The organism is Pseudomonas sp. BF-RE-22 (assembly GCF_019956155.1).
Classification (GTDB): Bacteria; Pseudomonadota; Gammaproteobacteria; order Pseudomonadales; family Pseudomonadaceae; genus Aquipseudomonas; species Aquipseudomonas migulae.
The window spans coordinates 1-57671 of sequence record NZ_JAHBDD010000013.1 but is presented as its reverse complement, the minus strand read 5'-3'; the positions used below and the strand labels follow the sequence as shown (position 1 = coordinate 57671).

45 protein-coding genes (1 of these 45 running past the window's edge) are annotated in these 57671 nt (G+C 59.8%); 24 read left to right on the top strand and 21 right to left on the bottom strand.

Annotation, left to right across the window (positions count from 1 at the left end):
- Positions 1–150 carry the 5' end (the start) of an MgtC/SapB family protein gene (locus KGA82_RS09620; protein ID WP_207284273.1) on the bottom strand. Its footprint begins 345 nt before the window's first position, so the window shows 150 of its 495 coding nt (coding positions 1–150); it begins with the start codon at positions 148–150; the stop codon falls past the left edge of the window.
- A gap of 121 nt (positions 151–271) precedes the next feature.
- Between KGA82_RS09620 and KGA82_RS09615 the strand changes: the two genes are divergently transcribed.
- The 3 genes from KGA82_RS09615 (at position 272) to mapR (ending at position 3653) form a co-directional block, all read left to right on the top strand.
- The gene (locus KGA82_RS09615; protein ID WP_008035603.1) at positions 272–505 is read left to right on the top strand and encodes a DUF3203 family protein; all 234 of its coding nucleotides are present in this window, start codon (positions 272–274) and stop codon (positions 503–505) included.
- A gap of 195 nt (positions 506–700) precedes the next feature.
- Positions 701–2113, top strand: a complete 1413-nt coding sequence (gene ccoG, locus KGA82_RS09610) for a cytochrome c oxidase accessory protein CcoG (protein WP_223416669.1) — start codon at positions 701–703, stop codon at positions 2111–2113.
- Between the two features lie 130 nt (positions 2114–2243).
- Positions 2244–3653 carry a GntR family transcriptional regulator MpaR gene (gene mapR, locus KGA82_RS09605; RefSeq protein ID WP_223450231.1) on the top strand — a complete coding sequence of 470 codons (1410 nt, stop codon included), beginning with the start codon at positions 2244–2246 and terminating at the stop codon, positions 3651–3653.
- Positions 3654–3776: 123 nt separating this feature from the next.
- Here the strand turns inward: mapR and KGA82_RS09600 are convergent, their stop codons facing one another.
- From KGA82_RS09600 to KGA82_RS09560, 9 genes are all read right to left on the bottom strand, one after another.
- Entirely contained in the window at positions 3777–4523 is a 747-nt protein-coding gene (locus KGA82_RS09600; RefSeq protein WP_008035597.1) for an SDR family oxidoreductase, read from the bottom strand.
- 113 nt (positions 4524–4636) lie between these two features.
- Positions 4637–6745, bottom strand: coding sequence for a putative bifunctional diguanylate cyclase/phosphodiesterase (locus tag KGA82_RS09595; RefSeq protein WP_223450230.1), 2109 nt, complete (start codon positions 6743–6745; stop codon positions 4637–4639).
- 319 nt (positions 6746–7064) lie between these two features.
- Positions 7065–8540 (bottom strand): efflux transporter outer membrane subunit, encoded by a 1476-nt coding sequence (locus tag KGA82_RS09590; RefSeq protein ID WP_008036281.1) that lies wholly within the window; start codon positions 8538–8540, stop codon positions 7065–7067.
- On the bottom strand, positions 8537–11644 hold the full coding sequence (locus tag KGA82_RS09585) for an efflux RND transporter permease subunit (protein WP_223450229.1): 3108 nt from the start codon (positions 11642–11644) through the stop codon (positions 8537–8539). Before KGA82_RS09585 ends, KGA82_RS09590 begins: the two co-directional genes overlap by 4 nt.
- Entirely contained in the window at positions 11641–14745 is a 3105-nt protein-coding gene (locus KGA82_RS09580) for an MdtB/MuxB family multidrug efflux RND transporter permease subunit (protein ID WP_223450228.1), read from the bottom strand. The genes KGA82_RS09585 and KGA82_RS09580 overlap by 4 nt, the downstream gene beginning before the upstream one ends.
- A complete protein-coding gene (locus KGA82_RS09575; protein WP_223450227.1) occupies positions 14742–16058 on the bottom strand; it encodes an MdtA/MuxA family multidrug efflux RND transporter periplasmic adaptor subunit in 1317 nt (438 codons plus the stop codon). The genes KGA82_RS09580 and KGA82_RS09575 overlap by 4 nt, the downstream gene beginning before the upstream one ends.
- A gap of 178 nt (positions 16059–16236) precedes the next feature.
- Entirely contained in the window at positions 16237–16737 is a 501-nt protein-coding gene (gene tpx, locus KGA82_RS09570; RefSeq protein ID WP_008030203.1) for a thiol peroxidase, read from the bottom strand.
- A gap of 503 nt (positions 16738–17240) precedes the next feature.
- Positions 17241–18236: a hypothetical protein gene (locus tag KGA82_RS09565; RefSeq protein ID WP_223450226.1), complete on the bottom strand. Its 996-nt coding sequence runs from the start codon at positions 18234–18236 to the stop codon at positions 17241–17243.
- Positions 18237–18291: 55 nt separating this feature from the next.
- Positions 18292–21588, bottom strand: coding sequence for a hypothetical protein (locus KGA82_RS09560; protein ID WP_223450225.1), 3297 nt, complete (start codon positions 21586–21588; stop codon positions 18292–18294).
- A 258-nt stretch (positions 21589–21846) separates the two neighbouring features.
- On the opposite strand from KGA82_RS09560, the gene KGA82_RS09555 reads away from it, so the two are divergent.
- Positions 21847–22272, top strand: coding sequence for a YciI family protein (locus KGA82_RS09555; RefSeq protein WP_223450224.1), 426 nt, complete (start codon positions 21847–21849; stop codon positions 22270–22272).
- 100 nt (positions 22273–22372) lie between these two features.
- On the opposite strand, the gene KGA82_RS09550 is transcribed toward KGA82_RS09555, so the two are convergent.
- Positions 22373–23341 carry a hypothetical protein gene (locus KGA82_RS09550; RefSeq protein ID WP_223450223.1) on the bottom strand — a complete coding sequence of 323 codons (969 nt, stop codon included), beginning with the start codon at positions 23339–23341 and terminating at the stop codon, positions 22373–22375.
- 343 nt (positions 23342–23684) lie between these two features.
- On the opposite strand from KGA82_RS09550, the gene KGA82_RS09545 reads away from it, so the two are divergent.
- The 14 genes from KGA82_RS09545 (at position 23685) to KGA82_RS09480 (ending at position 41334) form a co-directional block, all read left to right on the top strand.
- Positions 23685–24476, top strand: a complete 792-nt coding sequence (locus tag KGA82_RS09545) for a hypothetical protein (protein ID WP_223450222.1) — start codon at positions 23685–23687, stop codon at positions 24474–24476.
- 11 nt (positions 24477–24487) lie between these two features.
- The gene (locus KGA82_RS09540; protein WP_411737479.1) at positions 24488–25927 is read left to right on the top strand and encodes a DUF1254 domain-containing protein; all 1440 of its coding nucleotides are present in this window, start codon (positions 24488–24490) and stop codon (positions 25925–25927) included.
- Positions 25928–25939: 12 nt separating this feature from the next.
- On the top strand, positions 25940–26887 hold the full coding sequence (locus KGA82_RS09535; protein ID WP_192227274.1) for a transporter: 948 nt from the start codon (positions 25940–25942) through the stop codon (positions 26885–26887).
- Between the two features lie 79 nt (positions 26888–26966).
- Entirely contained in the window at positions 26967–27947 is a 981-nt protein-coding gene (locus tag KGA82_RS09530) for an AAA family ATPase (protein WP_008036331.1), read from the top strand.
- Positions 27947–28894 (top strand): DUF58 domain-containing protein, encoded by a 948-nt coding sequence (locus tag KGA82_RS09525; RefSeq protein ID WP_008030187.1) that lies wholly within the window; start codon positions 27947–27949, stop codon positions 28892–28894. Before KGA82_RS09530 ends, KGA82_RS09525 begins: the two co-directional genes overlap by 1 nt.
- Positions 28891–29481: a DUF4381 domain-containing protein gene (locus KGA82_RS09520; RefSeq protein WP_223450221.1), complete on the top strand. Its 591-nt coding sequence runs from the start codon at positions 28891–28893 to the stop codon at positions 29479–29481. The genes KGA82_RS09525 and KGA82_RS09520 overlap by 4 nt, the downstream gene beginning before the upstream one ends.
- The gene (locus KGA82_RS09515; protein WP_192227277.1) at positions 29468–30460 is read left to right on the top strand and encodes a vWA domain-containing protein; all 993 of its coding nucleotides are present in this window, start codon (positions 29468–29470) and stop codon (positions 30458–30460) included. The genes KGA82_RS09520 and KGA82_RS09515 overlap by 14 nt, the downstream gene beginning before the upstream one ends.
- A 1-nt stretch (position 30461) precedes the next feature.
- Positions 30462–32042, top strand: a complete 1581-nt coding sequence (locus KGA82_RS09510) for a VWA domain-containing protein (protein WP_223450220.1) — start codon at positions 30462–30464, stop codon at positions 32040–32042.
- Positions 32039–33469, top strand: a complete 1431-nt coding sequence (locus KGA82_RS09505; RefSeq protein WP_223450219.1) for a hypothetical protein — start codon at positions 32039–32041, stop codon at positions 33467–33469. Before KGA82_RS09510 ends, KGA82_RS09505 begins: the two co-directional genes overlap by 4 nt.
- Entirely contained in the window at positions 33466–34491 is a 1026-nt protein-coding gene (locus KGA82_RS09500) for an HAD family hydrolase (RefSeq protein WP_223416652.1), read from the top strand. The genes KGA82_RS09505 and KGA82_RS09500 overlap by 4 nt, the downstream gene beginning before the upstream one ends.
- A gap of 70 nt (positions 34492–34561) precedes the next feature.
- The gene (locus tag KGA82_RS09495; protein ID WP_008036341.1) at positions 34562–36136 is read left to right on the top strand and encodes an arylsulfatase; all 1575 of its coding nucleotides are present in this window, start codon (positions 34562–34564) and stop codon (positions 36134–36136) included.
- Positions 36137–36333: 197 nt separating this feature from the next.
- Positions 36334–38847: a fused MFS/spermidine synthase gene (locus KGA82_RS09490; RefSeq protein WP_223450218.1), complete on the top strand. Its 2514-nt coding sequence runs from the start codon at positions 36334–36336 to the stop codon at positions 38845–38847.
- Between the two features lie 121 nt (positions 38848–38968).
- Positions 38969–40342, top strand: coding sequence for a J domain-containing protein (locus KGA82_RS09485; RefSeq protein ID WP_223450217.1), 1374 nt, complete (start codon positions 38969–38971; stop codon positions 40340–40342).
- Entirely contained in the window at positions 40339–41334 is a 996-nt protein-coding gene (locus tag KGA82_RS09480) for a DUF3829 domain-containing protein (RefSeq protein WP_223450216.1), read from the top strand. Before KGA82_RS09485 ends, KGA82_RS09480 begins: the two co-directional genes overlap by 4 nt.
- Before the next feature lie 117 nt (positions 41335–41451).
- Here the strand turns inward: KGA82_RS09480 and KGA82_RS09475 are convergent, their stop codons facing one another.
- Positions 41452–42123 (bottom strand): DUF3313 domain-containing protein, encoded by a 672-nt coding sequence (locus KGA82_RS09475; RefSeq protein ID WP_223450215.1) that lies wholly within the window; start codon positions 42121–42123, stop codon positions 41452–41454.
- A gap of 213 nt (positions 42124–42336) precedes the next feature.
- Between KGA82_RS09475 and KGA82_RS09470 the strand changes: the two genes are divergently transcribed.
- Complete coding sequence (locus KGA82_RS09470) at positions 42337–44688, top strand: tetratricopeptide repeat protein (protein ID WP_223450214.1); 2352 nt, start codon at positions 42337–42339, stop codon at positions 44686–44688.
- 116 nt (positions 44689–44804) lie between these two features.
- Here KGA82_RS09470 and KGA82_RS09465 read toward each other — a convergent pair whose 3' ends face one another.
- From KGA82_RS09465 to KGA82_RS09450, 4 genes are all read right to left on the bottom strand, one after another.
- Positions 44805–45773, bottom strand: a complete 969-nt coding sequence (locus KGA82_RS09465; protein WP_207284255.1) for a hypothetical protein — start codon at positions 45771–45773, stop codon at positions 44805–44807.
- An 89-nt stretch (positions 45774–45862) separates the two neighbouring features.
- Positions 45863–46342 carry a DUF934 domain-containing protein gene (locus tag KGA82_RS09460; protein WP_223450213.1) on the bottom strand — a complete coding sequence of 160 codons (480 nt, stop codon included), beginning with the start codon at positions 46340–46342 and terminating at the stop codon, positions 45863–45865.
- Positions 46339–48012, bottom strand: a complete 1674-nt coding sequence (locus KGA82_RS09455; RefSeq protein ID WP_223450212.1) for a nitrite/sulfite reductase — start codon at positions 48010–48012, stop codon at positions 46339–46341. The genes KGA82_RS09460 and KGA82_RS09455 overlap by 4 nt, the downstream gene beginning before the upstream one ends.
- Positions 48013–48137: 125 nt before the next feature.
- Positions 48138–49145 (bottom strand): glycosyl hydrolase family 18 protein, encoded by a 1008-nt coding sequence (locus KGA82_RS09450; RefSeq protein WP_223450211.1) that lies wholly within the window; start codon positions 49143–49145, stop codon positions 48138–48140.
- Between the two features lie 304 nt (positions 49146–49449).
- Between KGA82_RS09450 and ccoN the strand changes: the two genes are divergently transcribed.
- Together ccoN and KGA82_RS09440 are read left to right on the top strand one after the other, a co-directional pair.
- Positions 49450–50877, top strand: a complete 1428-nt coding sequence (ccoN, locus tag KGA82_RS09445) for a cytochrome-c oxidase, cbb3-type subunit I (RefSeq protein ID WP_207284251.1) — start codon at positions 49450–49452, stop codon at positions 50875–50877.
- Positions 50878–50891: 14 nt separating this feature from the next.
- Positions 50892–51113: a cbb3-type cytochrome c oxidase subunit 3 gene (locus tag KGA82_RS09440; RefSeq protein WP_223450210.1), complete on the top strand. Its 222-nt coding sequence runs from the start codon at positions 50892–50894 to the stop codon at positions 51111–51113.
- Between the two features lie 136 nt (positions 51114–51249).
- Here the strand turns inward: KGA82_RS09440 and KGA82_RS09435 are convergent, their stop codons facing one another.
- Positions 51250–51744, bottom strand: a complete 495-nt coding sequence (locus tag KGA82_RS09435) for a hypothetical protein (RefSeq protein ID WP_223450209.1) — start codon at positions 51742–51744, stop codon at positions 51250–51252.
- A gap of 69 nt (positions 51745–51813) precedes the next feature.
- A complete protein-coding gene (locus tag KGA82_RS09430; RefSeq protein WP_223450208.1) occupies positions 51814–52581 on the bottom strand; it encodes a helix-turn-helix domain-containing protein in 768 nt (255 codons plus the stop codon).
- A gap of 78 nt (positions 52582–52659) precedes the next feature.
- On the opposite strand from KGA82_RS09430, the gene KGA82_RS09425 reads away from it, so the two are divergent.
- On the top strand, positions 52660–53352 hold the full coding sequence (locus KGA82_RS09425; protein WP_223450207.1) for an aspartate/glutamate racemase family protein: 693 nt from the start codon (positions 52660–52662) through the stop codon (positions 53350–53352).
- Between the two features lies 1 nt (position 53353).
- On the opposite strand, the gene KGA82_RS09420 is transcribed toward KGA82_RS09425, so the two are convergent.
- From KGA82_RS09420 to KGA82_RS09410, 3 genes are all read right to left on the bottom strand, one after another.
- Complete coding sequence (locus KGA82_RS09420; protein ID WP_008042908.1) at positions 53354–53875, bottom strand: GNAT family N-acetyltransferase; 522 nt, start codon at positions 53873–53875, stop codon at positions 53354–53356.
- A 173-nt stretch (positions 53876–54048) separates the two neighbouring features.
- On the bottom strand, positions 54049–55029 hold the full coding sequence (locus tag KGA82_RS09415) for a LysR family transcriptional regulator (protein ID WP_223450206.1): 981 nt from the start codon (positions 55027–55029) through the stop codon (positions 54049–54051).
- Between the two features lie 75 nt (positions 55030–55104).
- Positions 55105–55545 (bottom strand): carboxymuconolactone decarboxylase family protein, encoded by a 441-nt coding sequence (locus KGA82_RS09410; protein WP_008030139.1) that lies wholly within the window; start codon positions 55543–55545, stop codon positions 55105–55107.
- 201 nt (positions 55546–55746) lie between these two features.
- Here KGA82_RS09410 and KGA82_RS09405 point away from each other — a divergent pair, with 201 nt between their 5' ends.
- Together KGA82_RS09405 and KGA82_RS09400 are read left to right on the top strand one after the other, a co-directional pair.
- On the top strand, positions 55747–57180 hold the full coding sequence (locus tag KGA82_RS09405; RefSeq protein ID WP_223450205.1) for a PLP-dependent aminotransferase family protein: 1434 nt from the start codon (positions 55747–55749) through the stop codon (positions 57178–57180).
- 122 nt (positions 57181–57302) lie between these two features.
- Positions 57303–57596 (top strand): putative quinol monooxygenase, encoded by a 294-nt coding sequence (locus KGA82_RS09400; protein ID WP_008042903.1) that lies wholly within the window; start codon positions 57303–57305, stop codon positions 57594–57596.
- Positions 57597–57671 lie beyond the last annotated feature (75 nt).

The window sequence follows — 57671 nt, the reverse complement described above, 5'->3', positions numbered from 1 at the left end:
GCCCTTGTGTTCACGCTCGAACCCCAGAATCCCGCCCAAAATCGCCGCTATCAGCAATCTGACGGTAATTCGTGTCAGTTGTGAGGCGTCACCGATGTCGGCGAACTCCGCTTGCAGCGTCACCCAAACCTCATGCCACCAGGCGTTCATGGTGCAATCCTTGTAGATGCTCGATAGAGGATGGACCGCGCCGACCATTAATCGGTTGCACAGAACGATGGCGACCGCGGGTGCCCTAACAGTCATGAACCCGCAGAAAAAGGACCTCTCCATGACTGTGCGCATCGAAAACCAGACCTGCTTCTTTATCACGCAGAACGGCGAAGAAATCCGCCTGTGCCCCGACGTCACCATCATCACCGACGGCGCCAAGGCCATGTCGGCGGTAGACATCGACGGCCAGCGCATTTACATCACCGAAGCAGAAGCCGATGCATTGACCGTAGCAGGCGCAGTGGACGGCCGCCGGCATCTGAAGGCAACCAACAGTGATTCGGTGATTTGACTGACCCGGATCAACATCACGCGCGGGCGCCTGATATAGGCGCCCGCGCCCCGTTTTGACGGGTGCATCAACTTGTCGCAGGGCGAGGCTCAACGCTCATCTGATCCGCTTTTTATTGCGATACCTGAGTCTGTTATGCAAACAGATCGCCGCTCATAGTGCTCATGCCTGATGGAGGCTGATGAGCGAAAGACCATGAGCGAAAGAATCCCCGTCCGAACCGTAGAAACATTTGAGCCTTCGCGTCCAAAGATGAAGGCCAAGTCCAGCGACAACCTGATCCACACCCGCAGCTTCACCGGTCTGTTCCGTACCCTGCGCTTGAGCGGTGCGGGATTTCTGTTCCTGCTGTTTTTCGGCACCGTGTGGTTGAACTGGGGTGGCCGTCAGGCCGTGCTCTGGGACCTTTCCGAAAGCAAATTCCACATCTTCGGTGCGACCTTCTGGCCGCAGGATTTCATTCTGCTGTCGGCGCTGCTGATCATTGCCGCGTTCGGTCTGTTTGCGATCACCGTATTTGCCGGCCGGGTCTGGTGCGGCTACACCTGCCCGCAGAGTTCCTGGACCTGGATCTTCATGTGGTGCGAGAAGATCACCGAAGGCGAGCGTAACCAGCGAATCAAGCTGCAAGCCGCGCCCTGGGGCGTGAATAAACTGATGCGTCGCTCGGCCAAGCACACGCTGTGGCTGGCGATCAGTTTGATGACGGGCCTGACGTTTGTCGGTTACTTCACGCCGATCCGGCCGCTGGCCGAAGAGTTGCTGACCTTGCAGATGGGCGGCGTCAGCCTGTTTTGGGTGCTGTTTTTCACCGGCGCGACCTACATCAACGCTGGTTGGCTGCGCGAAGCGGTGTGCATGCACATGTGCCCGTATGCACGGTTCCAGAGCGTGATGTTCGACAAAGACACGCTGACCATTTCCTACGATGTCGCCCGTGGCGAAAACCGTGGCCCGCGCAAACGTGAGGTGAAACCTGCCGACGTCGGCCTTGGTGATTGCATCGATTGCCAACTGTGTGTGCAGGTCTGCCCGACCGGCATCGACATCCGCGATGGCTTGCAGATGGAGTGCATCGGGTGCGCCGCGTGTATCGACGCCTGCGATTCGATCATGGACAAAATGGGCTATGCCCGTGGCCTGATCAGCTACACCTCGGAGCACGAGTTGCAAGGTGGCAAGACGCATCTGCTGCGGCCAAGGCTGATCGGCTACACCGCGGTGTTGCTGGTGATGATCGGCGCCCTCGCCCTCGCGCTGGTGGAACGGCCGATGGTGTCGCTGGACGTCAGCAAGGACCGTGGTCTGTTCCGCGAGAACAGCCAGGGGCAGATCGAAAACATCTACAGCCTTAAAGTCATCAACAAGACCCAGCAACGTCAGGACTACCGCTTGACCCTGGTCGATGGCGACGGCTTCCAGCTGCAAGGCAAGACCGAACTGAGCCTGGCGCCGGGCGAAATTGTCGACGTGCCGGTGTCCGTGGCAATGACCACCGAACGGCCGAGCAGCAGCTCGCAGAGCATCAGTTTCAAGATCGTCGACAGCGATGAACCTGAGATTTATAGCGTGGCCAAAAGCCGGTTTGTTGCGCCGATGAACCGTTGATCCCTTAGACTGCGGTGCTGCCATTCGCGGGCAAGCCTCGCTCCTACGGTACGATGGTGTCTGTAGGAGCGAGGCTCGCCCGCGAAGAAGTCACCTCGCTTTCACTGAACCACAATGAACCGGGCACTCGATGAAACGCTACGAAAAATTCGCCGACGACATCGCTGAACTGATCCGCTCCGGCGTCCTCGGCCCCGGCCAGCGCGTGCCCTCGGTGCGCTACGCCAGCCAGACCTACGGCGTCAGTCCGTCCACGGTGTTCCAGGCCTATTACCTGTTGGAGCGCCGCGGCCTGATCCGTGCCCGCCCGCGTTCCGGCTACTTCGTCAACACCCATGCGCCGAGCCCGTTTTCAGAGCCGGTGATCAGCAGCCAGGTCAACGAGTCCACCGAAGTCGACGTTAGTGAACTGGTGTTCTCAGTCCTCGACTCGATCAAAGACCCCAACACCGTGCCCTTCGGCTCGGCGTTCCCCAGCCCGACCCTGTTTCCCCTGCAACGCCTGTCCCGCTCCCTGGCCAGCGCCGCCCGGGAAATGGACCCGCGCATGGTCGTCACCGACATGTCGCCAGGCAACCCGCAACTGCGCCGGCAAATCGCCCTGCGCTACATGGTCGGCGGCCTGATGCTGCCCATGGAAGAGCTGCTGATCACCAACGGCGCCCTCGAAGCGTTGAACCTGTGCCTGCAAGCCGTCACCGAACCCGGCGACCTGGTGGCCATCGAAGCCCCGGCGTTCTATGCCTGCCTGCAAATCCTCGAACGACTGAAACTCAAAGCCGTGGAAATCCCCGTGCACCCACGCGACGGCATCGACCTCGGCGTGCTCGCGCAAACCCTGGAACGCCACCCGATCAAGGCCTGCTGGTGCATGACCAGTTTCCAGAACCCCATGGGCGCCACCATGCCCGAGGCCAAGAAACAGGAACTGGTGGAGCTGTTGCGCAGCCACCAGGTGCCGCTGATCGAAGATGACGTTTACGCAGAACTCTATTACGGGCAGCAGGCGCCAAAACCGGCGAAAGCGTTCGATACCGAAGGGTTGGTAATGCACTGCGGCTCGTTCGCCAAGAGCCTAGCCCCTGGTTATCGCATTGGCTGGGTAGCTGCCGGGCGCTATGCGCAGAAGATTGAGCGGTTGAAGTTGATGACCTCGCTGTGCGCATCGATGCCGGCGCAAGCGGCCATTGCCGACTACCTGCAACATGGCGGCTATGACCGGCATCTGCGCAAACTGCGTTATGCGCTGGAAGAGCAGCAAAGTGCGATGCTGGCGGCGATTGCGCGCTATTTCCCGGCGCAGACTCGCGTCAGCCAACCGGCCGGCGGGTATTTTTTGTGGCTGGAATTGCCGCCGCAGATGGATTCGTTGAAGTTGTTTCAGATGGCATTGGCGCAAGGGATCAGCATTGCGCCGGGGCCGATATTTTCACCGGCGCAGCGGTTCAGGAATTGTATTCGGCTGAATTATGGCAGCCCTTGGGATGAGGTTGCGGAGAAGGCGATGGAGACGTTGGGGCGGATTGTTCGGTCGTTCTGAAGGTTTGATAGTGTTTGGTCTATCGCCTTCGCGAGCAGGCTCGCTCCTACAGTTGACCGTGTTCCACTGTGGGAGCGAGCCTGCTCGCGATGAGACCAGAACAGGCACCACAACACTTGAGGGCTAGCGCCCGCCACCAAGATCAACAAACGTCCCCGTCGCATACGACGCCTTATCCGACAACAACCACACAATCGCTTCCGCCACTTCATCCGGCCGGCCACCGCGTGCCATCGGTATTGCCGATTCCAGTTTGCTGACCCGGTCCGGATCGCCGCTCAGTGCATGGAAATCGGTGTAGATGTAACCGGGGCGCACGGCGTTGACGCGGATGCCTTCGCCGGCCACTTCCTTGGACAGGCCGACGGTGAAGGTGTCGAGTGCGCCTTTGGAGGACGCGTAGTCGACGTATTCGTTGGGGGCGCCCAAGCGTGCGGCCACCGAGGAAACGTTGACGATGCTGCCACCCTGGCCGCCATGTTTGGGCGACATGCGCAGGATCGCGTGTTTGGCGCAGAGGATTGGCGCCAGGACGTTGGTTTTGAGAATTTTGAGGATGCGGAATTCGGACATTTCGTCGACCCGGGACTTGTGCCCCACGGTGCCGGCGTTGTTGACCAGTGCGGTGACCCGGCCCAGCTCGGTGTCGACCCGGTGAAACAAGGCGATCACTTCGTCTTCGATGCTGACATCGGCACGGACCGCGATGGCTTGGGCACCGAGGGCGCGGACTTGCTCGAGCACACGGTGCGCAGCTTCTTCGTCGGATTGATAGTTGATGCAGATCCGATAGCCCTGTTCGGCGGCCAACAAGGCTGTGGCGGCACCGATGCCGCGGCTGCCGCCGGTGATGACGATGACTTTGTCCATGCGAGCTTTCCCCGTTCAAGCGTAAGCAGTCGGGGGCAAGAATAACCGTCATCGGCGTTTTTTGCATGGGGTGTGTGGAGACTGGACGGGCCCCATCGCCGGCAAGCCGGCTCCTACAAGGGCTGTAACTCGGCGGTAAGCGGTAACGCGGCCGCACGCTCCGCTCGAAGGATGTCGACCATGAAGCGCTCCGCTGGCAGCGGGTGCCCCAGCAGGTAACCCTGCAACGAATCACAGCCCAACTGGGTCAGGAAATCCTGCTGAACGTCGGTTTCCACCCCTTCGGCGACAATCCGCAAACCCAGTGCCTGGCCCAGCGCGACGATGGCGGAAACGATCGCGGCGTCGTCGCTGTCGCGTTCCAGGTCGCGAACAAAACCACGGTCAATCTTCAATTCGTTGGCCGGCAAGCGCTTGAGGTACATCAAGCTTGAATAGCCGGTGCCAAAATCATCGATGGACAGGTCGACGCCCATCTCCGAGAGCTCGTTAAGCACCGTCATGCTCGCATCAGCGTCGCTCATGGCGGTGGTTTCGGTGATTTCCAGGGTCAGGCTGTTAGCGGGCAAATGGTGCGTGGCCAGGGCTTTGGCGACACTCTGAACCAGGCCGGCATGGCAGAACTGCAGGGCCGAGAGGTTCACCGCGATGCGCCAGTCGGTGTAGCCGAGCACGTACCACTCGCGCATCTGGCGGCAGGCTTCGTTGAGCACCCAGTCGCCAATCGGGATGATCAGCCCGGTCTTCTCCGCCAGCTCGATGAATTTGTCCGGCAGCAGCATGCCCTGAGTCGGGTGCACCCAACGCAACAGCGCTTCTGCGCCGACCGGCCGGCCATTGCTGGCGTCGAATTTGGGCTGGTAATAGAGGCTGAATTGTTGCTGGTCCACGGCATTACGCAGGTCTTGCAGCAATTGCAGTTGTTTACGCGCGTTGCTGTTCATCGAGGCGTCGAAGAAGCTGTAGCCGTTTTTGCCCGCGCCCTTGGCGTGATACATCGCCGCATCGGCATTCATCAGCAGCTCTTCGGCCGTATGGCCGTTGCCCGGATAGAGGGCGATGCCGACACTGGCTGAAATCTGCAAATCATGTTCGGCGACGCGGAACGAGCGCGCGATCATTCCGACCTGACGGGCCGCCAGGTTCAGGGCGTCATGTTCGTCGCGCAGTTGCACCAGCAAGACAAATTCGTCACCGCCGATCCGCGCCAGGGTGTCCTGGCTGCGCAGATCCTCGCGCAAGCGCAAGCCGACTTCCCGCAGCAGCAGATCGCCCATGTGATGGCCGAACGCATCATTGACTGGTTTGAAACCGTCCAGATCGATGAACATCAACGCAAAACAACCGCCCTGCTCCTGCACCCTCGACATGGCCTGGCCGATGCGGTCGGCCAGCAATATCCGATTCGGCAAACCGGTCAGGGTGTCGTGCAGCGCCAGTTGGGTGAGTTCACGATTGGCTTCGGTCAGCGAGCGGGCCAGGTCGGCGGTACGTGCCTCCAGACGCGCATCCAGAATCGAGGTGAGCAAGGCGATGCTCAACACCGCCAGCGTGGTGATCAAGACCAGGCTGTCCAGGCCCTTGCCGCTTAAACCGTTGACCGCCGCGCCACAAAAACTGCCGTCCGGAAACTGCGCCGCAGCCATGGCGGTGTAATGCATGCCGACGATGGCGATGCCCATGATCACCGCCGCGCCGCCGCGAATCAGCCGGACGTAAGGCGTGTGCTTGCGCAGGCGGAAGGCGATCCATAACGCCGCGCCCGAGGCGCCAACGGCTATCAGCAGCGATGCGCTGAACAGCGTCGGGTCGTAATCGATGCCCGGCTGCATGCTCATGGCGGCCATGCCGGTGTAGTGCATGGCGCTGATGCCGGCACCCATCACCAGTGCGCCGAACGCCAGTTGCCAGGCCGGTAATTGTGGCTGGCTGACCAGCCACAGGGCGAAGCCGCTGGACAGGAACGCGGTCAGCAGCGACAGCGACGTCAGCGTGACATCGTAGCCAAGGTCAATCGGCAATTTGAACGCGAGCATGCCGATGAAATGCATCGACCACACACCAATGCCCATCGCAAAAGCCCCGCCCGCCGTCCACAAATGCACGGCCCGACCTTTGGCGGTGGCAATGCGCCCGGTCATGTCGAGTGCGGTATAGGAGGCGAGAATCGCTACGAAGAGCGAAATGATAACCAGCGTGGGTGAATAGCTACCGATGAGCATTGGATTTCTCGCGACTACCCCGCCGTACTGCTTCCGTTCTCGGGGGGCAAATCGGGCGATTGTACTGATTGCACAAAAGAACGCACTGAGAAAATTAGCAAAGGGCCATCAAGCCGATGAAACGCTTGTTTGATCACCCGCAATACCTCTGAAACGTTACTCCCGAGCCCCAACTCCCCCGCTCTCCTGTAGGAGCTGTCGAGTGAAACGAGGCGGCGATTCTTTCAGGCAATGAAGATCTGGAGCAAGATCAAAAATCGCCGCCTCGTTTCACTCGACAGCTCCTACAGGGATACGGGGGAATTCGGTAATTCGGGGGTCAGTTGTTGAGTTCGAGCTGGCCGTCCCATCCGCCGCCCAGCGCCGCAATCAATTGCACGCTGGCGATCAGCCGGCTCTGCAACAAGTCCAGCATATTGCGTTCATTGTTCAGCGCCGTGGCCTGCACCACGACCACATCCAGATAAGCAATCAACCCGGCCTTGTACTGGTTCTGGGTCAGGCGCAGGGATTCACGCGCCGCGTCCAGAGCCTGTTGACGCACGGCGGATTCGTCTTCGAGGACCTTGAGCTGAACCAGGTAATTTTCCACCTCACGGAAACCGTCGAGCACGGTCTGGCGGTATTTGGCCACAGTTTCGTCATAGGCCGCTTCGCTGCGGTCGACTTCCGCCGAACGCTGGCCGCCGTCGAACAGGGTCATTGCCAGTTGCGGGCCGACCGACCAGAAGCGGTTCGGCACACTGATCCAGTTCGAAGAGGTGCTGCTGCTGTAACCGCCGTTCAAACTCAACGTCAGGTCCGGGTAATAAGCGGCCTTGGCCACGCCGATGTTGGCGTTGGCGGCCATCACCGAGCGTTCGGCGGAGGCGATGTCCGGGCGACGTTCGAGCAATTGCGAAGGCAGGTTCAGCGGCACGTCGGGCAGCAGCGGGATGTCCGTGGTTTCTGCGAGGCTGAACTCAGCGGGCGCCAGTCCGATCAGCACAGCGATGGCGTTCTCGAACTGGGCGCGCTGCCAGATCAGATCGACCAACTCGGCCTCGGTGCTCTTGAGCTGAGTGGTGGCCTGTGCCACCGCGTCCTTGCCGGAAACGCCGGCGCGGTATTGGTTTTCGGTCATTTTCAGCGAGCGCTGATAGGCCTCGACCGTCGCTTGCAGCAGGCGCCTTTGCTCATCGATCACGCGCAATTGCAGGTAGTTCTGCACCAATTCCGACTGCTGGCTCAACCGCATCGCCGCCAGATCGGCAAAACTTGCCTCGGCGTTGGCGGTGTCGGCCTCAAGGCCTCGGCGCAATTTACCCCAGACATCGGCCTCCCAACTGACCCCGGCCTGGGCCGTGTAGGTGTTGCGAATACCGCTGGAGGAACTGCTCAGGCTCGAACTGCTGCTGCCGGTGCCCTGGCTGGAACGGTTTTTCCCAACGGTCAGGTCCACCGTCGGGAAGAAAGCGCCGCGAGCACTGCGCACCAGGGCCTGGGCCTGACGGTACTGGGCTTCGGACTGGGCGACGGTCTGGTTGGCGCTGTTGAGTTTGTCGATCAGGCCGTTGAGCTGTTGATCGCCATACAGCTCCCACCAGGCGCCGCGGGCCAGGGAATCGCTCGGGTTGGCCTGACGCCAACCGGCCGCTTCCTTGTACTGCACCGGCGCGGCGGCCGTCGGGCGCTGGTAATCCGGGCCGATGGCGCAGGCACTGAGCAGCGCCACGCACAGCGACAGGCTCAACAAACGCGAGCCTCTGGCCGTGATCAGCGGTGCAGACAGGTTGATAAGCGAACGGTCAGTCATAGCGGAGTTTCCAGAGCAGCATCAGTACGCACCCCACGCCATTTATTGAAACGATGGCGCAGTTTGTCGAGATAGAGGTAAACCACCGGGGTGGTGTAAAGGGTCAGCACCTGACTGAAGATCAGCCCGCCGATGATGGTCAGGCCCAGCGGCTGGCGCATTTCCGCACCTTCGGCACGGCTCAGCAGCAGCGGCAACGCCCCGAGGATCGCGGCCAGCGTGGTCATCAGGATCGGACGCAGACGTTGCAGACACGCGCTGCGAATCGACTCCAGCGGTTCCAGGCCCTTTTGCCGCTCCAGTTGCAGCGCGAGGTCGATCATCAGAATGGCGTTCTTCTTCACCACCCCGATCAGCAAAAACAGGCCGAGCAACGAGATCAGGCTGAACTCGCCGCCCAATGCATAGATCGACAACAACGCGCCGACCCCGGCCGACGGCAAGGTCGAAAGAATGGTCAGCGGATGAATGTAGCTTTCATACAGCACGCCCAGCACCAGATACACCGCCACCAGCGCGCCAAGAATCATCCACGGCTGGCTCTTTTGCGTGGCGGCAAAGGCATCGGCTGTACCGGCCATTTTCACGATGACGTCTTCCGGCATACCGAGCTTGGCAATCGCCCGTTCGATGGCCGCACTGCCCTGCTCCACGGTCACGCCTTCGGCCATGTCGAAGGAAATGCTTTCGGAAGCGAACTGGCCTTCGTGGCTGACGCGGTCATCTTCCAGGCTGTTTTCGTAATGGGCGATGGTCGATAGCGGAATCCGCGCGCCGTCGGCGGTGATCACCTGGACCTGCTTGAGGGTGATCGGGTCCTGGGCGTACTTCGGATTGACCTCCATCACCACCTGATACTGGTTAAGGCTGTCGTAGATCGTCGAAATCTGCCGCTGGCTGTAGGCGTTGTTCAACACGGCGGTGACCATGTCCATATCGACGCCCAGACGCTTGGCCTGATCGCGGTCGACGATCAAGGTCACTTGCTGCGCGCCGCGCCCTTCACGGGCATCAATCGCGGTCAGCTCCGGCAACGCCTTGAGCGCGGTGACGACTTTCGGGTACCACTGGCGCAATTCGCCTAGGTCGGCGCTTTGCAGGATGTAGGAATACTGCGAACTGGTCTGTTCACGACCACCGCCAAACTGCAGGTCCTGATCCGCCATCAGCATCAACTGTGCGCCGGGAACCTTGGGCATTTCCTTGCGCAGGCGTTCGATGACCTTTTGCGCGGACAAAGCCCGTTCCTTGATCGGCTTCAGACGCACCAGCATGAAGGCGTTGTTGGTGCCGTTAGTGCCACCGATGAAGCCGGCGACGCTTTCCACTGCCTCATCCTTCAACACGGCACGGCGGAAGATTTCCATTTTCGGCTGCATGACGCTGAACGACAGACCATCGTCGCCGCGCACGAAACCGATCAGTTGGCCGGTGTCTTGCTGAGGCAAAAATGTTTTAGGAACAACCACATACAGCGCAATATTAACGCCAACTGTCACGATCAGACTGAGCAACGTCAGACGACGGTGACGCAGCACCCAGTCAAGGCTGGTGGCGTATTTGCCGACCATCCATTCGTTGGCGCGCTGGCTCCAGCGCTGCAAACGGTTTTCCTGACCCGGCGTATGTGGCTTGAGCCAACGGGCACACAGCATCGGTGTCAGCGTCAACGAGACCACCAGCGACACCACGATGGACGCCGCCAGCGTGATGGAAAACTCACGGAACAGGCTTTCGATGATCCCGCCCATAAACAGGATCGAGAGGAACACCGCCACCAGCGACACGTTCATCGACAGCAGCGTAAAACCGACTTCCTGTGCCCCGAGGTAAGCGGCCTTCATCGGCGGCACGCCTTCGTCGATGTGCCGGGAAATGTTCTCCAGCACCACAATGGCGTCGTCCACCACCAGCCCGGTGGCCAAAATCAATGCCATCAGCGACAGGTTGTTCAGCGAGAACCCGTAGAGGTACATCACTGCGAAAGTGCCGACCAGCGACACCGGCACCGCGAGGGTCGGAATCAGCGAGGCGCGGAAGTTACCGAGGAACAGGAACACCACCAGAATCACCAGCGCCACGGCAATCAGCAGGGTCATTTCCGCTTCATGCAGGGTCGCCTTGATCACCGGCGAGCGGTCCATGGCCAGGTTCAGTTTGACACTGGCAGGCAGCACGGCTTGCAGTGCCGGGAGCTGTGCCTTGATCTCGTTGACCGTCTCGATGATGTTGGCGCCGGCCTGGCGGTTGATCACCAGCAGCACCGCCGCGTCGTCGTTGAAGAAACCGCTGTTGTAGCGGTCTTCGACGCCGTCGCTGACCTTCGCCACATCCTTCAGGCGCAGCGCCGCGCCGCCGTTGTAGTGGATGATCAGCGACTCGTAGTCCTTGGCCTTTTCCAGTTGATCGTTGGCCTGAACCTGCCACAAGCGCTGGCCGTCTTCGACCGAGCCCTTGGGCCGGCGCACGTTGGCATTGGCGATGGTGTTGCGCACATCGTCCAGCGCCACGCCGTACTGGTTGAGCGCCTGCGGTTCGAGTTCAATACGCACCGCCGGTAAAGAGCTGCCGCCGATTTGTACTTCGCCCACGCCCTGCACCTGGGACAGGCTCTGGGACAGGATCGTCGAGGCCAAATCGTAAAGCTGACCCTTTTCCAAAACGTCCGAAGTCAGCGACAGCACCATGATCGGTGCCTGGGACGGGTTGACCTTCTTGTAGGTCGGCATGCTGCGCATCCCGCTCGGCAACAGGTTGCGCGAGGCGTTGATTGCCGCTTGCACTTCCCGCGCCGCGCCGTTGATGTCGCGGTCGAGGTCAAACTGCAAAATGACCCGGGTCGAGCCCTGGCTGGATCGGCTGCTCATGGTGTTGACCCCGGCAATGGCGCCGAAGGAACGTTCGAGCGGCGTGGCCACGGTCGAGGCCATTACCTCCGGGCTCGCGCCGGGCAGACTGGCCTGGACCACGATCACCGGGAAGTCCATTTGCGGCAACGGCGACACCGGCAGCAGGCCGAAGCTCACCCCGCCCAGCAGCATGATCGCCAGGCTCAGCAACATGGTGGCGACCGGGCGCTTGATGAAAGGTCCGGAGAGGTTCATGGCTGCTCGACCACTTCCACGGACTCGGACGTGCGGCCCCAACGACGACCGAGGCGGTCGAAGTACAGGTAGATAACAGGCGTGGTGAACAGCGTCAGCACCTGACTCACCAACAAACCACCGACCATCACCAGACCCAACGGCTGACGTAATTCAGCGCCGGAACCGGTGGCGAGCATCAACGGCACCGCGCCGAACAACGCCGCGAGCGTGGTCATCAGAATCGGCCGGAACCGCAACAGCGCGGCTTGATAGATCGCCGTTTCCGGGTCCATGCCCTGATTGCGCTCGGCGTCGAGGGCGAAGTCGATCATCATGATCGCGTTCTTCTTCACGATGCCGATCAGCAGGATGATGCCGATGATCGCGATCATCCCCAGGTCATTGCCACTCAACAGCAACGCCAGCAAGGCGCCGACCGCCGCCGAGGGCAAGGTCGAGAGGATGGTGATCGGGTGGATGTAGCTCTCGTAGAGCACGCCGAGCACGATGTACATGGTCACCACCGCCGCCAGAATCAGCAGCAAGGTGCTCGACAGCGAAGCCTGGAACGCCTCGGCCGCGCCCTGGAACTGGGTCTGCACGCCAATCGGCATGCCGATGTCCTTTTGCACTTGCTCGATGATTTGCACCGCATGCCCCAGCGCCACGCCGGGTGCGAGGTTGAACGACATCATCACCGCCGGGAACTGGCCGATGTGGGTGATCGCCAGTTGCGCCTGACGCTCTTCGATGTGCGCCAGGCTGGACAGGCGCACTTGCCCGCCATCGGTGGTCTTGACGTGAATCTGGTTCAGCGCATCCGGGCCGATTTTCTCGCCGGACTGCGACTGCAGGACCACGCGATACTGGCTGGCCTGGGTGTAAATGGTCGAAATCTGCCGTTGGCCGAAGGCGTCGTACAGCGCGTCGGTAATGTTCGACACCGATACGCCGATCCGCGAGGCGGCATCGCGGTCGATCACCAGGTAAACCTGCAAGCCTTTGTCCTGAAGGTCACTGGCGACGTCGGTCAGTTCCGGCCGTTGGGCCAGAGCCTCGACCAATCGACTGCTCCACAGGCTGAGCAGCTCGGAATCCGGCGACGACATGCTGAACTGGTACTGCGTGCGGCTGACCCGGTCCTCGATGGTCAGGTCTTGCACCGGCTGCATGAACAGACGGATACCGACCAGTTTGTCGAGTTCCGGTTGCAGGCGGGCAATCACCTCGGTGGCGCTCAAGTCGCGATTGCTGTGTGATTTGAGGTTGATCAGCAGGCGACCGCTGTTCAGCGTCGAGTTATCGCCATCGACGCCAATATAGGACGACAGGCTCTCTACGGCAGGATCCGCCAGAATCACTTTCGCCAGTTCCTGCTGCCGCTCGCTCATCGCCGCAAAGGAAATTGACTGCGGCGCCTCGGAAATCCCCTGAATCACCCCGGTGTCCTGCACCGGGAAGAAGCCCTTCGGTACCACCATGTAAAGGAACACGGTCAGCGCCAAAGTGCCGATGGCCACCAGCAACGTCAGCGGTTGATGCTTGAGAACCCACTTTAACTTGCGCCCGTAAGCCGCGATCATCCAATCGATTGCTTCGCCGCTGGCCCGGTAGAAACGGCCCTGCTCTTCTTCCTTGGGTTCGCGCTTGAGCAACCGCGCGCACATCATCGGTGTCAGGGTCAACGACACGACCAGGGAAATCAGGATCGCCACCGCCAGGGTGATGGCAAATTCGCGGAACAAGCGCCCTACCACGTCGGCCATGAACAGCAGCGGAATCAGTACCGCGATCAGCGACAGCGTCAGGGAAATCAGGGTAAAGCCAATCTGCTTGGCGCCCTTGAGCGCCGCGTTCAACGGGCTGTCGCCCTCTTCGATGAACCGGGAAATGTTCTCCAGCATGACGATCGCATCGTCCACCACGAAACCGGTGGCGATGGTCAGCGCCATCAGCGTCAGGTTGTTCACCGAGAAACCGGCGAGGTACATCACGCCGAAGGTGCCGATCAGCGACAGCGGCACGGCCACCGATGGAATGATCGTGGCGCTGGCCCGACGCAGGAACAGGAACGTAACCATCACCACCAGCGCGATGGCGATCAGCAGCTCGTGTTGCACGTCGGTGACCGATGCGCGGATGGTCTGGGTGCGGTCGGTCAGTACGGTGACCTCAAGACCGGCCGGCAGGTTGTCGGTGATGCTCGGCAGCAAGGCCTTGATCCGGTCGACCACCTCGATGACGTTGGCCCCCGGCTGACGCTGAATATTCAGCAATACCGCCTGATTTTCATTGGCCCATGCCGCTAGGCGCTCGTTCTCTGCGCCATCGACGATTTCCGCCACGTCCTTGAGCCGCAACGGCGCGCCGTTGGTGTAGGCCAGGATCAGGTTGGCGTAATCCTTGGGCGAGGTCAGTTGATCGTTTGCATCGAGCATCGAGACCCGGGTCGGGCCGTCGAAGTTGCCCTTGGGCTGGTTGACGTTGGAGGCACCGATCAAGGTGCGCACGTCCGACAGGTTCAGGCCGTTGGCCGCAAGGGCCTCGGGGTTGACCTTGATCCGCACCGCCTGACGCTGGCCGCCGGCAATGCTGACCATGCCGACGCCGCTGATCTGGGCGATTTTCTGCGCCATGCGCGTATCGACCAGGTCATTGAGCTTGGGCAACAGCATGGTTTTGGAGGTGATCGCCAGGGTCAGCACCGGGGTGTCCGCCGGGTTGACCTTGTTGTACACCGGTGGTGCCGGCAGGTCCTTGGGCAGCAGATTGGTCGCGGCGTTGATCGCGGCTTGCACCTGCTGCTCGGCGACGTCCATGTTGATGTCGAGGCTGAACCGCAGGGTCAATACCGAAGCGCCGCCGGAGCTGGTCGAGGCCATTTGCGTGAGCCCCGGCATCTGCCCGAACTGGCGTTCGAGCGGCGCGGTGACGGCACTGGTCATGACGTCCGGGCTGGCGCCGGGATAGAGGGTCATCACGCGAATGGTCGGGTAATCGACCTGCGGTAACGCCGATACCGGCAACAGCCGATAGGCGATCACGCCGGCCAGAATAATGGCCAGCATGCTCAGGGTCGTGGCGACCGGGCGAAGGATGAACAGCCGCGAGATGTTCATGCGCCGCCCTTTTTCGCCTTGTCGGTGGTCGCCGGCTCAGTCGCGTCGGCCGCCGATTTGCCTTGCAGGTGCCCGGTCGGGGTGGTCGGCACATCCTTGGTGTCGTTGACCACTTCCACTTCGCTGCCTTCCTTCAGGCGGTCGGTGCCTTCCAGGACGACACGATCGCCGGCAACCAGGCCTTCGGTAATCACGGTGTTGTCACCGTCGCTGGCGCCGACTTTCAACTGGCGGATCGTGACTTTCTTGTCGCCATCCATCGCATAGACGAAGGTGCCGTTGGTGCCGAATTGAATCGCTGCCGACGGCGCGAGTACCACGCCTTTGAGGGTGTCGGCCAACAGGTGGACGTTGACGAACTGATTGGGGAACAGCGCCTGATCACGGTTTTCGTAGCGCGCCTTGAATTTCAGGGTGCCGGTGGTGACGTCGATCTGGTTGTCGAGGCTCTGCAATACACCGGTGGCCTGTATTTGGGTGTCGCCACGGTTCCACGCTTCGGCGGGCAACTTGGCGCCGCTGCGATAGCGGGCCAGCACCACGTCGAGGCTGTTTTCCGGCAAGGTGAACGCCACGCTGATCGGTTGGGTCTGGGTGATGATCGCCAGCGCCGTGGTGTCGTTGGCCGCCACCAGGTTGCCGACGTCGAGCTGACGCAGGCCCACACGGCCGGCTATCGGCGCACGGATTTTGGTGAATTCGAGATTGAGCTTGGCGTCGTTGACCGCCGCCTGATTGGTCTTGACCGTGCCTTGATATTGGCCGACCAGCGCTTCGGCGGTGTCCAGGGTCTGCTTGGCGATGCTGTCTTCGCGATACAGGTTGCGATAACGCTCGACATCGACCTGCGCGTTTTTCAGTTGCGCCTGATTCTGCAACAAGGTGCCTTCGGCCTGTAGCAAGGCGTTCTGGTAAGGGCGCGGATCGATTTCCGCCAGCAAGTCACCGGCCTTGACCATCTGCCCTTCTTCGAACGATACCTTGATCAGCTCGCCGCCCACCCGGCTGCGCACATTAATGGTGTTCAGCGCCGTTACGGTGCCCAACGCCTTGTAATACAGCGGGAAGTCACCCTTGACCGCCGGCGCCACACGCACAGGAACCGGCCCGGTCGCCCCACCGAAACCCGGACGCATGCCACCCGAACGGCCAGTGTGCCCGGCCACGGCTTTTTGTCCGTTGCCTTCTTTTGGCGCAGCACTGCCAGGCCAGAATTTCCAGCACAGGCCGGCGATGACCAACAGGACAAGCAGGCCGAACAGCCAGCGACGAGGACTACGGGGAGCAGAGGATTGCATTGAATGATCAACCATTGGGCGCGTGGGCTTTTTCTACGGGAGGCTGAACGATAAGCACTGGCGGGGATTTAGCAAAGCGCCTTTACCGGCAATTTACCTTCGGCTTACGTAACAGGAGATTTATCTAAGACACTGAAGCACAAATGAAAACGGCCTGGACAGGGCCAGGCCGTTAACAATTGTAAAAGCTGAGTTATTTCAGAACAGCGAGTGCCGCTTCGTAGTTCGGTTCTTCAGCGATTTCCTTGACCAGCTCGCTGTGCAGCACGTTGTCGTTCTCGTCCAGTACCACAACAGCACGGGCGGTCAGGCCTTTGAGTGGGCCATCGGCAATCGCAACGCCGTAGTTCTCGATGAACTCGGCACCACGCAGGGTCGACAGGTTCTGCACGTTTTCCAGACCTTCGGCGCCGCAGAAACGGGCCTGGGCGAACGGCAGGTCAGCGGATATGCACAGCACGACGGTGTTGGCGACATCGTTGGCCTGGGCGTTGAACTTGCGCACCGACGTGGCGCAGGTCGGGGTGTCGACGCTTGGGAAGATGTTCAGCACTTTGCGCTTGCCGGCGAAGCTCGCCAGGGTCACGTCGGACAGATTGCCGGCAACCAGGGAAAAGGCTGGCGCCTTGGAACCGGCTTGTGGCAATTGGCCGTTGACTTGAACCGGGTTGCCTTTGAGAGTGACTTGAGCCATGAACGGAGTCCTTCTGAACGTTGATGTGGAAAATTCGACGAGGCAGAAGTTAACCATGAAATGGGGGTGAGGGCCTATGGGGGATACAAATTGTGAAGTGTCGTGGCAGAAAGTGAGTAAACCCTTTGGCAGGCGGTAACAACCTTGCGGGAATCAGACTTGGGCCACGATGGACCGACCTTGCGGAACAAATTGACTGTACTTACGTTCGTGGCGTGTATGGGTTTCCATTCGAAAAATCAAAGCAAACTGCGCTGCCGTGACTTACGCTTGTCGTATCCCATTACCCAAAATCCCAGCGAACGCGCCAGATTTTTCAGGTTAATCTTGTCATGTGACTTGAGCTGCTCTAATGGCCGAAAAAGTAGAGAAAACAGCTTGCGAGAGCAGAGATCCAAAACTGCAATCTCCTAACAAGAAGTAAAGAGAGGCAAATAAATCGCCTCTCTTTACCCACAGAACTGCCGGGTATTTTTTTTGACTAGCAACTACACCCTTTTAACCTATTCATATCTTTCCACGTTAACCAGACCACCAGAATGACTGCCACCAGAAAACCTAAAATACAAAGGAATAGCTCCCATAGGCGCATCCTTCTTCAACCTGATATATCTTTCAGGCCTGCCTGGCCCACCAATTTCCTCATAACTAAATCTGCCAACAGAAATAGACTTCCGCGGCACGTCAGATACTTCTTCACCCTGCTCAGGCAACACGTCGAACCATTCGCTACGACCATAGAAACTACCTATTGTATTCCCCCCCTCGGAATCAAAAGGATGAATAGATATTTTATGCAACTCATGCACTTTCATCATTATCGGCAGAAATGGTCCGTGATCGACTCCACCAGATCCAAACGTGGCCCATGGCTCATACACTTCCAGAATCAACCTGACAGAGCCCCCTGTATATCCAACAGTCATACTCTCCTCCCCAAAACTTATGGGCTCCCCCATCGCAGCCAGAGTATCGCTATTGCCAGGGCCTATATATGTATACCTATACACTCTATTTTCAGGAAAATGAGCCACTCCAACTACCTTATCCAGTCTCATTTGAATTAAAGAGCTAGAATTAGAGGGCACAAATAAATGACCATATTCCGATGCAGACTTTTGCAACCCGTTTGGAAGGGTAACGCTCCAGCGATTAATTGAGCTTTCAACGATAACCGACAAGACTACGTATTCATTGCTGTCAGCTTGAGAAAGAACGAGGCAGGCGTTGTCGACAGCACGTTCTGCCGTCAGATAAAACTCCACAAAATCATCTGATGTTCCTTCGTTCCGCTCATTCTTTACTTCCAGCGTTAAAGACGTCGTACTGCCCGAACCTGCAGGACCGCCCTCGCCCCGCCACAACGCACTACCTTTACCAGCAAGCCTTAACGTATGGACTTGCCCAGTACAAAGTTTAAGTTGTGGATTTTCGACATCCATTTCCTTTCCATCAAACTGGATGGAGTCGAACACATCTTTAAGATTCCGAACATTCATAGCCATCACCTCACATTTTCAATATTGTCTGATACATAATATTTCACTACTCTAATCACTGTTCCAGATCAGCATCCAGCACCATCATTGGTATATTTACCGAGGGCAAACCTTTAACCAACAATCCGAGATTAAACGCCGGGTTGGAAATGGCGCCATTCCTCACTACCCTTACATTTATTTTCGTACCGCCTGCGCTGGGTGGCTTAATGGTGAGCCAATCGCCAGCCTGGGGAAGTATCTGTACTGAATACCCGACAGTTGACGGAGCCGAGAAAGAACACTGCCAACCCACAAGAACACTGTCCTCTGTTCTCGGCACCACAATCAACTCATGCAACTTGTTAAGTTGCAGGTATGCAGGAACACCGCCATGCTCAACACCTTCAAACAGCACCTTGAGACCCTCATTACTCGGACTTAAATATTTGAAATCCCACGAATTAGTTTCCGCTCCGCCATAGTCAAGGCAAAGCCGATGCACCTTATTTGAGTCCGCATGCTCTTTACCTTGAAACTCAACGACACCAAAATCGTTTATCTTTACGGGATTTGGAACAATATCCATTGACGAGTTCTGCCCGTCGACCCATTTGAATGACACTGTTCTCCCTTTAACAGGACTATCAGCCTTGGCAACAAATGTCAGTCGAGCCTTTGGCGACGTGAGCATTACCCCATCGCCATACAAATCGACAGAAGTGTCCGGACTACCATCAACCGACAGGGTAATAGCACTCAACTCATCGGAAAGGTTTGCCGATAAAACAGCAACCGGCTCCATAACCAGCTTCGCATCCTGCCCATAACCAACTTCCGCAATGAATGTACCGCTTCGGCTAACAGGGCCGGTAAACGCCCATTCATACACGGTGGTCGGCTGGCCAAATGCAGGCCGGCAAGTCACATCACTCACAGGCAGCGTGCCACCCGCATGCTTCATCGCCAGAGGTTTACCGGCAATGGGGCTGGTTGCCTTGGGCACCAATGAAAACGTTCCCGGCTGGCCTCGCAACAGCGCAACCCCTTGAGCCGGCAGCGGCTTGCCGGCAAACAGGAGGTCGGCTTCATCGCGCAGGTTGGCCGACAGCACGGTACTGAGCGCGAGCGTGGTCAACGTAACGCCGCTCGGACCGGCCACTGTAAAGTGGAAGGTGCCGCTTTTAGTCGCGGGGGCCGTGATGCGCCAGCTATGAGGCTTGGTCGCCTGATCCAGTGCCGGTACGCATTGGAAGTCCCCTGCGACCAAACCGGTGCCACTGCCCCATCGCAAGCTCATCAGCAAATCGGCCACCGGACTGCCGGCTTTCGGCTCCAGGGCCAATGTACGCGGTTTGCCCCGGATGAACACTTTGCCTTCGGCCGGGATGACGGCACCATCAAGCTTGACGGTCACGTCGTCCTCAAGGTTGCGCGACAACAACATGCAAACGGCCAGTTGCCCCAGCGTCGCGCCACCCGGGCCGACCAGTTTCAACTGGAACGTACCGCTCTTGGTGGCGGAACCGGTAATTTGCCAACTATTGAGTTTTGTGGCCAGGTCAAGCGCCGGGGTGCACGTCAGATCTGCTTTGACCAATCCCGTGCCGGCATGCCATTGCAGGCTTTTCATCAAGTTGGCGACCGGGCTGCCCGCGTTCGGCACAAGGGTCAAGGTTCTTGCAACGCCTCTGGTGAAAACCGCACTTTCCGACAGTTCCACACCGTCGACCAAGAACGCGCCCTCATCAGCAAAGTTTTTCGACAGCAATACACACTCTGGCAATTCAATGGGCGTAGTCATGCCCTCGCCAACCAACTCGAACTGGAACGTGCCGCTCTTGTCTGCGGGGCCGGTGATACTCCAGCTGTGGTCTGCGGTGTAGGTGTCGAGGGCAGGTTCGCAATTAAATTCTTCGGCCTGCAGCCCTTCCCCTTTGATCCATCGCAACTTCAGAGGCAGACGGCCCAGTGGACTGCCCGATTTGGCAACCACTGTCAGCGTTTGTGCCTCGCTCCTGAAGAAGACCTGCCCTTCTGTCGGGATTTCTACGCCGCCGATCCGCACATCGGCTTCGTCATTCAGATCAGTCGACAACAAGGCGTTGAGTGCCAGCGTGAGCGGCACGGCAATGCCCTGACACGTGAATATCAGCTGGAAAGTACCGCTCTTGTTAGACCCGGTGACGCTCCAGCGATGATCTGGCGTTGAAACGCCAAAACCAGGGCTGGATACCAAATCTGGTTCATCGAGACCACTGGTGATCACGCCTGTCAGTGTCACCCCAAGGCCATCTGTTACCGAACTGCCCTCCTTGGGCTCCAACGTAATAACGCCGGGCCGACCGCGGAAGAAAAAGTTGACGCCCGACGTGACAGGTTTACCGTCAATCCAGACCTCCACTTCATCAGCGAGATCGCCTGCAAGCACCCGTCCGTCGTGCTCCCAAGGCTGAGTCACTTCCTGGCTATAGATGACTAACCTGACTCGACCACTCTTCTGCTCGTTCGAGGTGAGGGTCCATTTGAACTCTCCGGACACTGGATCCGGCTCCTGCCATACAGTGTCTGCAGGCACGGCAACAATGTTCAGCCCTTCTTCATTAATCAGCGCCAGCCTGAGTGTTTTTGCGATTGCCGGCTCGACTTTCACTGTCACTTCATTCGCTTGCCCACGACGCAATAGAACGGGTGAACGCCACGTCACGGGTACTCCGTTGACTTTCAGCTCCGCTTGTTGCCAGGGACTCTCGGCATACACCGTGATTGTAAAACTGTGTTCGGTCCACGTGTCGTTATAGGGGCTGAACACCTTGGCCGTAATCGACTGTTCGCCGTCCGCTGTGAAGGTGTGACTGAACGTGCTCCAGCCCAAGTTATTGGTTTCTTTGCGGCCTGCGGGTTGCCCATTCACGAGCCACTCAACATCGATGTCTTTCAGTAGTTTTTGGGTGTAGGCAGACACGACCTGGACCTCGGCAGTGACTTCTTCACCGATCAGTGGCGCGCCGATCGGATTGCGTTTGCCCTGGAATTCACGCAGGTAATGCCCCAACTTCACCGGAATACTGTAGGGCTCGGCGGTAAACTCGGTCTGTAACCGACAATCGAAGGAGCACACTTCGCCGTCGTCCGGGCAATTGATCTTCCACTCACATCCCTGCTCCAAAAACGTCTGGTACTCGCCGGACGCGGGGACTGCCTGGAACGGAAGGGTTTGCCCGGCAGCGGGATTTACGCTGACGCCGTGTCCGACCCACGGGCTGCTGGCTTCGCCGACTGCGGTGAGCGTATGCCCGCGTTGGCCTGAAGCCCCGTAACAAAAATAAACGGGAGAAATTTCGGTAGCTCCGATTTTAAGGTTCGAGGTCATGACGCGTTTCCGGTAGTTGGAAGTGGACAAAAAAACTGGCCACTCGACTATCGAGAAAAAAAGCAGCTGCGGGTACTGTCAGAAATGACAGTGAACAAGATCCATTCACAATAAATGCGCGAGAAAAACCGTTGTCTTGGAATAAGGGATTGAGCCGCGTTGTTCCGATGACGCGCGATACTTTGGGAAGCACTGTCGATTTAAACGTCGGCCAATCGACCATGCTGTGAATTTCTCACATCCATTGGAGACAACCCCATGCGATTCATGATCATTGTCAAAGCCAGCCTCGACTCCGAGGCTGGCGTCATGCCCAGCGAAGAACTGTTGACCGCGATGGGCAACTACAACGAGGAGCTGATCAAGGCCGGGATCATGCTGGCCGGAGAAGGCCTGCACCCCAGCAGTAAAGGCGCGCGCGTGCGTTTTTCCGGCGACAAGCGCACGGTAATTGACGGCCCGTTTATCGAGACCAAGGAATTGATCGCCGGCTACTGGCTGTGGCAAGTGAAGTCGAAAGAGGAAGCGATCGAATGGGTCAAGCGCTGCCCCAACCCGATGCCGGGTACCGAAGCTGAAATCGAGATCCGCCAGGTGTTCGAGGCGGAGGATTTTGGGGCCGAGTTCACACCGGAACTGCGGGAGCAGGAGGAGCGGCAGCGTGAGCAGATGAACAAGCGCTGAGCCTCCACCATAGCGCCACGATCACGTCCTGGTCCTGTGCCATTGAACGGACGTGATCGAGAGCTCGACGTTCACCCGTTTAACCTGATACTTATCAGGGCTAAACGATATTAATGGTTCTTGGAGAACTAGGTTTTCCGCGAACAAAGGTATAGGCAGTAATCACACCGACCAATTCCCCCTGTTTAAACTGTAGAGAGCTGAATGCTTTTTCACCGGTGTATTCAAGTTTCAGACGACTACCGTCTGCCCTTAGCCACTCAACCTTGACCCCCTTTTTCAACTCAAACCCCTTCATGGATCTCGTCGTTAATGTTTTTGAATTTCCAAGCGTCTGCAGAATAATGGTTGTCAGTATGACACCACGGTCTTGATAGCCCACGTCCACTGGCAACTGAATAAATTCTTGCGGACTACTCTCCAGACTCAATTTGATTGACAAGTTTCCATCCGTTTCGTCACCGCAATCCAGGCTCCAACGAGCAACGGGGTCAAGTGCTTGAGATCCTTGTGGCGGTTCAAACACTGGCCCCAGGTTCGGGGGGGTCACTGCATCCGATGACAATACAATGTTCTGCCCTATTAGCGGGCTACCAGGAAGAGGTTCCACCTCAATTAAATTACTGCTATTTCTCACCGCATAAACAACATCGTCAGACTTTATCTCTGCGCCATTAACCCGGATGACTAATTGTTCAATTGGTTTGGGCGACATCACCTGACAGGGGATTTCCAATGGCATAATCAACTGCCGGCTCATTAGGACGAACGCAAAAGCACCGCTCTTCCCAACCTCCGGATTGATCTTATAACTTAATTTTCCGTCGACCAGCTTGTGCCAGAGCTCCAATGCCGGCTCCACCAGGAGTTCAACACCCTCTTTATTATCAACGACCGCCAGATAAATTTCTTCAGCAACTTCCGGTGCAGCTTCTATTTCGAAAGTGCTGTCTTCTCCATAAAGCAGGGCGATTGTCTCGTTCGGCAATACCGGCTTGCCATTGAAGAGTATCGTGGCTTCGTCCCAGGAACGATCGGGGGCTGATTTTTTATTGGGCTGGTTCATCATGGTGTGTTCTCGATAATCGTCGGTGATTGAAAACTGGGCATTTAACTATCAGCGAAAAACACGCCGCCGATAACTGTCACAAATCACAGGTCGCAAAGACTGATCGGCAATATGCCGGCTGCTTTTTATTCGAATACGGAATGCCATCCCACGTTTTGTTTGAAGCGCTTGATTATCATCAACAACCACTTCACAGGCAGAGAAGTGCGCCCTTCGACTGGATTACCCGCCGACAACTGCTAACGTCATCAGACATGTCCTACAGGCTTGATAGGAAAGAGATTACGCATAACGGCCGCCAAGTGCCGAGTAGACCAATGAGCCACCAAGGAACCGGGGAATCATGTCGAACACTCCAGGAGCGAGCGCCCTTTTGTTGGCGGCTTCAATAACGTCCGCCGTGTGTGCCCAGGCGGACAACGCTGACACGGCCAACAAAAGTAACAACCCGTTGAACCTCGCACCGGGGATGAACCTGCAGGACTACTACACCCCGAAGTACTACGACTCGAATATCCACACCAACGATTTGCTGGTGCGCGGGACACTGCCGATTGCGCCCAACGACTTCATCGGCGTCCCGCAATTGCTGCGCGCCACCGCACCGATCAGCACCCGTCCCGATCCGCACGGTGGCTACAGCACCGGCGAAGGCGATCTGAACCTGTTTGATATCTTCCTGCTCAAGACCGAAGGCGTGCAGTTGGGCATTGGCCCGATGATCACCGCGCCCTACGCCGATCGGGACGAGCTCGGCACCGGCAAATGGCAAGCGGGGCTGGCGGCCATTGCGATTGATTCATCGCCCCGTGGCTTGCTTGGTGCGTTGGTGCAATACCAGAGCTCTTTTGCCGGCGACAGCGACCGCCCGCATGTCGAATCGGCCACCCTGCAGCCGTTTGTCATTCACAACCTCGATAGAGGCTGGTACCTGCGCTCCACCGCCATCTGGACCTTCGACCTGAAAAACGACACCCATTACATCCCCCTCGGTCTGGGTGCCGGCAAGGTCTGGAAATCCGGGTCCAATATTCTCAATGCCTTCATCGAGCCGCAGTGGACCATCGAGCGCAAGGGCGATGGCTTGCCGCAGTTCACGCTGTTCGCGGGGATCAACGTCACCTTCGGCAAATAAGGACCTTATTTATGCACGGTGCAATTCGCGCGGCCGGTTACAGCCTGATGAGCATGTTTGTCAGTTGCGGCGTTGGCGCTCAAGACGTCAGCGTCAGTCAAAAGACCGGATTCACCGCCAGCCCGGAAGAAGCGCGGGCCATTGCCAAGGAAGCTTATTTGTACGGCTACCCGGTGGTGGAAATGTACAAGACCCTTTACACCCAGGCGGTCGACAAGAAGAGCCCGAACTTCAAGGCACCGCTCAATCAGATCGGCAATACCGCGCAGGCATTCACCGCCAAGGACACGGCCTTCGTCACGCCCAACGCCGACACGCCCTACTCGTTCATCTGGATGGACCTGCGCGCCGAGCCGGTGGTGCTGACCCTGCCGCCCATCGAAGAACACCGTTACTACTCGGTGCAACTGATCGACGCCTATACGCAGAATTTTGCGTATCTGGGCACCCGCAGCACGGGCAACGCCGGCGGGCATTTCATGATCGCCGGGCCGAACTGGCAAGGTCAGCAACCGGTTGAAATCGATCGTCTGCTACGCAGTGAAACCAACATCGCCTACGCGCTGTATCGCACGCAGTTGTTCGACGAAAAAGACCTGGGCAAGGTCAAGAGCATCCAGAAGGGCTACACGATCGAGCCGCTGAGCCACTACGTCAAACAGAAGGCCCCGCCTGCCGCGCCGAAGGTCGTCTGGCCCAAGCCCACGCCGACCATGAGCGAAACCCCGGAGCTGTTCGGCTACCTGAATTTCATGCTGTCGTTTGCCCCGCCCCAGGACGCGGAAAAAGACTTGCTCGCGCGTTTCGCCAAAATCGGCATCGGAGCCGGCAAGCCGTTCAAACCCAACGAGCTGCCTGCCAGTCAGCGCAAAGCCCTGGAAGACGGCATCGCCGACGCCAAGGCCGAATTCGCACAGTTTAAAAAGGACAAGGTCGACAGCCATCAGGTCAGCAGCGGCGATTTGTTCGGCACCCGTGACCACCTCAACGGTAACTACCTGTACCGCTACGCCGGCGCCAACATGGGGATCTTCGGCAACTCTGCCGAGGAGGCGAATTACATCGGCTATTTCGTCGATAAGGACGGCCAGCCGGTCGACGCCTCGAAACACGATTACACGCTGCATTTCGACAAGGGCGCCCTGCCCCCGGCCGACGCGTTCTGGTCGCTGACGATGTACGACGGCAAGAACAAATTGCTGGTCGCCAACCCGTTGAATCGTTACCTGATCAACTCGCGAATGCTGCCGGATCTCAAGCTGGATGCCGACGGCGGCCTGACCCTTTACGTGCAGCACAAAGCCCCGGCCAAGGACCTGCAAAGTAATTGGCTGCCAGCGCCGAACGGGCCTTTCTACGGTGTCCTGCGCCTGTACCTGCCAAGACCGGAAGTCTCCAGCGGCGAGTGGAAAATGCCCTCGTTGACGCCAGTCATCCCACAAAATCAATAAGCGGAGCCAGCCATGGTCAGGTCTTTTGTGGTACGTCCTTTGTTGGCCCTCTGCGTGGTCGGCAGCAGCCCGCTGGCACTGGCGGCAGAAGGCGGTGGCGGCCGGCCGATGACCGGCTTGCAGGTGTTTTCCAATGCCGGGATCGTGCCACCGGAACCCGGCTGGGTGATGTCGCTGAGCAGTTTCTGGTACGACGGCGAGCTCAAGGGCAACGTGCAAGTGCCTATCGTTGGCGCATTGAGTGCCGGGCTTGAGCTGCAAGTGTCTTACACCATGGCCAACTTCACCCATGTCTGGGATACCGGCAAGGGTCGCTGGAACTACGCGTCGGCGATTGGCGTGCCGGTGCAGTACACCGACATTACCGCGAGCGTCACCGGGCCTCGTGGCCGGACGCTGGGAACGGAAGATACCGGCACCCAGTTCGCCGACCTGCTGGTGACGCCCATCGCTGCCGGCTACCACTTCGACGAGGTCAACCACCTCTCGTTGTCCTTGCCGATCTACCTGCCGACCGGCGCTTACAACGATGATCGCCTGGCCAACGCCGGGCAGAACAACTACACCTTCATGCCCACCGTGGCCTTCACTCACCTCGACGGCAAGGGCGGCGAGTTCACCTTGTCCGGGGGGCTTGAGTTCTACACCGAAAACGACGCCACGGACTACAAAAACGGCAACCTCTTCACCCTCGATGCGCTATGGACCCACGGCTTCGGCAACGGCTGGAACGCCGGCATGGCCGCGGGCTACATCCAGCAGCTCACCGACGACTCCGGGTCAGGCGCCAACAGCGGCTTTCGCGGACGCTCGGTGGGCGCCGGTCCGACGGTGGGCTGGGCCGGAAAATTCGCCGACGCCCAGGCCAGCGTCAACGCTCGCTGGATCCCGGAGTTCGACACCAAGAACCGGCCTGAAGGCAACGGATTCAGCGTCAACCTGACTTTGGCGTTCTTCTAGAAGTGAACAGGGATCGCCAGTTTTATCGATCAACCTGCCAACGCCTTTGGCGACTTGAATCTTGAATAAAGGCCCCTCAATGACCGCACTCAACGACCTTAACGCTCTGCAAGCCAGCATCGCCGAAGCGGTGCTGGGCCAGGATCAAGTGATCCGGCAGATTCTGCTGGGCCTCCTCGCTAACGGCCATTTGCTCCTGGAAAGCTTGCCCGGGCTGGCCAAGACCCGCACGGTGAAAGCGCTGGCCAAACACCTGGACGCGAAGATGAGCCGCATCCAGTTCACCCCTGATCTTCTGCCGTCGGACATCACCGGGGCCGAAGTGCTGCACCAGATCGATGGCAAGAACGAGATCCGGTTCCAGCCCGGTCCACTGTTCGGCAACCTGATTCTGGCTGACGAAATCAACCGCGCACCGGCCAAGGTCCAGGCGGCCCTGCTGGAAGCGATGGAAGAACGGCAAATCACCGTGGCCGGCAACAGCCATGGGCTGCCGGAGTTGTTCATCGTGGTCGCCACCCAAAACCCCATCGAACAGGAAGGCACTTACCCGCTGCCGGAAGCGCAGATGGACCGTTTTCTGATGAAGGTACTGCTCGATTACCCGAGCGCGGAAAACGAGAGCCAAGTGCTGCGGCTGCTACGTGAAGAGGAGTTTGCGACAGGCGCCAAGACCGCGCCGGTGCAGGGTTTCGCGCTGTCGCAGGACGTGATTTTCGCTGCACGCCGGGAAGTCAGCGCAATCCATGTGTCCCCGGCCATCGATCGTTACCTGATCGACCTGATCAACGCCACCCGCCATCCGACGGATTACGACGCGGACCTGGGCCGCTGGATCGCCATCGGCGCCAGCCCGCGCGGCGGCATCGGCCTGGACCGTTGCGCCCGCGCCGATGCCTGGTTGCAGGGGCAGGATTTTGTCTCGCCGGACAACGTGCGCGCCGTGGTGCATCCGGTGCTGCGGCATCGTTTGCAGCTGAGTTATGACGCGGTCGCTGATGGCGTCACGGCCGATCAGGTGCTGGATCGCCTGCTCGATAACGTTGCGATTCCTGCCTGATGTTGAAAATAAAAAGTGTCGACGGTCTGGTCTATGTCTCTCTGGCGCAATTGATGGCGCTGGAATTCAAGGCCCGTGACCTGAGTTTCCTCGCACGCCAGCCACAAGGCAGCATCCTCGCCGGCAACCACGCTTCACGGCTGCGGGGGCGCGGGCTGAATTTCGATGAACTGCGCCGCTATCAACCGGGGGACGACTTGCGCCACCTCGATTGGCGCGCCTCGCTGCGCACCGGCAAACCGGTGGTGCGCACGTTCACCGAAGAGCGCGATCGCCCGGCGTTGATCCTCGTGGACCAGCGCATGTCGATGTTTTTCGGCTCGCAACGCAGTTTCAAATCCGCGGTTGCCGCCGAACTCGGCGCACTGGCGGCGTGGATGGTGTTCAACGCGGGCGACCGGGTTGGAGGGTTGGTATTCAACGACTCACGGATCGACGCGATTGCCCCGCTGCGCAGCCGCAAACGGATCGAAGCGCTGTGCAGTCGCATCGTCCAGCAGAATCAGGCATTGAGCGCGGCCAACCCGGACGCCGAGGGCGAGGATCAGCTCGATAAAGTCCTGCAACAGTGCCTGGCTGTGGCCGGTCACGATCACCTGATCTGCATCGTCAGCGACTTTGCCGGTGCGGGCGAACGCACCTTGCAACTGATGCGGCAACTGGCGGCGCACAACGATGTGATTGCCATGCAGGTGTACGACCCGCTGGCGTTGAACCTGCCGAAAAACGGCCGCTTGCTGATTACTCAAGGTCAGTTGCAAGTCGAGCTGGCGGTCGAGCAACGCAGTGTTCATCAGCCGCTGGGGGATTTTCTCAGCGGTCGGCTCAAGGACGTCGCCACGCTGCTGCGACGCAGTCAGGTGCCGTTGATGATGTTCAGTACGGCGACCGAGGCGCAGGCACAACTGCGCGCGGAACTGGGCAAACTCGGCGGGGGGCGGCGATGAATCCCAACGTGCCGAGCATTGAGCAACTCAAGGAAATGGCCCTGCCGGCGCCCGTCAGTTACGCGCCGCAGACGTGGGGCTGGTGGGTGTTGCTGGCGGTGTTGATGGCTGCTGTGTTGCTGGTGGGTGCGCGGCGGTATTGGCAGTGGCGGCGGGATCGGTATCGGCGCGAGGCATTGGTGCGGCTGGCTGAACTGCAAAGCAGCGATGATCAAATCAGCGCCCTGCGCGAACTCCCCGAACTGCTCAAACGTGTAGCCCTGTCGATGCCAGATCCCGTAGGAGCGAGGCTTGCCCGCGAACCAGGCCCCACGGTATCCCAGACAAACCGTGTAATCGTTCTTCGCGGGCAAGTCGGATCGCCGCACCGCTCGCTCCTACAAGGTCCTGCGGCGCTAGGTAATGAGCGTTGGCAGGCATTTCTGGCGCAGCACAGTGCGCAGCCGTTGCCGGCGGATTTCAGCCGGCAATTGGCGTTGCTGGCCTATGCGCCGGATGCAACATTGCTGGCGTTGCCCAATGATCAGCGTCAGCAGCTGTTCGACACCTGCAAACACTGGGTGGAGTCGCACCATGTGGCAGCTTGATTACCCCTGGCTGTTACTGCTGCTGCCGTTGCCCTGGTTGGGTTACCGCTACCTGCCCGATTACCGCGAAGCCCGCAGCGCCGTGCGGGTGCCGTTTTTTGGCGCCATGAGCCGCGCGGTCGGACAGGCGCCAAGCGCCGCCGGCACACGCAACAATCGCTGGCAATTGCTCCTGAACCTGCTGGTCTGGGCGCTGTTGCTGCTCGCGGCCGCACGGCCGGTGTTCGTGGAAAAACCCATCGAACGCCAGCAACCGGTGCGTGATCTGATGCTGGCCATCGACATCTCCCAGTCAATGGAAACCACTGATTTCACCGATGCCAACGGGCAGAAAATCAATCGTCTGGCGGCGGTCAAGGACGTGGTCCACGGTTTTATCGACAAGCGTAAAGAAGATCGTCTGGGCCTGATCGTGTTCGGCAGCGGCGCGTATCCGCAGGCGCCGCTGACACTGGATCACGCCAGCCTGTCGCTGTTGCTGGACGACACCGGCATCGGCATGGCCGGACCCAACACCGCCATTGGCGATGCGATTGGCCTGAGCCTGAAGTTGCTGGATCAGGCCCACGAACAGGAAAAAGTCCTGATCCTGCTCACCGACGGCAACGACACCAGCAGCGCCATCACCCCGGATCACGCGGCGTCGATGGCCGCCGCCAAAGGTGTGGTGATTCATACCATCGGCATTGGCGACCCGAGCGCCGAAGGCGAAGCCAAGGTCAACCTGCAAGGCTTGCAGCAGATTGCCGACGCCACGGGCGGCAAGTTCTTCCGCGCCGAAGACCGCACGGCGCTGGATCAGGTCTACAGCACCCTCGACACGCTGACCCCGCACCAGGTGAAAACCCTCAGCCACCAACCGAAAAGGGATCTGTTCTGGTGGCCGCTCGGCGCCGCTATCGGTTTGCTCGCGCTCTACCACCTCGGCGCCCTGCTGCGTCCGCACCTGACCCTCGCGCGTCAGCGGCAGGAGGCTTGAGATGGAGATCAACCTCAGCGACTTGCACTTCCTCCGTCCGCTGTGGCTCTTGCTCGTGCCGTTGGGTGCCTTGCTGCCGTGGCTCTGGAGGCGCAGCCGGGATGTGCAGCGGCGTTTGCGCAGCAACATTGCCGAGCACTTGCTGCCGCACTTGCTGATGACCCCGCAGGACCAACAGCGCTTGCGGCCGGTGCATCTGGTATGCGCGCTGTTGATGTTGGGCGCCCTCGCCGCTGCCGGACCGACCTGGGAGCAGGACCGGCCGGACTTTCTGGAAAATCGTGCGCCGCTGATCATTGCCACCGACCTCTCGCCCTCGATGGACGCCAGCGACGTGCCGCCCAGTCGCCTGGAAGCGGTCAAACACAAACTGCATGACCTGATCCAGCGCCGCGCCGGTGCCCGCAACGCGCTGATCGCCTACGCCGGCAGCGCGCATCTGGTGCTGCCGCCAACCGACGATCCGGCGTTGCTCGATACGTTTATCCAGGCATTGAGCAGTGACCTGATCGGCAAACCGGGGAAGGATGTCGGCGCGGTGATCGACGAGGCCAAACGCCTGTTGGCGGCGGAGAAAACGCCGGGCACGTTGTTGCTGATCACCGACGGCGCCGACACCTCGCAACTCGCCGGCCTGGGCAAGCAACTGAACGACAGCACGCTGCAAGTGTTGATCCTCGCGGTCGGTAGCGAGGATGGCGGGATCATTCGTGACGCCAATGGCCAGCCGCGCACCGACAGTAACGGCCGCCCGGCCCTTGGCAGTTTCGACCAGGCCGCGCTCAAGCAGTTGGCATCAGCCATGGCGGCGCCGCTGGGCAGCCTGACGCTCAATGACAACGATCTGGACTGGATCGAACTGCACGCCCGTCAACATTTCCAGGCGACCAGTGACGAGCAGCGTGAGTTGCATTGGAAAGACGCCGGATACTGGCTGTGCTGGCCGCTGCTGCTGATCGCATTTTTCAGCGTGCGCAAAGGCTGGAGCCTGAACTGGACGGCCGGTTTGCTGCTGGCACTGGGTATCGGTTTTCAGCCCACCAATGCCCAGGCCAACGCTTTGACCGATGCATTTTTTACCCCCGACCAGCAAGGTCGCTGGGCCTTCGAACATGAGCATTTCCCGAAGGCTGCCGCCCTGTTTGTCGATCCGTACTGGAAAGGCATCGCAGCCTATAACGCGGCGGATTTTGACCTCGCGCTGGCGAGTTTTGCGCGACTGGAAACACCCCAGGCGTATTTCTACCTGGGCAATATTTACGTGCGCCGTTTCAAGTTTGATCAGGCCATCGCGGCCTACACCCAGGCGTTGAAGCTGCAACCACAGTTCCCGGAGGCCACGGCCAATCTGGCGTTGGCCATCGCCCTGGAAAAAGACACCGAAAGCGCCAAACAGAACGCGCCTGAGGTCAAACCCGATGAAATCAAGATGGACAAGGCGCCGGGCAAGGGACAAAGCAAAGCCGTGGAGACCGAGCAGGCGACGTCGGACGCGTTGTGGTTGCAGAACCTGACGACATCACCAGCGAAATTCCTCAAGCAGAAGTTCAGCTTGCAGGATCAGGCGGGGGGCAAGCCATGAATCGAGTGATGGCCATCGCCGGCAAGCCGGCTCCTACAGAGGATTTGTGGCGATCACAAAAATTTGATTTCAATCCAATCAACTGTGGGAGCGAGCCTGCTCGCGATGGCGTCCGCTCACTCACCACAACACTTGCCGCCTTGCTCTGCTGCCTGATCACCACATCCGCCTTCGCCGCCGAACCCGAACTGCGCATCCAGACGCGCCTGCAACCCGCTGACCCGGTCATGGTCGGCAGCCTTCTGGAACTGCAACTCGACGTCCTCACCGACAGTTGGTTCACCGACGCCCCCGCCCTGCCCGACCTGAAACTGCCCGGCGCGCTGGTGCTACCGCCCGACGGCCACGCCGAGCACATCAACCAGACGCTGGACGGCAAGGCGTTCAACGGCATGCGCTACAGCTACCGGATCAGCCCGAATCAGGCCCGGGATTTTGACATTCCGGCGCTGACCGTGCAGGCCACGCCGGGCCAGGCCAGCGCCCCGTTGAGTGCGCAAAGCAAGCCGCTGCATTTCACCGCCAAGCAACCACCTGGATTCAAATCCGGCGAACCGGTACTGGTGGCGCAAGGGCTGCGTTTCACGCAAAAAGTCATCGACTCGGCAACGCCTTTGAAGGTCGGCGACAGCCTGACCCGGCAACTGACCTTACAGGCCGACAACGCAATGGCCATGTCGCTGCCTGCGCCGTCACTGGGCGATGTCAGCGGCCTGAGCCGTTACCCGAAGAACCCGCAAATCAGCAGCCTGGACGACGGCCGGGGCAACTTCACCGGCGGCCAACGCATCGACACCGTGACTTACCGTATCGACAGCGAAGGCCATCACAGCCTGCCCGCGATCGAGTTGAAATGGTGGGATGCCAGCAGCCAGCAAACCCGCACCGCGCAAGTGCCGGCAGTGAGCTTTGAGGCCATCGCCAACAGCGCTTACACGCCTGTGTTCTCGATTGCCGAAGACCTGAAACAAATGGGCGAACACAGTCGCGTGCGTTTTTCCAGGCACTGGCTGGTTGTCTTGCTGCTGCCGGCAGTGCTGCTACTGGGCTGGTTCGCAAGGCCTTTCATGCATCGCGTTTACCTGTCCGTGCGCGACCGACGCCGTGCCCGATACGCCGCGTGGCTGCAATCCGCCGACTACGCCTGGCGGCAGATTCCACGGCAAATCAACGCCACACCGGCGCAACTCAGCGCCCTGTACCTGTGGCTCAAACGCAGCCGCGGAGGCCTGAAATTGAGCGTCCTCGGACCGCGCCTGCAGGACCTGTTACGCGCCTGTTACAGCCGTCAATCGACCGAAGATCAGGCGCTGCGTCAACTCGGGCAATCCTTGTCTACGCTGCATAGTCAGGCGCGAGGCAGCAACGTCCGGACCGTTCCCGCACTGCGGCCGCTCAACCCCGTCCACGAGAAGGAATTCCCATGACGAACGCGACATCAAGCCACCATCGTTTCGGGTTGACGCTGCTCTTCGCGCTGATCCTGCCGCTGCTGGCGCACGCCAACGAGCCATTGCCGTCGTGGAATGACGGCCCGGCGAAAAAGCACATCATCGAGTTCGTCCAGACGGTCACCGACCAATCCAGCAGGGACTTCGTCAAGCCCGCTGACCGCATCGCCGTGTTCGACAACGACGGCACCTTGTGGAGCGAGCAGCCGATGTACTTCGAACTGCTGTTTGCCCTGGAAGAGGTCAAGCGCACCGCGCCGCAGCACCCGGAATGGAAAACCACCCAGCCCTTCAAGGCCGTCCTGGAAAACGATCACCAGGCACTCGCCGCCGCCGGCATGGACGGCATCATGAAGATCTTCGGCGCGACCCACACCGGCATGACCACCGAAGCCTTCGACGACTACGCCAAGACCTGGCTGAGCCAGGCCCGGCATCCGAAGACCGGCAAGCCGTACACCGAGATGATCTTCCAGCCGATGCTGGAAATGCTCGACTACCTGCGCGGCCAGGATTTCAAGACCTACATCGTCTCCGGTGGCGACACCGGGTTCATGCGCGCCTTCGCCGAGAAGGTCTACGGTATCCCGCCCGAGCAAGTGATCGGCACCACCTTCGTCACGGCGTTCCAGTTCAAGGACGGCAAAGCCTCGATCGTGCGCACGCCCAAACTGGCCCACAACGACGACGGCCCGGGCAAACCGGAAAGCATCGACGCGGTGATCGGCAAGCGGCCAATCCTGGCGTTCGGCAATTCCGACGGCGACCTGCAAATGTTGCAGTGGACTGCCGCCGGCCCCGGCAAACGATTCATGGGGTTGGTGCACCACACCGACGCCAAACGCGAATGGGCCTATGACCGCAAGTCCGATATCGGGCGCCTGGACAAAGCCCTGGACGAAGCAAAAACCCGTGGCTGGACTATCGTCGACATGGCGTCCGAATGGCGCCGGATCTATCCGTTCGAGGCAGCCGCCACTCCCGAGCAAGTGCAATAAAAAGCGTGACGCAGGACTGCAATAAACGTTTGTCGCACCACGCGACACTAGCGCAAAAGGAGCAAGTCAGATGACTCGCATACGCAAGTGGCTACCGAAACTCGCCCTGGTGGCGGCCTCGGTGATGGCGATTTCGGCGACTGCCGGGGCCGCCGAAAAACCCAATATCCTGGTGATCTTCGGCGATGACATCGGCCAGACCAACATCAGTGCCTACTCCATGGGCGTGGTCGGGTACAAGACTCCGAACATCGACCGGATTGCCAAGGAAGGCATGCTGTTCACCGACTATTACGCGGAGAACAGCTGCACGGCCGGACGCTCATCGTTCATCACCGGCCAGACGCCGTTGCGTACCGGCCTGTCGAAGGTCGGCGTTCCAGGTGCGCCGGTCGGCATTCAGAAACGCGACATCACCATCGCTCAGGCACTCAAATCGCAAGGCTACGCGACAGGCCAGTTCGGCAAAAATCACTTGGGCGACCGGGATGAATACCTGCCAACGAACCACGGCTTTGACGAATTTTTTGGTAACCTGTACCACCTCAATGCCGAAGAAGAGCCGCAACGACCGTATTGGCCCAAAGATGACCCCGAGTGGGTCAAGGCCAACTCTCCACGCGGCGTGATCCACAGCTTTGCCGATGGCAAGATCGAGGACACCGGCGCCTTGACGACCAAGCGCATGGAAACCATCGACGACGAAACCACCGCCGCTGCGCAAGCGTTCATCGAGAAACAGGCCAAGGCCGATAAGCCGTTCTTCGTCTGGATGAACACCACGCGCATGCACGCCTTCACTCATGTGCGTGAATCGATGGCGGGCCAGAGCGGCATGCCAGGCAACGAGTACGCCGACGGCATGCTCGAGCACGACGGCGATGTCGGCAAACTGCTCAAGACCCTCGATGATCTGAAAATCACCGACAACACCATCGTGGTCTACACCACCGACAACGGCCCGAATCAATGGTCCTGGCCGGACGCGGCGACCACGCCGTTCCGTAACGAGAAGAACTCCAACTGGGAAGGTGCCTACCGCGTTCCGGCCATGGTGCGTTGGCCGGGCAAGATCAAACCGGGCGAGGTTTCCAACGAACTGTTCTCGGGCCTCGACTGGTTCCCGACCTTGCTGGCGGCTGCTGGCGACGACGGGGTCAAGGACAAGCTGCTCAAGGGCTGGGCGCCGGCTTCAGGCGGCACCAGTTTCAAGGTGCATCTGGACGGGTACAACCAACTACCGTACCTGACCGGCCAATCGCCTAAGAGTGAGCGCACGCAGTTCTTCTACTTCAACGATGATGGCGTGCTCGTGTCCATGCGCTCCGGAAACTGGAAAGCGGTGTTCTGCGAACAACGCAAACCGGGTGGTTTCGAAGTCTGGGCCGAACCGTTCGTCTGCCTGCGCGTACCGAAAATCTTCAACCTGCGCATGGATCCGTATGAACGTGCCGACGTGGTTTCCGACCAGTATTACGACTGGACGGCCAAGAACGCGTACCTCGTATCGCTAGCGTCCACCCAGGCCGCGAGATTCCTGGAAACCTTCGTCGAGTATCCGCCTAGCCAGAAGCCGGCGAGCTTCAGCATCGATCAGATCCGCGCGGATGTGGATCGGCGGATTGAAGAAAAAGCCAAGAAATAACGTTTGACCGCCGCTCGCTCTGACCGGGCAAGCGGCCCTATTCCATGGTGCAAACACAAACCCTGTAGGAGCCGGCTTGCTGGCGATGGCGTTTTTTCAGGCGACACTTTTATCGACTGGACGGCCGCTATCGCCGGCAAGCCGGCTCCTACAATGGTTTTGTGTTTAATTCGAAATTTGTACAAGGCAATAGCCCTATGTCCTCACGTGTCGCCAGCAAGTCGTCGGCCATTCCTGTTCCTCATGCCGCCTCCCCCGCGCTGCTGATCCCGGCCCTGTTGCTGTTCGTCTCCGGTGCCGCGGCGCTGGTGTATCAGGTGCTGTGGATCAAGCAACTGTCGCTGGTGGTCGGCGTCGAGGTCTATGCAATCACCACCGGTATCAGCGCTTTTTTTGCCGGGCTGGCCTTGGGTGGATGGCTGTTCGGACGCTGGGCGGATCGCTTGCAGCAGCCCGTTCTGCTGTATGCAGGGCTGGAAGTGGTGGTGGCCGTGTTGGGTGTCGGCGCGACCTTCGCCATGAGCCTCGCGGCCAGCCCGTTTGCCTGGCTGGAACAACACATCGGTCTGGCCGCATGGGTATTGCCGTTTGCGTTGGGGGGTATTCCGGCGCTGTTGATGGGCGGCACCTTGCCGGTGCTGGTGCGCTCGCTGGCCACTGACCCGCAGCATCTGGGCAAGGCTGGCGGCCAGCTTTACGCGGCGAACACCGCCGGGGCCATCGCCGGCACCCTGCTTGCCGCATTCGTGCTGATTGCCACCCTCGGCGTGCGCGGCAGTGCCCTGGCCGCCGCGATGCTGAACCTGCTGGCCGCCGCCGGCGCCTTGTGGTTTCAGCGTCACCGTTCACTACCGGCCGTTGCGCCGGCGAAACACACGTCGAGCAAAGCGCCCGACCGACTGGCCTTGTGGCTGTACTCGATTGCCGGCGGTGTGGCCCTCGGTTATGAGGTGGTCTGGTCGCAATCGATCGTGCAGTTCATGAGCACCCGCACCTACGCCTTTACCGTGGTGCTGGCGACGTACCTCACCGGGCTGTTTCTCGGCAGTGTGCTGCTGGCCCGTCGGGTGGAGCGCATTCGTGATCCCTGGGGAGTATTCGGGCTGCTGATCGCCGGCGCCGGGCTGGTCGCGTTGCTGGAAATCGCCCTGCTCGGTCGCTGGCTGGTGGTCGCGCAAAGCCTCGCCGAAGCCTGGGTGTTGTCGCTGGGTGCGAGTGAATTGCCGGGCATGAGCGCGCGGTTTGCAGTGGCGGCGTTGAGCATCGTGTTTGTGCCGACGCTGTTGTTGGGCGCGGCGTTCCCCCTCGCCCTGCGCCTTAGCGTTGGCCGCGAGCGGGTCGGCCAGGATGTCGGCGCTGTCGTGGCGTTCAATACGCTGGGCGGGATTGTCGGGGTGATGCTCTGCGGATTTGTGCTGATCCCGTGGCTGGGCCTGGTACGCACATTGGGGCTGTTGGCCATCGTCGCCGCCGGGATCGGGTACTTCGCGGTGCGCAAGGGTCACGGGGTCAAGAAAGGTCGGCGCCAAGCGGTGGTGGCTATCGGCTTGTTGTCGGTGGCGGTGGCGGTATTTACCCCGGTGAACAAACTCGCCAGCCTGCTCCCCGGTGCTCGCAACGCCACGCTGGCCTTCTATGAGGAAGGACGCGGCGGGACCGTGGCGGTGGTCACCCAGGGCAAGGGGCAGAAAGCCTTCCAGCGCTTGTACATTCAAGGCGTGTCCAACACCGGCGACGCCATGCCGTCCTTGCGTTACATGCGCATTCAGGCGCTGCTGCCGCTGCTGATCCACAACGGCGAACCGCGCTCGGCGCTGGTGATCGGTTTTGGCACCGGCATCACCGCCGGCGCATTGACCCGTTATCCGGGGCTGGAACACCGGGTGGTGGCCGAGTTGCTGCCTTCGGTGGTCAAGGCTGCGCCGCTGTTCAAAGGCAACTTCAATGCCGCCGCCGATCCCGGCGTTGACGTACGCCTGCGCGACGGTCGCCAGGAGCTGCTGCGCAACCCTCAGCGCTATGACTTGATCACCCTTGAGCCGCCACCGCCCTCCGCTGCCGGTGTGGTCAATCTTTACTCCCGGGACTTCTACCAACTGGCCGCCAGTCGTCTGGAGAAACAGGGGTTGGTCGCGCAGTGGCTGCCGCTGCCCACGCAGAACATCGACGATTCGCGCGCCCTGGTGCGCAGCTTTCTCGATGTGTTCCCGTACGCCAACGTGTGGACCAGCGAGTTCCACGAAATGCTGCTGGTGGGTTCGATGGAACCGATTGCGCTGGATGCGGCGAAAATCAGCGAGCGCTTCCAGCAGGACAGTGTGCGCAGCACGTTGCAGGACGTGGGCATCGGTTCCGCCAACGCCTTGCTCGCCACGTGGGTCACCGATCGCACGGGGCTGGAGCGTTTCGCCGCCGATGCCCCGCCGGTGACCGACGACCAGCCGCGTATCGAATATGCGCCGTGGGTGCGGGCCAAAGAGATCAGTCGGGTGCTCCCCGCCCTGCTGGACTTGCACGTCGCGCCACCGTTAGTGAATGCCGATGCGGGATTCATCGAGCGGATGAATGCGCACCAGCAGCGCTTGATGCAGTTCTATCGGGCGAGCCTGCATGCCTATGACGGCGACCGTGATGCGTGGGCCAGGGATATTCGCGAGGTGATGCGCGGGGATGGGGGGAATCCGTATTACCGGTGGTTTGTCGGCGACTGACCGTAAGACCTGGGGACTTTTCGACGCGAAACAGGTAGGGTGCGCAAAATCAATTTGCCATCATCCCCCTCGGTTTTAGGGTAGTTGTCGCGTCGCGGGTTTTCATGGAGTTGCACACGCAATGAGTTGCTGGACCGTCCTTGGCCTGCCGGCCGACGCCGATACGCGCCGTATCAAACGCCAATACGCGACCCTGCTCAAACAAACCCGCCCGGATGAAGACCCCGAAGGTTTCCAGTGTTTGCGCGAAGCCTACGAACAAGCACTGAACATCAAGGAATGGGAGCAATCGCGCGAAGAAACCTCGGGCGATGATGCGTCGTGGGACCTGACGGGCCTGTCGGTCATCGAGGTCAACCCTCTGCAAGTGGTCACGCATTCGTTGCACGAGGTCAGCCACGGCGAACTTGATCAACGTTACGCCACTGCCCTTGAACGGGGCGCTGTGGCTGCCATGGAAGACGCCGTGTTGCGCCATTGCGTTGAGCACACTGACACGTCCGAAGCCCTGATTGAGTGGGCGATCGACACCTTCCACTGGTTCAGTTTCCAGCAACGGCTGGAGCTGGATGAAGACATGGTCGAGCAGTTGCTGACACAGCGGCAACGTTCGCGGGAGCGTCGTGAAGCGCCGATATTTCTCGCGCGACAACAACTTCTGGCGTCGCAACCCGCCGCCACACCCGAACATCGCGCCGCCCGCCTGTTGCTGGCGCCGTCCAGTTTCAGTCAGCGCCGCGCCCTGGCCCGACGGCTGCGTGACGAAGACTGGGCGCAATGCCGGCTTCTGAGCTCGGCGCTGAATGCCAACCACCCAGACATCTGCGCAAACCTGCCCGGCGGCACGCCGTTCTTCTGGTGTGACTGGGAATACAGCTACGACAGTTGGCCGATGTACCTGGGCGTCGCCCTCGCCTGCCTGGTCGGAAGCTTCGTGCAGTTCGCGCCGCTGGGTACGCGCCTGGGCGGATTGATCGGCGTTGCGGTGTTCTGGTCAGTGATATTCGCCGTCGGCGGTTGGGTGCTCAACTGGCTGATGGGTCACGTCGTTCATCGTTATTGGCTGCTGGACGATCGACTGAGTGCACGCCTGTCGCCCTCGCTCAAGCCGCTGCCGTTTGGCGTTTTGCGCGACCTGATTCCCGACGCAATCATGGCGGTGGGCATTGGCCACGTGTATGGCGTAGTCGGCAGCGTGGTGTACGTCGCCATACGGATGGGTGTCGGGTTCATACGCCGTCGCGAGGTCAATCCGCGGGTGTCCTGGCAACGTACCCATCCCTTGTTCAAACGGTGTCTGGCGGGCGCCGGCATTCTGGTGCTGGTCTTGCTGCTCGGCGTGTTCAAAGTGATCTCCAGCCAGGCCACGGTCAACCGCAATCAGGGTTTGCAACAGTGGACCGAACGCTTGTGCAGTCGGATGCCGGTCACCGCCAAAGAGTGCAACGCACCGGCCACCGTCGAGCAGTGGTATGGCCAGGAGAAACAGCGATGAATCCGAAATGGCTTCTCCCGGTGGCGCTCTTTTTGGGGGTGATGTTGATGGGCCTGGCCGGTGCCTCAAAACCCGTCGCCCGTATTGATTTGTGGCTGGACAAATACGACGCGCCAATCACCGCGCAGGCCAATTCACTGAGCCCGGTGATCGACTGCATCAATCGCGTCGACGTGCATTGGCGCGTGGCGTACGAACTGTACAAATCGCCGAAACAAGTAGCGGATCCGGTCCAGGACTGGATCGCCAACCGGCATGACTTCGACGACGACGGTGCCAGTGATGCGCGCAGCATTCAACGGGACATCTGTTCGCCGAAAATCAGCGAAAAACTCAAGCTTCTGGAGTACGACACGCCGTTAACGCTGAAGGCCGACGCTTATGTGCAGACGCTGCTGCAAGTGACGCCTCTGACCGAACAAATGCTCTTTTACCGCCAGGCAGCTTTCTCGCCGCCCTCCTTTGAATTGCCAACCGGGTTTGCCACGCAGTTCGCGCCCAAGGCTGAGGCGTATCTGAATGCTTCTGCAGCGTTGAGACAGCGCGTCGAATCGCTGGACGTTGAACAACGACGGGTGCAGCTCAACCGGATAGAGGCGCGTCTGGGCAAGGACATTCACTGGTATTTGCTGGCTTACATGATTCAGGCCAGAGACACGCTGAACCTTGTAAGTGAGGGGGTGAAAAACCGGACCCTGACGCCCCAGGCGCTGGCGAAGACCACCGCTGAGCTGCAACTGGCCTGGGATTACCGGCAGCAGTTCACACGGCACCAGTTCCCGCAAACGCAGAAACGCGATGAAGTGCCGCGTTATCTCTGGTCGCACATTGCCGGGCCGGCGCAGAAGTACCTGGACGCGTTAAACACGCTGCACAAGGACTGGCGGAACAAGGCCGAGCCGCAACACTTGAGTGACGATTTTCATGCGGTAACGCGCGGGTATGACTCGTTGATAAGCCATTACAACCGGCAGGCGCGAGCCGAGTATTGAGTGCATGCCGGATCACTTTCGCGGGCAAGTCCAATCACCGCACCGCCGCTCCCACATCTGACCTGACCTTGATGTGGAAGCCGGCTTGCTGGCGAAAAGGCCTTCAGCTCCGCCGTATCATTTGGATTTGAGCTTCAAGTACGACTGATGCATATCCGAAGCCCAGCCATCGATCACGCTTTTCACGTCATCGGCCTTCATCACCTGCGATTCGTTTTCCAGCGGTTTGCCAGTGCCCTTACGCACGACCTGGGCCACGACTTTATTGCTGCCGCCGTCCAGGAACACCGCTTCGGTGGCCAGGTCGGTCTGCTGATCACGAATACCGCTGGCGGTACTCACCGCCGCTGCCACCAGCGCAATCGGGATCACTTCATAAGGCTTCAGCCCTTCGGTCTTGCTGCTCACGGCAGTGATCGCGGCGCGCACCACAATCACACCTGGGCCAGGGCCTGAGGCCAGCGGCAGGGATTTGCCGATTTCGCGTTTGAGCGCCTGATCGTAATAACTGGTGATTCCGTTCAGGGTGGTCTGAGGGATTTTTGCCGTCGGCTGAGGTTTTGGATACAGCTGGGTCGGCTCGATATACACGCTTTGGAATTTCTTGATGTCAACTTTCGGATCGATCCAGCGCATCACTACGGCACCCGAAGGTGACTTGGCTTCCTGGAGTTGGCTGTAATTTTTGAGGAAGCCTGAATACTCGTCTGGCTCGACCTTTTTGCTGGCGCAGCCAACTACGCCGATCGAGGCAATACACAATGTACTCATCATCAATGCAAGCTTCATGCGGTAACTCCTGTAGGGCGGTCGACTACGGTTTGGAAATGGTTTAACAGGTATAGCTAATGCAGCGCGTTTTGTTGTGCAGAATCACAACATTCATCTATCGCCGCGCAGAGGATCACACCTGTCATTTGACAGACGCCCGGCATCCGTCAAAGCTGCATCGAGCTAGAACGCGCGCCTGACGGCAAACGCACCCGGACTATGGAAGTCGCAATGCCGAAACATAAAAATAAAGCAGCCGCCCCAAACCCTGATTCGTCACCGACTTCGTTTTCTCGTTATCTGTTTCCCGTTCTCATCAGCGTGTTGCTCCTGGCGATCGCGGGCATTGGCTGGTTTCTATTCAGCAGCCAACCGGCCCCGGTGACCTATGCGCCGCCGCTCAGTACACCGGTCATTGCTCCTGAAAAACCCGTGGTCGCCGCGCCGGCGAAGATGGTCGATGAGCAACAGTGCCAGGCTTGCCACAGCGAACAAGTGAAGGACTGGCAAGGCTCGCATCACCAATTGGCGATGCAGGAAGCCAGCGCCGGGACGATGCTCGGCGACTTCAACAACGTCACCTTCAAGGCCGAAAACGAGACGACCCGGTTTTCGCGCAAGAACGACGAATTCTGGGTCAACACACCGGGCATTGATGGCAACAACGCTGACTTCAAGGTCGCCTACACCTTTGGCATCGCGCCGTTGCAGCAGTATTTGATTGAAGTCGGTGACGGTCGGTTGCAGGCGTTGGGCGTTGCCTGGGATACCGAGAAACACCGCTGGTTTCACCTCTATCCGGACCAGGGTGTGAACTTCAAGAACCCGTTGCACTGGAGCAAGCCGAGCCAGAACGCCAATTTCATGTGCGTCGAGTGCCATACCACCGGCTACAAACGCAAATTCGACGCGGCTAAAAACACCTTTGACAGTCAGTGGAACAGCCTTGGCGTGGGTTGTCAGGCGTGCCACGGTCCGGCGTCCAGTCACCTGGAATGGACCGCAAAAAAGACTGATCTGATCCACGCCGGTTTCGCCGTCGACCTCAAGGACAAGGACGCGACCGTCGAGATCGAAACCTGCGCCCGCTGCCACTCACGGCGCGCACCGCTGGGTGATGGTTTTACCGTCGGCAAGCGCCTGATGGATGACTATCTGCCCAGCCCCCTGACCCGCGAGTTGTATGCGCTGGATGGCAAGATCAAGGACGAAGTGTTCGAACACGGTTCCTTCGCCCAGAGCAAAATGTTCGACAAGGGCGTGCGCTGCAGCAACTGCCACAACCCCCACAGCAACGAACTCAAGGCACCGGGCAACGGCGTCTGCCTGCAATGCCACAACAGCGCCGGCAAAACCTCGGTGGCCGGTGTCGAGGGCAAGGGCTTGCAGGCGAAAAACTACGATTCTGTCGAGCACACCCGCCACGCCATGGGCCAACCGGGTTCGCAGTGCGTGGATTGCCACATGCCCGGCAAGTTCTACATGGGCAATGACTTTCGGCATGACCACAGCTTCAGCATTCCCAACCCTGAGCGGGCGAAAAAACTTGGCACGCCGGACGCCTGCCTGACCTGCCATCAGGGCAAGGCCGGTGACAAAATCACTGAACAATTCAAGCTCTGGAACACCGCAGCCGCCGCCGAGGCGCCGCGTTACGACGAAAGCCTGTGGCTGATTCGCAACGGTCAGCCCGGCGCGGCGCAAGCCTTGTACGAACAGCTGCAACGCAGCAACCTGCCGGCGATCCAGCGCGCAACGCTGCTGGCCGAGTTGCCGCTGTATCCCAGCGAACAGGCGTTGAAACTGGCGACTCAGGACTTGCGCAACCCGGCACCGCAAGTGCGTGAAAGCGCCGTTCGGGCGATCAGCGCGTTCCTCCCGCCGCCGGAGCGCGCACCACTGCTGACACCGTTACTGGGTGACCCGGTCAAAGCGGTACGCATCGCTGCCGCCCGGGATCTGCTCAGCGTCGCCCGCGACGGTTTGGGCAGCGCTCAGGCGAACTGGAACGCCGCCATCGCCGAGTATGAGGATGTGCAAAAGAGCCTGGCCGAACGCGCGGAAGCCAACCTCAACCTCGCCATGCTGTATCAGGCCAGCGGTCGCAGCGCTGAAGTTGAAGCGCTGCTGCGCACGGCGCTCCAGCGCGATCCGGACTTTTACCCGGCGCTGGTGACGCTGGTGCAGTGGCTGGAAGCCAGTGGGCGCGGTCAGGAAGCACAGGCCCTGCTGGAACAGGGCATCAAGGAGCATCCGGACGCCGCTTTGCTGTTGCATACCCAAGGGTTGTCGCTGATACGAGCGGGCAAAACGGCCCAGGCCATGCCGGTGCTGCGCAAAGCCGCTGGCCTGGAACCCCAGAGCGCGCAGTTCGGCTACGTGCTGGCGGTGGCGCTGCATGACAGCGGCAAGGTCGATGAGGCCTGCGAGGAACTGGAACGGTTGTTGAAGGTGCAACCGGCGAACCGCAATGCGCGGTTGTCGTTGATCCAGTACTACCTTGAAAACGGACAGGAGCCCAAGGCCCAGGTGCTGTTGCAAGGCTGGAAGAAGATGAACATGGGGGATCCGGCGTTGAAGTGATCCGAGGGTTGATTCGAGGGCCCCTTCGCGGGCAAGCCTCGCTCCTACAAAGATTACGCAATACCTGTAGGAGCGAGGCTTGCCCGCGAAAGCGTCACCATGGTCTTAACCTTGCGTCACCACGAAGAACCACTCTTCAACGCCAACTCCCGCCGACTGTTCGCCCGCATCGCCTTGATCAACGACACCGTGCCCACCAGCAGAATCGCGGCGCCGAACAGGAAGTCGATGTTGTACAGCTGGAAGTCCTCCAGCGGTCCCACCAACAGCACGCGGATCGCGCCGATACTCACCAGTGTCGCGAGAAAATCGATGCCCGGTTCGTCACGATAAAACACGTGCATCAGCGGCAGGCAGATCACCAGCAACAACAGCAGCACAATCACCTTGAACGAGCCTTTGCGCTCGACACTGAAGGCGCACTCATTGGCCGCATAGGGCTTGTAATCGTCCTCGCGAACCAATGAATTTTTCTCGTTGATGTACTCGACCCGGTTGTACTTTTGAATCGGTGTGAAGGTATTGGACATCTCCATGAGGGTGGTGATGCGTTTGAACTTCAGGTCGATCCGTTCATTGCCCTTGAGGATGTACAGCACCGGTTTGTAGCCGTAGCGCCAGGTGTCGAACGGAAACGCCGCCGCCCGCCCCTGCACGCCGATAGGCCGGGATTCAAGCTCGGCGTAGGCACTTTTGTCGAGCGAAGAGAGGTTGCGACTCAGCGGTTTGATCCTGACCTGCTCAAGGAAGATCGGCGTGACGCCGTAGGACCATTGAAGAGGTTCCAGGCGCAGGCGCAACTCGTTGCGGCCCAGGTCATACCGATCGAAAGTGCGCTCGGAGACGATGACCGCCCCCGAGAGCATGAAATCGCCCCGTACATTGTTGGTGATGCGCAGGGTCAGGTGATCCTTGCCCAGCGCCGCCGCATCGCTGGCCGGTGGCGTGCCGCACCAGGCAGAACTGTCGGCTGACGCCCCAAGTTGCCCGTCACGGTTCTCCTGGAACAGATACACATAACTGCCCCACAGGGCCGCCATCAGCAACACTGCGACCAGCCCTAAAACTTTCTTGCCCGCGCTCAAACCAGACTCCTTTCTTTGACCCGCTTCCTTATGAGGCGCGGACTCTATCAAAACGGGGTCCCCGGCCAAAGCAAAAAGTCGTGTGGTTGTCAGCGCCGCCGAAACAACGGTCGAGGCTCGATCACCGAGCGGCCATACAACACGCTCATGCCGGCGAGGCCCTTGAGCGCGTCTTCGGCGGACTTGTCCTCGCGCACCGCGAAGCTGTCGAAACCGCACTGGCGCATGTGGCTGAGTTGATCGCGCAGGACATCGCCAACCGCGCGCAATTCGCCGGTCCAGCCCAATCGGGTACGCAGCAAATACGCCTGGCTGTAACCACGACCGTCGCGAAAACTCGGGAAGTCCAGCGCAATCAGCGGCAGTTGGTCGAACCACGGCTTGAGGCTTTCCACCTCATCGTCCGGCCCCAGCCACACGCCCTGCTGCCCGGGCGCCTCCAGCCAGCAGGCCAGCGGCACTATCACCGGACCTGAAGGTAATCCGGTGGCTGGATCCCTGACCAGGGTCCACGGATCGGCGCTATCGATCCGCGCCACACCGGCCTCCAGTCGTAGCAGATTGTTCATGCCGACACCTCCAGCAACTTCGGATAGACCGCCTCTTTGAACGGCTCCAGACCAAGGCGCTGCAACGTGTCGACGAACAGTTCCTCACTCTCGCGGTAACGCACGAACGTGGCGATGATCCGCTCGATCACGTCGGGCACCTCAGCCGCGCTGAAGGACGGGCCGATGACTTTGCCCAACGCGCTGTTCTTGCCCTGAGCGCCGCCGAGGGTGATCTGGTACCACTCGCTACCGTTCTTGTCGACGCCAAGAATGCCGATATTGCCGATGTGGTGGTGGCCGCAGGCGTTCATGCAACCGGAAATGTTGAGGCTGATGTCGCCCAGATCATGCAGATAATCCAGGTCGTCAAAACGCGCCTGAATGCCTTGCGCAATGGGGATCGACTTGGCGTTGGCCAATGCACAGAAATCGCCGCCGGGGCACGCGATGATGTCAGTCAGCAAACCGACATTGGCACTGCCCAACCCATGCTCGCAAGCCACACGCCAGAGCGTGAACAGGTCCGACTTCGGCACGTCCGGCAGGACGATGTTCTGTTCATGGGCAATGCGGATTTCGCCGAACCCGAATTGCTCGGACCACGCGGCCACGGCATCCATTTGTTCGCCGGTGACATCGCCCGGCGGCGAAGCACTGCCCGGTTTGGTCGACAGCACCACACTGGCGTAGCCCGGCACCTTGTGCGGCTGGACATTGCGCGAAACCCAGCGGGCGAATGCACTGTTTTCGGCCAGACGGGTGCCGAACTCCAGGTCGGTACTGGACAGCGAACGGTAATCCGGCGGCACGAAGGCACTGGCGACACGCGCATATTCATCGCCGGTCAATTGCGCCGGACCGTCCTTGAGGTACTGCCACTCCTCCTCCACTTCCCTGGCGAAGGCTTCGATACCGAGCGCCTTGACCAGAATCTTGATCCGCGCCTTGTACTTGTTGTCCCGCCGACCGTGGCGGTTGTAGACACGCAGCACCGCTTCGACATACGACAGTAAATGCTGCCACGGCAAGCCTTCGCGAATCTGCAGGCCAAGAATCGGCGTGCGTCCCAAACCACCACCAACGATCACCCGCAGGAGCATTTGCCCGTCGGCGCCGGGGTAAAGATAAAGGCCGATGTCGTGCATCATGATCGCCGCGCGGTCCTGTACGGCCGAGCAGATGGCGATCTTGAATTTGCGAGGCAGGAACAGGAACTCCGGGTTGATCGTCGACCATTGGCGCAGGATTTCCGCCAGCGGTCGTGGGTCGATCAACTCGTCCGCCGCGACCCCGGCGAAGGCTTCGGTGGTGATGTTGCGCACACAGTTGCCGGACGTCTGGATCGCGTGCATTTCTACCTGGGCCAGGCGTTCGAGGATTTCCGGCACCTGGGCCAGTTCGATCCAGTTGAACTGCATGTTCTGGCGGGTGGTGAAGTGGCCGTAGCCACGGTCGTAATCCCGGGCGATGCTCGCCAGCGTACGCATCTGTTGCGCGCTGAGCGTGCCGTAGGGAATGGCCACGCGCAGCATGTACGCGTGTTTTTGCATGTACAGGCCATTCTGCAAGCGCAACGGCAGGAATTCCTCTTCGCTCAACTCGCCTGCCGTGAAGCGTTCGACCTGATCACGAAACTGCGCAACCCGCTCGAAGACCAGCGCCCGGTCATAGTCGTCGTACTGATACATGTGGCTACCTCATCAGGATGGGACGGGCTCTGTGGCTCGTTTTCGATGAGGCGACTATGAGGGGCACCGGAAAAACATTACAGATTCAGGAGGCTTCAAAAAAACCATATCAGTTTGATGGATCACTACTGAGGTTGATTCGGCATCTCATCAACGATGGGTGCGTAAATCCTTTTGAAGCGCCAATCGTACGAATCACCGGCCTTGTTGGTGCCACACTCCCAACTGCACGACCACGTCATCAAGCCTCTGATCCCGTTGCTGTCTTTTACCAGTCGTTTGAGTGCATTTTTCACAAAAGCGGGATCAACTACATACCCGTTGGCGGCGGCATCGATACTGCTGGGCAAGCCGATAACGAATTTGTCGGCAGGGATTTTAGTGAACCCATAAGTACCTGTTACCAATGCAGTGGTCAGGTAGTAGAGGAACTCTTCCTTGCGCACGCCATCGTTTTGCGCCAGCCAGGGTGGATTAAGGCCTGGCACATAAAGCCCATCACCGTTCTGGTTGTAGTATTGCGGGGCAATGAAGTCGTAATGGTCCTTCAGCGCAGTCAAATACGGTACGTACTTGCCACTCGATACCAAGTGCGGAAACTCCGGCGCCATGCTGATGATGAAATGCTTGCCTTCCTTCGCGTAGTGCTCCCTGACCAGCTTCAACGCAGCGGGAATTACCTTGTTGTTATCGGCAAAGTCGATAGCAGTCTGCTCCAGATCGATGTCCAGCCCATCAAAACCATAGACTTCCACCAATCGGATAATTTCAGTGGCAAGCGCCTGTTCCTGACCATTGCGCAGCTCAATGTGAGCTTCGGCGCCCCCCAGTGAAATCAGCACCGCGCGACCTTGCTTGTTGAGTACGCCGACCTGACGCCGAAACTCCACATCGGTCTGGTTGTATGGCTTGAATGTCGGGATACCGGCGCCCTTCATGAACGCGACGGCCACAACGTTGTATTCGACGGGGATGTCTTCCAGTTGCACTTCACCCGTCACTCCGCCTTGATACCCGGCACTCGGCCCCCAGTTATGCCAAAAACCCATGAATATCTTTTTACCGCGAATATCGGGCATCACGGACGCATCATCGGCAGGCACCTTGGGGCCTGTATAAGTGAAAGTTGTCATTGGTTCACCCTTGTGTTCAGAACATCCTGTATGAAAGTGCCCCTCCTGATCGCCATGACCTGCAGGGCTGACTTGCCTTGAACGCAACCACTGGAACTCACCACTACCCAATGCGTCAGCGGGTTTATTAAACCGCTGGATTCAATCCGCCGATACTGTCAACTCTGACAGGTACGGCGCCGTTATCTGATCCGTATTAATTGCGCTTTCCTGAATCTGTTTTGTTTTCGAGGAGGTTTCTACAGTTCACGGCATGCCAGTCCGGGTGGCCTGGCAAGACTTTGCAACCGTGGAAGCATTGACCATGAGCACAGCAACAATCGGACAGGCCTATAACTACAAGGTCGTCCGCCAATTCGTCGTGGCGACCATTTTCTGGGGCGTCGTGGGGATGGCGATGGGGGTGTGGATCGCCTCGCAACTGGTGTGGCCCGAGATGAACCTCGACCTGCCGTGGACCTCGTTCGGACGTTTGCGTCCGCTGCACACCAGCCTGGTGATTTTCGGTTTTGCCGGCAGCGCGCAGTTCGCCGCCAGTTATTACGCAGTGCAGCGTACCTGCCAGGTGCGGCTGTACTCGGACACCCTCGCCGCCTTTACCTTCTGGGGTTGGCAATCGGTCATCGTGGTGATGCTGATCACCCTGCCGCTGGGTTACACCACCACCAAGGAATACGCCGAGATCGAATTCTCCGGCGCGGTGTGGATGACCGTGGTCTGGGTGGCGTACGCCATCGTGTTTTTCACCACGGTGGTGCAACGCAAGACCCATCACATTTACGTCGGCAACTGGTTTTTCGGCGCGTTCATCGTGGTGATCGCCATGCTGCACGTGGTCAATCACCTGTCGATTCCGGTGGACTGGTTCAAGTCCTACCCGGTGTATTCCGGCGCCACCGACGCCATGGTGCAGTGGTGGTACGGGCATAACGCGGTGGGGTTTTTCCTGACGACCGGGTTCCTCGGGATGATGTATTACTTCGTGCCGAAACAGGTCGGGCGGCCGGTGTACTCCTATCGCTTGTCCATCGTGCACTTCTGGGCGTTGATCACCCTGTACATCTGGGCCGGCCCGCACCATTTGCACTACACCGCGTTGCCGGACTGGGCGCAGTCATTGGGCATGGCCATGTCGCTGATCCTGTTGGCGCCGAGCTGGGGCGGCATGATCAACGGCATGATGACGCTCTCGGGTGCCTGGCATAAATTGCGCACCGATCCGATTTTGCGTTTTCTGGTGCTGTCGCTGGCCTTCTACGGCATGTCGACTTTCGAGGGGCCGATGATGGCGATCAAGACCGTGAACGCCCTCTCCCACTACACCGACTGGACCATCGGCCACGTGCACGCCGGCGCCCTCGGCTGGGTGGCGATGATCACCTTCGGCGCGGTCTACCACATGATTCCGAAAGTCTTCGGCCGCGAGCAGATGTACAGCACGCCGCTGATCAACCTGCATTTCTGGCTGGCGACCATCGGCACCGTGCTGTACATCGCCTCGATGTGGGTCAATGGCATCACCCAGGGCCTGATGTGGCGCGCGATCAACGACGACGGCACGCTGACCTACTCCTTCGTCGAAGCCTTGCAGGCCAGTCATCCCGGATTTGTAGTGCGGTTTGCCGGCGGTGTGTTCTTCCTCAGCGGCATGCTGCTGATGGCGTACAACGCCTGGCGCACCGTGCGGGTTTCCGACGTGGCGATGGCTGAACGTGATGCACGGATTGCCTGAGGCGAGGAGCTGAGATGTTCGAGATCGTGTTGAATATCGTGGGTGTTGCGGGGCTTTGGCTGGCGGTCGAGTACTGCCTGAAGCAGCAGACGGCAGAAAGTCTGGAGGAAGCGAGCCTGATCCCGTTTGCCGATGACCCGGAGGTGGCTCGACGGGTGGAGTTGGCGACGGGGAAAGTGGTGAAGGCGGTTGCGCCGGAAGTGGCAAAACCGGGCTGGGTGAATCTCGAAATCTGATGCACCGCAGATCCATTGTAGGAGCGAGACCGGCTTGCCGGCGATAGCGGTGGTTCAGCCAACATTTATGTTGATTGCCGAACCGTCATCGCGAGCAGGCTCGCTCCCACAGGGGAAAGGTGAAAGTCCGGAGAGATCAGCTCCGATCGCGGGGGATCAAGCTCTGCAACTGCTGCGCCAGAAAATTCGCGTCGAAGGCAAAGGTGTCCGGGTCCTTCAAACCATTGGTCTTGCGCCACTGCCAGTTGTTGGACGGCGGCAGGCACACCAGCGAAATGCTGCCATACCGCGCGGCGGTCAGGCCCATCACCGCCAGGGAAATCTGCCCACCGGTACCCATCACATCCGGCACGAACTCCACGGGTTTGCCGGCGATCACGATGCCCAGTTTCTCGGTCTTGAACGTTGACGTCTCGACCGGAACGCTCGGCCCCGAGGCGACATACGCCTCGCGACTGACTTCCAGCAGGTTCGGCGCCCGGACCGGTTCCAGCCATTGCTGGATCTGATCGAACAGCTCGCCAATGCGCGTCGCCCACACGGCCGATTGCGACTCGAACAGTTGTTTTTTGTGCGCTTCGCTGTCTGCGTAGTGGCGAAGCATCTCGCCCAGTTGCTGTACGTCGTCCATTGCGGTGTTCCTTTGTTGAAACAGTGCTGCGGACTTTGAGCATGGCAGATGCGCGCGGCGGGCGTACGACTAAAAGCGTGAGCGGTATTGACTGGGGGTCATGGCGAGGAATTTGCGGAAGGCGCTGCCCATGTGCGACTGATGGGCGAAACCGGCATCAAGGGCGATGTCAGCCAGGCTCAGACCGGTGCGCTCGATCATCCGCCGTGCCGCCTGCAGTCGTACTTCAACGAGGTAAGCGTGCGGTGTCAGGCCGATGGCGCGGGTAAAGTCTCGCAGAAAGCGCAGCTCGTTCTGGCCGTAGGCCGCCGCCAGTTGTTGCAGCGTGAGGGGCAGATGGAATTGTTCTGCGATCAGGTCCAGCACTTGGGCGAGTGCGGCTGGCGCGGGCCGATGAGCCATTTCGACCTGCGGTTGCGCCAAACCCACGAATCCCAGGGCACATTGCTCCAGCGCCAGAAGGTCGCGGTGTGGGGCCAGTAACAAACGCCGCACTTCGCGTGCCAGGCTCAGCGCCTGTCGATTGCCGCAAGACTGGACGCGATGGCCAACGGAGGGCAATTGTTCATCGGCAAACGATTCGTCCAGCTGCATCAGCAAGTATTCGCCACCGCTGGACGATTCGGAAAACACTTCGACGCCCACCGGGGTATACGCCAGAACACCGGGCAACGTATCGAAATCCACCCGCCGATCAGAGTCAATCGCGTGCACGCCCTGCTGGCGCTCCAGCGTCACCCCGATGGTGCGCGACTGCGCCGGATCGCGTGCGCTGTAAGCGGCACGGGGCAGAAGTTGCAAGCTGACTTTAGCGCCCGGCAGCCGTTGGCTCAGCATGTGAAATTTCCTGATAGAAAGCCGTGAAGCGCCACGGGATACTCCCAGACAAAGGGTTGCCATCAACAGGAGCACGCCATGCGTACCATCGGCCTTATCGGCGGCATGAGCTGGGAGTCCAGCGCCGAGTATTACCGCCTCATCAACCAACAGGTACGCGACCGGCTCGGGCCGTTGCGTTCGGCGAAACTGCTAATGTACAGCGTCGACTTCGGGCCTGTCGAACAGGCCCAGCATGCCGGTCGCTGGGACGATGCGGCGCTGATTCTGGTGGATGCCGCGCGGCGGCTGGAGGCTGGCGGCGCCGATTGCGTGGTGCTGTGCACCAACACCATGCACAAGGTCGCCGGGAAGATTCAGGCGGCGATCAACATTCCGTTCCTGCACATCGCCGACCCGGCCGGACAGGCGGCGGTGGATGCCGGCGCACTGAACGTCGGGTTGCTGGGGACTGCGTTCACCATGGAACAGGACTTTCTCAAGGAACGCCTGACGTCGATGGGGCTGAGCGTTCTGGTGCCGGACGCCGAGGAGCGTCAAGCCGTGCACCGGATCATCTACGACGAGTTGTGCGTCGGGGCGATCAGCGAGGCCTCACGCCGGATTTATCAGCAGGTGATCGAATCCCTGAGCCAGCGCGGCGCCCAGGTCATCATCCTCGGTTGCACCGAAATCGGCCTGCTGATCAAACCCGAACACAGCACCCTGCCCCTGCTCGACACCACCGAACTGCATGCGCAGGCGGCGGTGGCGTTTGCACTGGGCGAGTGAATCAACCGGCCTTGGGCGTGCGGCGCAGACGCGCCATGCTCAAGGTGTCCACCAACACTCCGTCACGCACGGCGTAGTCCCGAAACAGGCCTTCGGTTTCAAAACCAAACTTGCGGTACAAACCGATGGCTGCTTCGTTGTCGGCGTACACCGACAGCTCGACCCGTTGCAGATTCATCCAGTTGTCGGCGATGTCCAGCGCGGTGGCCAACAGCTTCGAGCCAACACCCTTGCCCTGCCACGCCTCAGAGACTCCCATGCCGAAATTGGCAGCATGACTGCGGCGGATGCGCGAAAACTGCTCAAGACCGATGTTGCCGATCACCCTCCCCTGACTCAGCGCCACCAGTTGCACATGCCGTTCGTTGCCCGGATCCAGGCGTTTGCGCCAGACCTCGATGGACTGAAACGGCATTTGCAGCACTTGCCGGGTAATCGCTGGCTCGTTGTAAAGCGCGGTGATGCCTTCGAGGTGGGATTCGTTGAAGCGTTCAAGCGTAATGACAGCGTCAGTGACGGGCATGGGTGATTCATCCTTGATACAGACATGGCCGCTCACTCTACAACGCAATCTTCCAGCATGACGAGAAACTACTGTAGGAGTGAGCCTGCTCGCGATAGCGTCCGGACAGTCAACATCAATGTTGAATGTTATGGCCCTATCGCGAGCAGGCTCACTCCTACAGTTGGTATTGCTCAGGCTTCGAACCACTCCCGCCGTTCATTGAAGGTGTTTTGAATCAGCTCGACGATCATCTGCACCTGCGCCTCATCCTGCGACTGCGCATTGACCGCCATCCACACCTGGCGCTGCATCGGCTGGCCAAACAACCCCGGCAGAGCGATCAGACCACGGTCGAAATGGCTCATGTAACCCGGCAGCAAACCGATACAGGCGCTGCATCGGATCATCTCCAGCATCAGCTCATAGGCATGCAACTGCACCACCCCGGCGAGGCGCTGGTCCACCAGCGCATTCCACGGCACAAAGCTCTCGACCTGACGATGAGGCTGCCATTGCACCAGCAGGAAATCGGCGAGGTCATCGAGGTTGTCCGGGCGTGATGCAGTGCGTGAATAACGCTTGGCAATGTGCGGCAGGTAGTCGAGCCGCGCCAGGCATCGCGGCTCGTCGACGGCAAAACTCGGGCCCGGCAGCGGTGAATCAGTGTCGGCCAGCCACACCACCACATCGGCGCTGACGGCGCGCAGGGCCAGCTCGCTGTCGAGGGAGATGATCTCCAGACGCACACTGGCGTTGCGGCGCAGCAAGGCCACCAGGTCGCGACCGAGGATGTCATGCAGGATCGATTCGGCGACGGCCAGGCGCACCAAGGGCTGTTCGATCACCGGCAAGTCGCGTTCATGGGCCAAGGCAATCAGCTGCGCCTGAAGCTGCAAGCCTTCACGACTGAGGGCAACCCCATTGTCGCCATGGCTGAACAGCGAGCACTGCAGGTGCGCTTCGAGTTGCGCCAACTGCTTGCGCAGCAACGTCGCCTTGATGTTGAGACTGCGCGACGCCTGCATGAAACAACCGCAGCGGGCACTGACCATGAACGCTTGCGCCAGTTGCGGATCAAGCGCGGCGGCCTGCGCATGTTTGGATGACGAGGTGTCTACCGGCGAGCGGTATTCGGCAGGGCTCTGGCGCCCGGCGGTTTCCATGAATGACATCAATGACTCCCTGTCGATCTGTCCTTTGAAAACCTCATCCTGCGCAACGTTCATGAACCTGATGTGACAGCGTCATCACGCGCTGGGGGACTGGCGGAAACTCACCGCCAGGCGATTCCAGCTGTTGATGGTGGTGACGGCGATGGTCAGGTCGACCATTTCGCTCTCGCTGAACTGTTCCCGGGCCTGGGCGTAGACGTCGTCCGGCACATGGCTTTGCGAGAGCAAGGTGACCGCTTCGGTCCAGGCCAGCGCCGCGCGCTCGCGGGGGTTGAAAAAGCCGCTGTCGCGCCAGACCACAATCGAATACAGACGCCGGTCGGTCTCGCCGAGGCGTCGCGCGTCCACCGAGTGCATGTCGGTGCAGAAGGCGCAGCCGTTGAGCTGCGAGGCGCGGATCTTGATCAGGTGCAGCAGCGCCGGCTCGATGCTCAGGTTGCTGGTCAGCGCCTCCATGGCGATCATCGCTTTCATCGCTTTGGGCGACGCGCTGTAGTAATCCAGACGGGAAGTCATGGCGTGCCTCGTGGATTGATAGATGTTTTCACGGTAAGCGCTGATGCGCCGGCGTTACAGATCCAATTGCGCGAAATACCGGTGGACCACTCCGAGCAGACCAATCCGCGGTTTTTCCCCCACGCAACTTCTGCACGGCGGCGCTTGCGCGTAATCTGGCGCGACGCACACGCGCCTTAACCGCCCAGGAGCCCCGCCGGTATGGAACTTCATGTTGTCATCAACGGCCGCAAGGACCTGGCAGGCCAGTTGTACAACCAACTGCGCAGCGCCATCGAATCCGGTCGCCTGGCAGCCGGGACGCAACTGCCGCCCAGCCGTCTGCTGGCCGAACAGCTGGGCATCTCGCGCAAGACCATTTCCGACACGTACGCGCAACTGACCTATGAAAACTTCCTGACCGGGGTGATCGGCAAAGGCACCTACGTCAATGCCCGGACGGCCAAAGCGCAGCCCAAGCAAAGCCATTCGCAGTTGGCGAGCGCCGAGGTCATCGAGTCGTGGCGCAATTTACCGGTGTTTTTGCGTCACCCGACACTGGAAGGCTCGCTGCGTTATGACTTCATCGGTGGCGCCACCAGCAAGGGCCAGTTTCCGCAGGACGATTGGCGGCGCTGTACCTCCCACGCGCTGCGTCAGATGTCCGGTTCCAAAGGCTTCTACAGCTTGCCTGAAGGTCTGCCGGCGCTGCGCAATGCGATCGCCCGGCACATCGCGTTTTCCCGTGGGGTGAATTGCCAGGACGAAGACGTGGTGGTGTGCAACGGTGCGCAACAAGCGCTGGACCTGATCTCCCGCGTGATCACGCGCCCCGGCAGCATCGTCGCCATGGAAGACCCCGGTTACCCGCCCGCGCGCCTGCTGTTCGGCAGCCACGGCGCCACGGTGATCGGCGTACCGGTCGACGAAGACGGCATCCAGGTCGACAAAATCCCCCTGGGCACCCGGCTGATTTATGTCACGCCGTCCCACCAGTTTCCGCTCGGCATGCCGATGAGCCAGGCACGTCGCGTGGCGCTGCTGGAGCGCGCCTACGAGTTGGGCGCGATCATCATCGAGGACGATTACGACAGTGAATTCCGCTACGAAGGCCGGCCCACCGACTCGCTGCAAAGCATGGATGAGCGCGGGATCGTCGCCTACGTCGGGACCTTTTCGAAAACCCTGCTGCCGGAACTGCGCCTCGGCTACGCAATTTTGCCGCCGGCGATTCTCGAAGCGGTGATCCGCGCCAAGCAACTCACCGACCTGCACACCTCCACCCTGCCCCAATGGGCGCTGGCCAAATTCATCGCCGAAGGCTGCCTGCTCAAGCACATCCGGCGCTGTCATACGATCTACGCCGGGCGTCGCGAACGCATCCTCACGCGTATCGCCAGTGACCTGTCACCCTGGCTCGAAGCGATCCCGAGCACGGCGGGTTTCCACATGGTGCTTATGTGCAAAGTGCCTATCGATATGCCATTGCTGATCGAACTGGCGAAAAAGGTCGAAGTCGGGCTGTATTCCATCGATACCTTTTACTACCAGCGGGCGCCACAGGCCGGGCTTCTCATGGGGTTTGGCGCCATTGAAACCCTGGACATCGACACCGCGCTGGACCGCTTGCGTGACATTTTTCAGCAAATCGCCTGAGCGATTGGTCTGGGTTTTTATCCGGCAATTGGCTATTGGCGGTCCGCAAGTGCAGGCCTATCCTCGTAAGCGTTATCCCTCAATGAGCAGGATTCGTCCGGCCTGATTCAGGAGTGTGAGCAATGTCCAACGAAGTGATCAACACCGTAAAGGTGCAGGCCGCAGCCGGCCGCTCGGACGAACTGGGTAAGCAACTGCAAAAGATTGTCGAAACCCTGCGTGAACAACCGGGCTGCGAATCCTATATGGTCGACCGCTGCCCCGAGGACAGCAACCGCTGGAACGTCAGCGCCCGCTGGCAATCGGAAGCGGCCATGCAATCGCATTTCAACACCCCACAGGCGCAAGGTTTCATCGACCTGATCGATTGCCAATTGGCGAACGCCGTGGACTTCAACAGCTTCCCGATCCGTTAACCCCCCCCTGTAGGAGCCGGCTTGCTGGCGATAGCATCACCTCGGTGTACCTGATGCACCGCGGTGATGCTATCG

What these genes read in the sequence shown, in the direction of transcription:
- KGA82_RS09535 (WP_192227274.1), top strand. Translation starts at nt 25,940, where the DNA reads ATGGTCAGGTCTTTTGTGGTACGTCCTTTGTTGGCCCTCTGCGTGGTC.
- KGA82_RS09405 (WP_223450205.1), top strand. Translation starts at nt 55,747, where the DNA reads ATGGAACTTCATGTTGTCATCAACGGCCGCAAGGACCTGGCAGGCCAG.
- KGA82_RS09615 (WP_008035603.1), top strand. Translation starts at nt 272, where the DNA reads ATGACTGTGCGCATCGAAAACCAGACCTGCTTCTTTATCACGCAGAAC.
- KGA82_RS09555 (WP_223450224.1), top strand. Translation starts at nt 21,847, where the DNA reads ATGCGATTCATGATCATTGTCAAAGCCAGCCTCGACTCCGAGGCTGGC.
- ccoN (WP_207284251.1), top strand. Translation starts at nt 49,450, where the DNA reads ATGAGCACAGCAACAATCGGACAGGCCTATAACTACAAGGTCGTCCGC.
- KGA82_RS09565 (WP_223450226.1), bottom strand. Translation starts at nt 18,236, where the DNA reads ATGAATGTTCGGAATCTTAAAGATGTGTTCGACTCCATCCAGTTTGAT.
- KGA82_RS09485 (WP_223450217.1), top strand. Translation starts at nt 38,969, where the DNA reads ATGAGTTGCTGGACCGTCCTTGGCCTGCCGGCCGACGCCGATACGCGC.
- KGA82_RS09420 (WP_008042908.1), bottom strand. Translation starts at nt 53,875, where the DNA reads ATGCCCGTCACTGACGCTGTCATTACGCTTGAACGCTTCAACGAATCC.
- KGA82_RS09410 (WP_008030139.1), bottom strand. Translation starts at nt 55,545, where the DNA reads ATGACTTCCCGTCTGGATTACTACAGCGCGTCGCCCAAAGCGATGAAA.
- KGA82_RS09575 (WP_223450227.1), bottom strand. Translation starts at nt 16,058, where the DNA reads ATGGTTGATCATTCAATGCAATCCTCTGCTCCCCGTAGTCCTCGTCGC.
- KGA82_RS09415 (WP_223450206.1), bottom strand. Translation starts at nt 55,029, where the DNA reads ATGTCATTCATGGAAACCGCCGGGCGCCAGAGCCCTGCCGAATACCGC.
- KGA82_RS09490 (WP_223450218.1), top strand. Translation starts at nt 36,334, where the DNA reads ATGTCCTCACGTGTCGCCAGCAAGTCGTCGGCCATTCCTGTTCCTCAT.
- KGA82_RS09520 (WP_223450221.1), top strand. Translation starts at nt 28,891, where the DNA reads ATGAATCCCAACGTGCCGAGCATTGAGCAACTCAAGGAAATGGCCCTG.
- KGA82_RS09505 (WP_223450219.1), top strand. Translation starts at nt 32,039, where the DNA reads ATGAATCGAGTGATGGCCATCGCCGGCAAGCCGGCTCCTACAGAGGAT.
- KGA82_RS09425 (WP_223450207.1), top strand. Translation starts at nt 52,660, where the DNA reads ATGCGTACCATCGGCCTTATCGGCGGCATGAGCTGGGAGTCCAGCGCC.
- KGA82_RS09540 (WP_411737479.1), top strand. Translation starts at nt 24,488, where the DNA reads ATGCACGGTGCAATTCGCGCGGCCGGTTACAGCCTGATGAGCATGTTT.
- tpx (WP_008030203.1), bottom strand. Translation starts at nt 16,737, where the DNA reads ATGGCTCAAGTCACTCTCAAAGGCAACCCGGTTCAAGTCAACGGCCAA.
- KGA82_RS09435 (WP_223450209.1), bottom strand. Translation starts at nt 51,744, where the DNA reads ATGGACGACGTACAGCAACTGGGCGAGATGCTTCGCCACTACGCAGAC.
- KGA82_RS09595 (WP_223450230.1), bottom strand. Translation starts at nt 6,745, where the DNA reads ATGCTCATCGGTAGCTATTCACCCACGCTGGTTATCATTTCGCTCTTC.
- KGA82_RS09455 (WP_223450212.1), bottom strand. Translation starts at nt 48,012, where the DNA reads ATGTATCAGTACGACGACTATGACCGGGCGCTGGTCTTCGAGCGGGTT.
- mapR (WP_223450231.1), top strand. Translation starts at nt 2,244, where the DNA reads ATGAAACGCTACGAAAAATTCGCCGACGACATCGCTGAACTGATCCGC.
- KGA82_RS09460 (WP_223450213.1), bottom strand. Translation starts at nt 46,342, where the DNA reads ATGAACAATCTGCTACGACTGGAGGCCGGTGTGGCGCGGATCGATAGC.
- KGA82_RS09545 (WP_223450222.1), top strand. Translation starts at nt 23,685, where the DNA reads ATGTCGAACACTCCAGGAGCGAGCGCCCTTTTGTTGGCGGCTTCAATA.
- KGA82_RS09515 (WP_192227277.1), top strand. Translation starts at nt 29,468, where the DNA reads ATGTGGCAGCTTGATTACCCCTGGCTGTTACTGCTGCTGCCGTTGCCC.
- KGA82_RS09400 (WP_008042903.1), top strand. Translation starts at nt 57,303, where the DNA reads ATGTCCAACGAAGTGATCAACACCGTAAAGGTGCAGGCCGCAGCCGGC.
- KGA82_RS09480 (WP_223450216.1), top strand. Translation starts at nt 40,339, where the DNA reads ATGAATCCGAAATGGCTTCTCCCGGTGGCGCTCTTTTTGGGGGTGATG.
- KGA82_RS09590 (WP_008036281.1), bottom strand. Translation starts at nt 8,540, where the DNA reads ATGACTGACCGTTCGCTTATCAACCTGTCTGCACCGCTGATCACGGCC.
- KGA82_RS09585 (WP_223450229.1), bottom strand. Translation starts at nt 11,644, where the DNA reads ATGAACCTCTCCGGACCTTTCATCAAGCGCCCGGTCGCCACCATGTTG.
- KGA82_RS09450 (WP_223450211.1), bottom strand. Translation starts at nt 49,145, where the DNA reads ATGACAACTTTCACTTATACAGGCCCCAAGGTGCCTGCCGATGATGCG.
- KGA82_RS09525 (WP_008030187.1), top strand. Translation starts at nt 27,947, where the DNA reads ATGTTGAAAATAAAAAGTGTCGACGGTCTGGTCTATGTCTCTCTGGCG.
- KGA82_RS09475 (WP_223450215.1), bottom strand. Translation starts at nt 42,123, where the DNA reads ATGAAGCTTGCATTGATGATGAGTACATTGTGTATTGCCTCGATCGGC.
- KGA82_RS09550 (WP_223450223.1), bottom strand. Translation starts at nt 23,341, where the DNA reads ATGATGAACCAGCCCAATAAAAAATCAGCCCCCGATCGTTCCTGGGAC.
- KGA82_RS09510 (WP_223450220.1), top strand. Translation starts at nt 30,462, where the DNA reads ATGGAGATCAACCTCAGCGACTTGCACTTCCTCCGTCCGCTGTGGCTC.
- KGA82_RS09580 (WP_223450228.1), bottom strand. Translation starts at nt 14,745, where the DNA reads ATGAACATCTCGCGGCTGTTCATCCTTCGCCCGGTCGCCACGACCCTG.
- KGA82_RS09495 (WP_008036341.1), top strand. Translation starts at nt 34,562, where the DNA reads ATGACTCGCATACGCAAGTGGCTACCGAAACTCGCCCTGGTGGCGGCC.
- KGA82_RS09530 (WP_008036331.1), top strand. Translation starts at nt 26,967, where the DNA reads ATGACCGCACTCAACGACCTTAACGCTCTGCAAGCCAGCATCGCCGAA.
- KGA82_RS09470 (WP_223450214.1), top strand. Translation starts at nt 42,337, where the DNA reads ATGCCGAAACATAAAAATAAAGCAGCCGCCCCAAACCCTGATTCGTCA.
- KGA82_RS09440 (WP_223450210.1), top strand. Translation starts at nt 50,892, where the DNA reads ATGTTCGAGATCGTGTTGAATATCGTGGGTGTTGCGGGGCTTTGGCTG.
- KGA82_RS09430 (WP_223450208.1), bottom strand. Translation starts at nt 52,581, where the DNA reads ATGCTGAGCCAACGGCTGCCGGGCGCTAAAGTCAGCTTGCAACTTCTG.
- KGA82_RS09500 (WP_223416652.1), top strand. Translation starts at nt 33,466, where the DNA reads ATGACGAACGCGACATCAAGCCACCATCGTTTCGGGTTGACGCTGCTC.
- KGA82_RS09560 (WP_223450225.1), bottom strand. Translation starts at nt 21,588, where the DNA reads ATGACCTCGAACCTTAAAATCGGAGCTACCGAAATTTCTCCCGTTTAT.
- ccoG (WP_223416669.1), top strand. Translation starts at nt 701, where the DNA reads ATGAGCGAAAGAATCCCCGTCCGAACCGTAGAAACATTTGAGCCTTCG.
- KGA82_RS09600 (WP_008035597.1), bottom strand. Translation starts at nt 4,523, where the DNA reads ATGGACAAAGTCATCGTCATCACCGGCGGCAGCCGCGGCATCGGTGCC.